Below are 46589 nucleotides of genomic sequence, written 5' to 3' on the forward strand. Positions count from 1 at the left end.
CAGGGCAGCAATCGTCCCTTGGGTAAAAGTCAGGTTGGGGTGTTGATATTTACCTTGGGCTTGGCGCACGGCCTCGGGATCAATTTCAAGACCGTAGACCTGCTTGGCTTTACGGGCCAGGAGTTCCGAGCCGTAGCCTTCCCCTGATGCGGCATCAAGCACCACCTTGTTAGTGATCAAGTCGCGAACAGCCTGATATCGTTGGTAGTGCTCGATTTCGAGTTCGCCGTCGAGACCTGCGCCAGGGATGAATCGTTCGCCGGTAAAATCCATTTTTTCTTCCTTTGTCAGCTGCTTTTAGGCGATTGACCCTGATGTGCAAATCTGCTACCTTGGATCGACCGTTTTACATACCAACCACCGAGGTTACACGATGGGTTTGAAATCGATTGTGAATAGTATTTTTCGTACCGGACCGCTTTGGTCTATCCGTAGAAAATTAAATATTAAGGTAGATAATAAATTAAATGAATTCATCCAACCAGTAAATTCCGCCGTTTGCGAAACCAAAGAGCTTCAGCATAATGCGATAAGGCTGATTCATGACTCATGGAATCTGGCCGTGGTCAATCATAATCAAGTCATTGCCAATCAGGATAACGCTTTTTATCATAGTTGGTTCTCCTTGGTGTATCCATCGTTTACGCAAACACTTGTTCGGATTGCCGGCGATGACTATCAGGACATCGTGCCATACTCCCACCTCCTGCTGATGGAGATTGCCAGAAGTTATCTCCGTCAGGGAGGGCTGTGGCAGCTTGATTATGAAATCGCCAGGTTCAAAAGTACTGCAAATCCTCAATCGGCTCAAAACCACCCATTAGGTAGTGAAAATCGGAATCGGATGAAGATTTTGGTGGTGTCCGGGATGTTTCCCAGCATTGACCACGGAGGTGGACTGCGTCTTTTTGACATTATCTCCGAGTTAGGCGGGAATCACGATATCGATTTATTTTCAATTTATACACCCAAGATTGATGAGTATTCACGGACCCTTCTTGCAGGTCTTCTTGGTAAAATCAAATTGGTGGAAGAGCAGGCCTTTTCCTCAGAAGCGCTCATCCCCTGGCTTGCCGAAATTGGCAGGACTCCGGGGTACTATGATGTTATCCAATGCGAATATCCGTTGAGCGTCAAGTTGGTTGATGTTGTACGACCTTTTGGCCGGAAGGTTGGGTTTACCTTCATGGAGTGTATCACCAAGAGCTATCTGATTAAATTGCGTAATGCCATCTCTGACAAGGAGTTCAGTAATATGGGGCGATTGGTTCAATCGTTTTGGGAGTTTGCTGTCGAGGAGTTTAATGGCGCCCGCGATACTGATTTTCAGATCGCCGTGACTCCGGAGGACGCCGACTTTATCGAGGCGGTAAGCGGTATCAGGCCAGAGCTTGTCCCGACCTGTCTGTCGCCTTCTCAGGTGCTTAGCCGAATTGAGGCGTGTCAGGATGTTGTGCCTGATGCCGACACGGTTGTGTTCTTGGGATATTTTAATCATTTTCCTAATATTGATGGGATGAAGTGGTATTTGCGCTATGTACATCCCGAGGTCAAAAAGAGGGTTCCCTCATGTCGCTTTTTGGTGGTTGGCGCGGGTGATATCAGTGTCTTGCAGGAGTTAACCTGTGGCGATGCGTCGGTTGTCTATACCGGTCGGGTAGATGATATTACCCCATACATTATGAAGGGCAAGGTTTGCGTACTGCCTTTAATTTCTGGGGCCGGGATCCGCGGTAAGCTCAATCAGTATTCTATCGCTGGACGTCCTTCGGTGAGTACCACTATCGGCAATCTCGGATTGAACTACCAAGATGGCGAGGCTGTAATAGTTGCCGATACCCCGGAGGCATTTGCGGATGCAGTTGTCCGTTTGTTGACTGATGATGCTGCAAATCGTTCCATTGCAGTTAAGGCACAAGCCTATGCCCAGGCGAATTTTACCTGGGAGAGTCATATTGCCCATCTGCTCGAAATTTATCGGGCGTGATTGATGTTCTATTGGTGTAGATGGGTTCGGCAAAGCATATTTCAATATCATGAGTTTTGGATGGATCGTCATGGATGAACAATCAATTTCTCCCGCCCTTAGCCTCTGGCGTTACTTTCGCAATAAGGGACGGAATGCTTGGTGGGTGCTGAAGACTAAGGGCTTTCGCGGGGTGTGGCGCAACGTGGCTAACGAACTTATGTGGCTGTCCGGTCGGTATACCATTCATCAGGCCAATGCCGAAGCGGCGCGTGGTGTCCAGGAGGGCAAGGTGCCGAAGGTTCCGGACTCTGCCTTTGTCAATAGACGTAAAGTGCTGCCGCCAAGCCCGAGGCCAACCCAATTACGAGTTGTTCCTGGCTTGGCTCCGGAAATGGATCGGACTGCCATCGGTCAGGCTATTTTCCGGATTAAAGAGGAACTCCGCAGTTCCAGTGCAATCAAAGGCAGACTGAGCCATGACGATCAATGATACCGTAACGGTCATCACCGTTACCTACAACAGCAAGCCTTTTCTTCGCGACTACTTTGATTCCATTCTTGCCGCAGACCGTAGCGGTCTTGAGCTTGAAATCATCGTTGTTGATAATGGCTCTTCTGATGATTCCCCGGCATGGATCAGGGCGCATTATCCTGCTATCCGGGTGTTAGGCAATGACAGCAATAATTACACCCGGGCGCTGAATCTAGCAATTCGTGAGGCATTGAGTGATTTTATCCTGATTTCCAATAACGATGCCCAGGTGAAGGCTGGTTGGATCAAAGGACTGGTGGATATCGCGAAAAGTGACGCCAGAATCGGAGCGGTGCAAAGTAAGATCCTCTTCAGCGATGGGCTGAAGATAAACAGTGTTGGCGTGGCCGAGATTGAGCAATTCTATTTCAAGGACATTGGCTTTGAGGAGGTCGACAACGGACAGTATGATCGCCCACGCCAAGTTGATTTTATCACCGGCGGTTCGATGCTCTTGAAGCGGGAGTGCCTAGATGATGTTGGTCTGTGGGATGAGGAGTTCATCATGTTTATGGAGGATGTGGACTACAGCCTCCGTTGCCGGGCCAAAGGCTGGCAGCTCTGGTGTGCGCCAACGAGTGTTATGCACCATCGGTATCACGGATCATCTTCTCAGGAGCTGTGCGAGTATCTCTGTACCAGAAATCGGTTTTTGTTTATTGCTAAACATTATCCTCAACGCTTAGCCGATAGTATTATCTCTTCGCATTTTTATAAAAAAGGGCATATGGATCTCCTCTATCGGAGCCTGCTTCATGCCATGCAGCGGTTATGTGTCTGTCAGCCGACGGCTGTGGTTCTTGCGGTGCTTGAGGCATTGAAAAAATCACTGGTTGAGGTTATGGGCGCAGTAAGCGCCCATAATTTTTTCTCTCACCTGGAATTGTTGCTGGGGTTGCGCAAGATCAGGGTTGGTATTTATGATCATGCCTGTCATTTCGCTGGTGGTGGTCAACGATATGTCGCTGAAATGGCCGCCATCATGCAGGATCGGTATGATGTGACTTATATCGCCAACAAGGATATGGATTTGGCGAGTTACATGGAATGGTTTGGCCTTGATCTCTCCCGATGTGCCTTAAAGGTCATCAAAATTCCGTTCTTCGAGAAGCGGGAGCGGTTTGTGCCGGACGAAGGCATGGTCCTGGGTGAGTCGTACAATGTGTTTGATCTTATTGCAGAGGACAGCCTGTCTTATGATATTTTCATCAATGCCAATATGCTGGGCAAGGTCAACCCTCTTTCCCTGACCTCACTCTTTGTCTGTCATTTCCCTGATCAGCCCAAAGCACCATTTTTTCAGGTGGATAAGTATGATCAGCTGATTACTAACGGCGATTACACTGGGTACTGGCTGGAAAAGAGGTGGGGGATGATAGCGACTCACAAGCTCTATCCCCCAGTGAACATGTATAACCCAGCCAGCTCCCCGGTGAAGAAAGAGAAAATTATTCTCTCAGTCTCGCGGTTTGAAGTGAGCGGCAGCAAGAAACAATACGAACTGGTCAAGGCCTATGCCGAGATGTATCGTAAAAACCTAGAGGCTATGGATGGCTGGAAATTTGTGTTGATCGGCGGCAGTTTTCCAGATAATCATTATCTCGAGTTGATACGTGATGCGGTGGATAAGGCTGAATGTCCGATTGAAGTCAGGCCTAACGCTACGGTTGAGGAGACCCGGGATGCTTACCGTCAGGCAGCTATTTTCTGGCACGCCTGCGGACTCGAGGAGTCTCGACCGGAAAAGGTAGAGCATTTTGGCATGACCACGGTGGAATCGATGCAGAATTATTGCGTACCCATCGTGATAGACGGGGGGGGGCAGCGTGAGATTGTTGAGCAGGGGGAATGTGGATTCCGCTTTTCTAACGTCGACGAACTACAGGAATTTACCCTACGTTGTGTTAATGATCCAGATTTACGACAACGGCTCGCTCAGCGGGCCTTTGAGCGAAGTCACCTTTTTGATTGTGATGTATTCAAGGATGGGGTTGAGATGATTCTTGGTGAGATGGTGGCCGTACTCTTAGGGCAAGATGTCCTATGATAGCGGATGGGGAAACGTAATAGAGAATAATGTCCTTGGAGACAAAACTATGCCCGGCATCAAAAATCAAACCCAATTTTGGCCATCCTATCTTATCCTTGAATTGACAACGCGGTGTAATTTGCGTTGCTTGATGTGTGCGATTAACCAAGACCCTCGCATCCAAAAGGGAGGAGAATGGTATGGTGATTTAAGTCTCGATGCCTTTGACAATCTATCGAAGGTCATGTCAAAGATTAAGCGGATTGACTTGAATGGGCATGGCGAGTCGTTGCTCAGCCCTCATTTTTTGCCAGTATTAGAAAAGGTCAAACAGCATGGGGCCTATGTCGGCATCACCACAAACGCCTTGTTGATGGGGAAGGAGATTGTAGAGTCCATTGTTCGGAATAAAATGGATGAAATTATTGTCTCGATCCATGCCGCTACAGCGGAAAGCTATGCCAGTATCTCGCGCGGTGGGAAATTAGATGAGCTGATCGCTAACCTCAAAGCCCTCAATGCTTTTAAAGAAAAATATAATACGATGCTTCCGGCAGTACGATTTAATTTTGTCGGGATGAAGGGCAATATCGGTGAACTTAAAGGCTTAATTCGTTTAGCCGTTGATCTAAAGGTTGAGACCATTACTGTTCTGCCACTGGCGGAGTATGATTCTGTCAGTGGCGAGGCCCTCCAGTCGAGCGATTTGGCTGCCTATATTCCCAATGCGCTTAAAACGGCAGATGAGTGTGGTGTGAAATTATATGTTCCCAAAATATATCTTGATCAAATAGGTCTGGTCCAACAGCATGAACCGGGAGGCGAGAAAAAGAGAAGTCCACTTAGGAATAAAATTAAATCGATATTCAAAGGACTGTTACCCAAACCAAAACCGCACGACGGCGATACCGAATTGATTAGAGATTGCACGGACCCATGGGACTTCTTTTTTGTCATGCAGAGCGGGAGGATAAGACCCTGTTGTGTCATCGAAGAGAACATGGGGAACCTGTCAAAACAACAGTTTGAAGAAATATGGTTCGGTGAAAAATATCATAAATTACGGAATGATATTCTTAATAATACCCCTCCTCCCCAATGCAAGACTTGTATCAACCGTCCTTTCACAACATTGGCGGAATTACGGGCCAAGGTGCAGGGAAAAGTTTCACCGGCTACCTGATGGGCTGTGCAAGGGGACAAAAGGGAAAAATTGTACTATATAATCTTCTCATTAGAAAGTAGATGAATCCCCCTGTTGATCGAAGGATGGTCTCAGTCGCTAAGGCCATAGGCATTTTGTTTGTGGTTGCCGGCCATATACCCGGCATCGGTTTCTTTCCGTTTCTTCCCTATACCTTTCACATTCCACTTTTTTATTTTCTCTCGGGATTAGTTTTTAATCCTAGTACTTATCTGGGGTACCCCATCATTTTTATTAGGTGCCGAATACGTTCTTTATTATTGCCTTATTTTGCTTATAACATCATCTTTGCGTCTATCACGGCAGGATGTAAAGTCTGGCCAGGGATATCATTTGAATCCCAACGATGGAATGTCGCTAGGATGCTATTCGTCGAGCCGTTTATCTCCGGGCACCAATACATGTTGTTTGCACCGGGGTGGTTCCTTTGCTCTCTTTTCTTGGTTGGTCTGGCCTATCTCTTTATAGCTCGGATGTTGGAGCGTTTCTTAGTAAGGGAACCGTTGCGATTTTTTTTCTTTTGCACCCTTGCTGTGGTTGGTATGGAGTACGGGAGACTTGCACCCGAGTCCAAGTTCTTCAATCATTACCTCAATATGGTGATAGCAAAAAATCTGATAGGGTTGTTCTTTTTCTATCTTGGAGGGCGATTCAGAGAGGTTGCCAATTTGGCATGTTTGCGCGACTCGAGGATCATGGTTCTTGCCATTGCTGTGCAGATATATTGCATTACCCATTATGCTGCCAATTTTTCAACGGCCATGAATAATTATCCATCAATTCCTTCGTCTCTACTTACCTCTCTGTGTGGGATTACGTTTGTCATTTTTGTTTCCACACGGCTGGCTCATAGCGACCAAGCGAGAGATGGATGGTTAATTTCTATCGGCGAACAGAGCCTACATGTACTTGCCTGCCATTTATTCGTGTTTCACCTTTTAAATATCATGTTCCTCGCCTGGCACGGCGAGTCTCTCCAGATTCTCTCCCGCGAGTTTTATTATGTATACGATCCCCAACGTTTTTGGCTGGTTTATCTCTGTGCTGGTATTGGGGTACCGACTGTGCTGGCAATCTGGGCCAATCGCTTGCGTGGAGTATTGGTTCCCCGGTAGTGACCGAGGCTTTTTCTTTTGATAATTTTTCTTCTTCTCAATAAGTTATTTAAGAAAACCATCCTATTGCCACGCTGTCGGCCTTATGACTCAAGTTGCATGAAAAACTTATTCCGCCTGTCTTCTGATGAATAACGAACGAAGGCAAATCAAGGTGTTGTATTGAAACTATGACCTTTGCCTCGCTTCCTTTTCTCTCTCTCTTTTTGCCGTTCAGCCTGGTGCTGGTTCTCATCCTCGGCAAACGACTTGCTAATCCTTCCTTGTTGCTGGCGAGCCTTCTTTTTTATGGCCTAAACGATATCCAGGGTCTTCCTGTGCTAATCGTTTCTATCCTCTGGAACTATGGAGTTGGTTTTGTCCTCAGCCAGGGAGGAACCCGGTGCCGGATATTTTCGTTATCCTTGGGGACAGGGGGGAATCTCCTGTTGCTTGGATTTTATAAGTATGCTGACTTTTTTTGGGAGTCACTTGGCCGATTTATGCCATTTGTTGCTCAGGAGTATACTCTCCCTGGGATTCATCAACCATTAGGTGTCTCTTTCTTTACCTTCCAGGCCATCTCTTATTTGATCGATCTTTATCGCAACACAATTAAATTTGATCGAAATCTCTTTCGCTTTGGCCTTTATTTAGCCATCTTCCCCCACCTCATTGCCGGACCAATTATCCGTTACGGCGAGATCGCCGGTCAATTGCTTAGTTGTCACATCACAGTTGAGCTCTTTGCCAGAGGGTTGCGTCGATTCATAAAGGGATTAGGTAAAAAAATGCTGCTTGCAAACTTGTTTGCTGGTGTTGTTGATCGGATTTTTTCCTTGCCAGTAGATCAGTTGGGTCTGTCAACTGCCTGGTTTGGAGCTTTCCTCTATAGCCTGCAGATTTATTATGATTTTTCCGGATACACCGATATGGCGATCGGTATTGGCATGCTGTTCGGGTTTCAGTTTCCGGAGAATTTTAACTACCCATACGCCGCCTCATCCATCCGAGATTTTTGGCGGCGTTGGCACATTACCCTCTCTTCCTGGTTCCGAGACTATCTTTATATCCCCTTGGGAGGAAGCCGTGGTAGCACGATACGCACCCACTTGAATCTGATCCTGGTTTTTGTTCTTTGTGGGCTCTGGCATGGGGCAAGTTGGAATTTTCTGATATGGGGTGGGCTGCATGGCATGTGTATGGTGGCGGAGCGTATAGGTCTTGAACAATTGCTGGCCCGCGGCTCTCGCCTTCTTCAACATAGTTATGTCCTGGCAGTCTTGATGGCTTCTTGGGTTTTGTTTCGAATGGAAAATATGTCAGAGGCCTTTCTCTATCTTCGCTGTATGTTCTGGCCGTCTGGGTCAACCATGCTATCAGCCTATCCTCCCGGGTTTTTTATGAACATTGAACTCGGAATGGCCATCGCAGTTGGTGTCATGTTTTCTTTCCCCTGGTGGCGTGCCATAACCCGAAAGGGTGGAATGGGGATGAGATGGATGAATGGTTGGGGCTTGGCACTGGGGGGTACTATGGCTGTCGACGGAGTGCTTATCCTTATTTTGGTTGCTGGTTTGATGGAGATTGCTGCCGGTGGCCATCATCCATTCATTTATTTTCAGTTCTGATGGACATGGGGCAAAAAAATAAAAATACCCTTTTTTGTATCTTCGTTATAGGTTTGCTGTTAGTCCCGGTGAGTGGGTTATTTTTTCAACAGGACAAGAAGATGGCTGAACAGGAGAGGCGTGTCCTCGCGGAGATGCCGGCACTGCCTAACTCATGGCAGGATGTGGCTAGGTTTTCTGCCGCCTTCTTGCGGTTCTTTAACGATAATTTCGCCTTTCGCCGACAGTTGATCGCTTGGCGCAGTGCGAGTAAGGTCTTGGCCCTTGGCGTAAGTTCTCATCCCGATGTCGTTCTCGGCAAAGAGGGATGGCTTTATTACGATGCGGAGCAGCAACTTGCCGATTATCGTGGACTCCATCCCTTGACTGATACGGATTTGCTGAAGACGGTGCGGGCTCTGGAAAATCGAGTTGAGCTTCTTGATCAGGTGAAAATTCCCTACCTCCTTGTCCTGGTTCCGAGTAAGCACACCATCTACCCGGAATATCTTCCTGACCGATTTGCCAGGGTCAAGGCGAAAACCAGACTTGACCAAATTGTTGAGGCACTGAAAGTCTCAGGTCGTGTTCCTTTTATTGATCTCCGAGACTCCCTGCAAGGGGCTAAGTCAACGGGTCTTCTGTATTTTAAAGCCGATACCCACTGGAACCAACGCGGTGCCTTTCAGGGGTACAGGGAGGTGATGAAGGCTGCCCGCCAGTGGTTGCCAACCGTCCCCATCCTCGATATTAATGCGGTCCGATACGACATTGGCCCATTAAGGGAATATGATTTAGCCAATTTTCTTGTACTGAACTGGTATTTTCGGGAAAAGATGCCGCTGGTGTCTGTTCTCTCCCATAAAGGGGCCAGAGATACGGAGTTTGATCCTCTGCTACAGGGAATGATTGACAACAGTCAACCTCCAGAGCGCCAACCTTTTGGTTATTCAAATCCAGAAGGAGAAGGGCGGGTCGTGGTTTTCAGGGACTCATTTGGTTCGGACATGGTACCCTATTTGGGGGAGAGTTTTAAAGAGAGCCTTTATATCTGGAATAAGATGAGCCCTAACCTCCTTCTTCCAATCCTACGCGGAGGTTTCTGGCCCGACTTGGTAATCGAAGAGGTTCTCGAACGGCTTGCCGATTTTGATTGATGGGACCGTCAAGGGTTTTCCGGGGGGAGATGTTGATAAGTCCGATTTCTTTAGATTGTGGCGAGATGTGTAAGGGGGCAGGGTCTTTGTCGGATGGTAGTGCTTTTCGTAGATTGATCAGGGGGTAAGGAGATCCTTGAGGTAATGACATTGACAACAATAGTCTGCCCTGCTAAATCATTGTTAATGAGGATAATATTATGGTTGCTGGGGGGCAGGTCCTGGATTCCTTAATTGCTCTTGGCACGGAAGGGGCGCGGGTTGGGTCTTTTAGTCGTTGTCAGTCACAGTTTTCATAGCCGTTGAGATAGAAGAGAGAAGAGATGGGTTTAGCACGCGAAGGCTTAGAGTTCATCGGTGAGGTCTACGAACGCCGCAAGCAAATTTACGACCTCACTCGTCGAGATTTTAAGGACCGCTATTCGGGATCTTTTCTCGGGATGATGTGGGCTTTCCTTGAGCCCTTGGCCATGATGAGTATCATGTGGGCGGTGTTCAGCCTGGGATTGAAAGTTCAACCCAGTGGCGACATTCCTTTTGTGGCCTACCTCTTCACCGGGCAGGTGGCGTATAATTTCTTCTCTGATGCTGTTGGTGCTTCTGCTGGGGTGATCAGGGCCTATTCATTTCTGGTTAAGAAGGTTAAATTCCGGATTGCTATCCTGCCCATTGTCAAGATTAACTCTGCTATCATCATCCATGGCATATTTCTTATGATTGTCATGGGGATCATTTGGGCAAGCGGTGTTAAGCCCAGTTGGTACTGGTTGCAGACTTTCTACTATATGTTTTCACTGCTTTTTTTACTTCTGGGACTCAGTTGGCTGTTTTCGGCGCTTGGGGTCTTTGTTAAGGATATCGCTAACGTCATTCAGATTTTCATTACCTTCGGCTTCTGGTTGACCCCGATATTCTGGGAGAAAACCATGGTGCCTCCAGAGTATCAGGTCTATCTCTGTCTCAACCCGATGTTTTATATTGTTCAAGGCTACCGGGACAGTTTTCTCTACCATGTGCCGTTTTGGGAGCATCCGGTTAACACTCTCTATTTCTGGGGGGTGGCGTGGCTTGCCCTTTTATCCGGTATCCTGGCCTTCAAAAAACTAAGACCTCATTTTGCCGATATCTTGTAATCGAGCAGTCCCTCCCAATATCCCTTCCAATAAGCTGATATCAGTTCCGGGCGGCGACGTAGCATCCCAAAGACAATCACTGCGCCCGGCAGTTTGATCAGGGTATTGAAGGCCATGAAGACAAGATATTGATACCACGTGGCCCAGCGGCGCATGAACCAGACTCGGTTTCTGGAGAAGTAATAGACATAGTTCCGGCTCTGAAATCCGACAGTTGACGAGACCTCATGGATCAGTCTGGCTGCCGGGACATAGGCCAGGGTAAAGCCCTTTTCGATGAAACGCTGGCAATAATCTGTATCCTCGTAATAGAGGAAGTATCGTTCATCCATCATGCCCACCTCACGGATTGCCTGTGCTTTGATTAGCATGGCGCAACCAGAAAGGCACGGCACTGCAAGCGCAGGCCCATCTCCATCGTGGCGGGAGTCCATTACCTGACTCGGTCCGCCCTTCCACCAGTTCATTCGCGCCCCTCCATACCATACTGCATCTCCTTGACCGTTATCGCGCAGGATCTTGGGTCCTACCATGCCTAAGAGTGGATCATTTTCCAGTTCCTTCAGCAGGATGTCGATGAAGTCATGTTCTGTCCAGGTGTCCGGGTTCAGGAGGAGGATATAGTCAAGCTCTTGCTCCATGGCCTGGGATATTCCTAGGTTGCATCCCCCGGCGAAGCCGGTGTTGGCGCGGGGAACTATGGCCGTGATCTCCGGGTGATCTTTGGTGATAAGGTCGGTTTCGGGAATAGGACTGTTGTCAACTACGATAAAATGAAGATCATTTTTGCAGTGCTGCTTGAGGCTTGTCAGGCAGCGATTAAGCATATCGTGCGCCATGAAGTTGACGCTGACGACTCCTATTGCGGCCATGAGGTATCACCCTTCAGGAGTTGTTGAAGGGTCGCGGAATTTTTTGCCATGCAGAAGAGGTCGGCATTTTCCTGGCGAGCCGTTAATAGTGCGTGCTTGGCGGGTTCCGGGCCATTCAAGTAGTTAATCCACTCATGGGCCTCAGCAAGAATTTTGATGGCAGGGTCATCGTGGAGTGAAATCCCGCGGACAGCCAGTGGCGTGGCAATAATCGGCATCCGATTATAAAGTGATTCCGCTACCTTGATGTTGATCCCGGCCCCACAGCTGATTGGTTGGATCATCAGGTCCACCTCTTGCCATACCTGGTCTAAGTCACGGACAAAGCCGTGTCCGATAATGCGTGAATCATCGTGCATCACAGCACTGCCCTGCCCGTAGAGGTGTAGTTCGATATTATTACCGATGTGTGGCCAGACTTCGTCAAGAAACCACTGCAGGCTGCGGCTATTGGGCCACCACTCGAGATTACCAAGAAAACCAAGGCGTAGCGGCCTGGTTTGACTCGGTCTCTGAGTGCTCATTTCTGAAGATTCTTCGTCGAGGGGAGTGATCAGCCTTGGGTGTGGTTTGTAATCGAAGGAGGGGAGGATGGTAGATATGCTGGCGCTGGGAGCGAATCGGCTCAGGATTTTTCGGTCATCATCAGCGATGGTGACGATCTTGTTCACCTGTCTGATGTGGTCGATCTCAAAATTTTTGAATTTTTCGGCGTCGGCCCGCAGCAGCCGCCCCAGCCAGAGAACGTTGTCGTAGCGTGCAACCTGCTGTTCGTAGAGGCGGTGTTCGATGTTGTGCGAGATGAAAAGAATTCTGGCCTTCGGCGGCAGAAGCTCAAGTGTCCACAGCATTTCAGCGCCGTTGATCACAAAGAGGGAATACGACTGTACCGACAAGGCGGCAAGTACCCTGAACCGGAAGCGCCGGGTCCGGAAATGGTTGACTTTGGCCGGGTACTTGGAAAACTGGGACGCCACAATGTCGAAAACCTGACGCCATTGCCGCCAGATCCGGCTGTGCTGGGGGTGGACAAAGATTTCGTCTACAATCAGTGACGGATCGTTGCGAGTGAGCATGTTCCTGATTGACTCCCGGTAGATAGCCCCGCCATGAATGTAGCGGGTATTTTTCATGTGGGCGAGGATCAGGGCGTGGGACATCGATTTTTTAAAACTTCGTCAAAAAGAGCGGAAAATGATGCGGCGGACGATTGGCGAGAGAAGTTATTTGCGGCAAGAGTTTTGCCTTTTGTTATTAGTTGTTGGGTAAGGTTTTTGTCGGTGTGGATTCTTTCCATTGCTGCTGCAATCTCTTCCGGTGCGTTTTCATTAACAAGAAGCCCTGTTTCTTCGTGGTGGATGGAGTCAATGATTCCTCCAGAACGAGTTGCAATTACAGGAATGCCAGCCATTAATGCTTCGATGAAGGTGAGACCTTGTGCTTCAATCCAGCCTTCAGGTGAGCGCTTGGATGGGCCTACGAAGATATCAGCGGCCTGGTACCAAGAGGGAAGTTCTTCTGCTGTGACCCAACCAGGAAATGAAACCTGATTGGCAATACCGAGTTTTTCTGCGAGACTGCTGAAGAGAAGTTTGTCTTGCCCTTCGCCGATAATAATAGCGGTGATGTCTGGGAGTTTTGGGATGAGCAAGCCAATTGCCTTGAGGAGATCATCAACTCCTTTTTCCATGACCAATCGTCCCACAAAAATGATTAGGGGGCCATTGCCACGCCGGTAGCGATTACGTAGTTTGGCAGATGTACTGCGAGGGACTGCCAGAGTTTGTGCAACTCCCATGGGGATCCGCCGAAGAATCCGGAGGGGTTTACTTAAAAGTTCTTGGGTAGCGTGTTCAGCAACGGAACTGTTAACTGTTGTGGCATCAACATGTTTGAGGGTGAAGCGCTTACATAAAAGAAAAAGCGGGTTGCGGAGTGCAAAAATATCACTACCGTGAATTGTCGTGATGTGGGGTATTTTACAAATGAGGTTGGCAATGACCCCCGTAAATCCTTGAGGAAGAAGGCAGTGGGTGTGGAGTAAACTATATTGTTGTGTCAGCAGTTCTCGAATGATGTTGAATGTCTCTAATAGTAGAAAAGGAAAGATCTTAATATAATCGAAAGGATTGTTTCGCAGATTGACAAGCATACCACCATGGTAACAAACAGTCTCGAGGCGTTCTGGCCAGAGGTACCGAAATCGTTTGATACGCACCCCATCCAAAGTTTCGTTGGATTGTGTTCCAGGAGCATGCGGAGCTAACACTGTAATTTCCCACCCTAATTTCTGTAGGTCTTGGGCAAGGTGCAAGACGAATGGAGTGGTACTGTCCCCTTTCCATCTGGGAAAGTTAGAGGCAACACATAGAATATGTCGGCGTTTAGTGGGGTCTTTCACTGTTTACCGGATTACGCTCTGGAAAAATGCAACTCCGTTAAGGACGGCTGCTTTAAGTCCTGCTCGACGCACATTGTACCAGATGATTTTTGGTCGGAGATAAAATTTTCGATAGGCCCATTTCTGTAGGGTTACGAGGTCATCTGCGGTGAGATCGTTCATTTCCATTACGGAGTTGCCATAGCGTCGATATTCTGCCCAATCTTCGGTGAGCAGTTTGATTCCGCCAAAGCCTTGACGCGCTAATTCCAGTAACTCGCTCCCAGGGTACGGCGTTGCGATATTAATATATGCTTGGTAACATTCGAGCTCGCATGCGAACTCAATTGTTTCTCGAACGGTTTTCTTGGTCTCGTAAGGGTGACCGATTATTATAGAGCAACGAGTCTCAATGTCATGCTTGCTGCAAAGTTTGTAAGCAGTATGGTAGGCTTCCTTTGGAATTCCTTTTTTTATTGCTTTTAGAATTTGTTCGTTTCCGGTCTCTACACCGAAGGAGAGGCGGTTTAGACCTATTTTTTTCATTTCAATGAGCAATTCTTCGTCCAGAGCGTTCGCTCGGGTATAGCCTTCCCAGGTAAATATGATGTTGTTTTTTTTGATGGCATTTACCATTTCCAGGATCTTTTCTCTGTTGATAGTTAGAGTGTCATCTTGGAAATGGAGATGTTTGATGCCAAGATTCTTTGTTATGTAGGTGAGTTCGTCGATGATTCGTGCAATGCTGTGGTAACGCATTCCTGGGAACATGGTTTGCGCTCCGCAGAAGATGCATTGGAATGGGCATCCTCTTTGTGTAGTGATAGCAGTGACTGGAACAAAGCCTTTTTGGGGAACGCTCCAAATATATTTTTCGTTGCGTAAGAGGTCGCGTGCGGGGAATGGGATACGGTCGAGATCTTTGATCAGTGCACGTTTGGGGTTAATGATGACTTCTCCCTGGTGTCGAAAGAGGAGACCGTTGATGACTTTCAGTTGCTCGAAGTCTGGATCGCTGATCGAGACTGCGAGAAGATTTGCGAGTTCCACGACTGTGGCTTCTGCTTCTCCGTAGAAACCATAATCAACCATGGATTGATGCATGGTTTGTACCGGGAGGGCAGTGATATGGTACCCACCTAACCATGTGATTATGTTAGTTTTTTGTTTTACTTGGTGGATAATTTCAAAAGCGGAAGAGATAATAGGTGTTGTGGCTGTTAATCCTACAATATCAGGTTTTCTGCTAATGATTTCATCAACGATCGAAAAGGCATCAAATCCATCAATGTCGCAGTCGATAACTTCAACGTAATGACCAGTGGCCCGGAGGACTCCCGCAATGTAAAGAATGCCCAAGGGCATTTGAGGAGATGCTGCGGCCTTGGCTGCGGCCTTGAAGCTACCGTAGGCAACGGTGGCAGGAGGATTGATAAGTAATATCTTCAGTGGCACCGTGGTTTTTTGTTCCCAAGGGTACATATCTTCTTGGGCTGTTTGCCGGCGTCTGTCCTGAATTGACTCGTGGTCTGATGGGAAAATCATTATAGGCCCCTAGCGGGTTTGATGGTTGGGATAATTTCAAAACCCCTTATAACTTGTGATGTCATGGGTTAAGGATTTAGTGGCTCTTGGTTTTGTGCGATTGGAAATGAGTTTTGAGCTGACTAACTTGGGTGCCTTTGCCCAGATGGTCAATTTCAATCCGTTTAATTCTGATCAAGGCCTCTTCTATCAGGCGGCGATTAAAAGAGATGACATCACCAATAAAACCCATAACTAGAACTTGAAAGCCAATCATAAGGAGAACACTCCCCAGGATCAAAGATTGGATGTGACCATCACCAAGTCCTTTAATGTAAAAGAAAAAGTATCTAACCATTGGCACTAATCCGCCCACCATAATGATCAGACTCATGATGAAAAAGTATCGCAGCGGCTGGTGCATGGCGTACATGCGGGTCATAGTGTTGAACTGGTTGATGACGAAGCTCGGAATGTTTTTAACCAATCTTGATTCGCGGGTTTTGGGGTTGGTGCCAATGCCTACGCTGGCTACCGCCAGATTGCGTTTACCGGCCTGGAGGATGGTCTCCACCGTGTAGGAGTAATGGGTCAGGATATTGAGCTGCATGGCGGCGTCGCGGGAGAAGGCCCGGAAGCCGCTGACAGCGTCCGGGATGTTGGCTCCGGAGAGGATGCGGACAATGGCGCTGCCGAATTTCTGTAACAGTTTCTTGTGGAGGTCAAAGTGGGGGATGGTGTCGGTCTGGCGGTCGCCGATGACAATGTCGGCTGTGCCATTGACAATTGGGGCGACCAGCTTGGCGATGTCTTTGCCCTGGTACTGGTTATCTCCATCAGTATTGACGATGATATCCGCCCCTAGGCGCAGGCAGGCATCAAGGCCGATGCGGAAGGAGGCGGCAAGCCCCTTATTGTTGAGGTTGCAGACGATATGATCCACGCCGATCTCTCGGGCTACCTCGACGGTGCGGTCGGTGCTGCCGTCATCGATAATCAGGATCTCGACCTGGTCGATGCCCTCGATCTGGCGAGGAATATCGGCCACAGTCTGAGGCAGGGTATGTTCTTCATTGAGGCAGGGGATCTGGACGATGAGTTTCATGATGGCGTGCCTGAGCGTTTGAAGTTGTTGTAGCCCTCTGTCCTGGCGGGTATCGATTGCCAAGGAAGGGAAATTGTAGCTAATAGTTGGCAGTCTCGTTGTCTGGTGCCTTGACAGCCATTGCAAGGAGATGCGACGCCACTGGGGAAGAAATTTTGGTTCGTCTTCATTCGGTTTACTCCCCGTTCACCAATCAAGAGGCGATTCATCTCCTGAAGCCCTCAAAACACCAGCGGATCGCTTCTTGGTCACTTTTACTTACCGCTGCTTGAGTCATCTCTGACTCCCAATCCTGGACGGTATTTTCGATCTGGTCGATAATCTCATGAGCCTGTTCCTGGCTCAAGCTGAACCGTTCACACTGGCTGAGGAGATTTTTTGCCGACGCCATCGAGCCCTGATCTCCGATGTTTAACGCCAGGTGGAAGGTATCCTGTGCTCTCCTGCGGGCAGGAATCGGTACGATATCGTACGCCGGAGAGAGCCGCCAGTCATTGTGATAGATGAATCCGTGATTGCGGAGATGGTCGTCCTCGTTTCTGACAAATATATTGAAGACCATCCTTCGAAAAAGTTGATGGTGATCTTCCTGGACGTGGCTGACAAATTTACGCATGTGGCTGGCGATCTCAGGATATGAGCCGCGTTCAAGTTCATCAAGATCGAGATTGCTCAGGGCAAAGGCGCTCATGAATGGTAGGCGTCGTCCACGCTCCCGGTCGAAACGCTTGATCAGGTAGATTGATCGTCCTGCTACTGACTCAAGGCGGATCTCCGGGACCTTGATCCCTGCTTTTTTGGCCAGGGTCATGGTGGCGTATTCAATGCCTGGATATTTTACCGCGGTCTTACTGCTCTCAAATTTGGCGATCCACTCTTCGTTATCAATGGTCACCGTGCATTTCGGTTGCGCGCCGCCAAGAGAAGTCCCCTGACGGAGCAGGTGCAGGATTTCCGGGGGCAGTTCCTGGTCGTCGAGGGCCTGGTCAATAATCGTGGCCACCTTGGCTAGATCGGATAAGGAAATGGCCTCTTCTTCCATGGTCGTGGCTTTTTCCGGGGTCGCACCAAAGGAGATCGCCCCTACTGCATTGGTGGAAATCAGATCGATAAACTCATAATCCTTCAAGGTCCCGAAGGGCAGGCCAAGGTGTTTAGCCATGATGTACTTGCCCCAGCTGTCTGGGAGGACATCACGAAGGATGCCAAAGATGCCGCCGTTTATCCGGGTAATGTACTTATTGCCGGTCAGGGGCAGATTGATCGGATCGATGGCAATGGCGTTCGGGCGTTGGACGTAGCGTCGTCCGTATTGGAAAGAGCCCACACCAAGCTCGATATCCAAGGTAAACAGTCCGGCAGGAACCGATTCTTTTTCTTCCGGAAGATCGATAAAAACGATCCTCTCGAAGACATTAGAAGTCAAGACGCTTTTCCTTTTTTTCACGGACCCGATGCGGGAGCCGCTGCTTTTCCAGGGCTTGGCCGATGTGGTCGTCTTCTGGATCAGCAAAGCGTAAGGTGTAGTTAAGTTGGTAAACTTCAAGCGCGGCAAGATAGGTCTCGAATCTGACTGACGGGTCTCCTGCCTCAATTCGGCGCACTGAGGATACCGATGTGCCCATCATCTCCGCAGCTTGTTTGACACTCTTTTTCCGTCGTTTTCGAGCAATTTGCAGATTATTGCCGATTTGGTGAAGTCTGGACTGCATCTCATGAGAAAGGACCACAGGAAAAACTCCTCATATTTGAACAGTAAAATACCTTTAAGCGCTCATATGTGATTATTATGGCCCAGGGTTTGAAAAATGTAAAGGGTGATGTGACGGTTTTGAATAATCGTTATGTTATTAATGACAATCTCGCAAAAAGTCCGGGGATGGCTAAGCAAAAGGGCCGATATACAGGTAAGCGATCGAAGAGAGACTCCGAGGCGCGGGGTGTGTTTTGTGAGTGAGGCCATACAGATGGTATGCCGAACGAGCAAAACCGCCACGCAATTCAGTTCAATCCCCGCTGGTGTTGGACGGGGACGCAGTAGATCGGACTTTTTGCGACGCCATCATTAATCAGTCGCCATACTGTCGATCCAGCCACTCCCGGTAGGAGCCGTCCATCACGGCCCGCCACCATGACTCATGGTCGAACATCCAGGCGATGGTCTTGCGGATGCCGGTCTCAAAGGATTCCCGGGGTTCGTAACCTAATTCGGCGCGGCATTTGGCGGCATCGATGGCGTAGCGGCGGTCGTGGCCTAAGCGATCTTTGACAAAAGTAATCAATGATTCTGCTGAGTTTCCCTGACTGGCCGGGGCTGAGGGAAATCTGCCGGGGAGATCCTGATTTGTGGCAAAGGCCTCATCTACCAAGCGACAGATCAGGCGGACGATGTCGATGTTGGTCCATTCGTTATTGCCGCCGATATTGTAGACCTCACCGATCCTGCCCTTGTTCAGCACCAGGTCGATTCCCCGGCAATGGTCATCCACATAGAGCCAGTCTCGGATATTCAAGCCGTCGCCGTAGATCGGCAGGGGTTTACCGTGGAGGATGTTGACGGTCACCAGCGGAATCAGTTTTTCGGGGAATTGATAGGGGCCATAATTGTTTGAGCAGTTACTGGTGGAGATATTTAGGCCATAGGTGTGATGGTAGGCGCGGACCAAGTGGTCGGAGCTCGCCTTGCTGGCCGAGTAGGGTGAGTTAGGGGCATAGGCTGTTGTTTCGGTAAAGGCCGGATCGTAAGATCCGAGGGAGCCGTAAACCTCGTCGGTAGAGACGTGGTGAAATCGGTGGTCACAGCCGGAGCCGTTGTCAAGCCATACCGACTTTGCTGCCTTGAGTAGAGTGTGGGTGCCGATGACGTTGGTCTCGATAAAGGCATCGGGCCCGTGGATGGAGCGGTCGACATGGGATTCGGCGGCAAAATGGACGATGGTGTTGATTTCCTCTTCTTTGAGCAGGCGCGTTGCCAGCTCAAGATCAAGGATATTGCCGTGGACAAAACGATAGTTAGGGTTTTCCTCGGCAGGGGTAAGATTTGCGAGGTTCCCGGCATAGGTCAGTGCATCCAGCACCATCACCCGGTCGGTTGGGTGGGTTGCCAGCCAGTAGTGAACAAAGTTTGCGCCAATAAAACCGGCTCCACCGGTAACAAGGATATGGGATGAGGGCATGAGCGTACCTTATTGGGGGGTAAATATAACGTATTGTAATATGGTAGGTCGGGTTAGCGTAGCGTAACCCGACAAAGGTCTTACAATTCCTTAAGCATCTTTCTCAGCGCCACCCGCCAGTGGCTTGGCTGCCAACCCAAGGCTGTCCACAGACTGGTCTTATCGAGCACCGAGTAGGGAGGGCGTTGGGCCGGAAGGGGGTAGTCGCTGGTGTTGATGGCCCGAACTGTTGGCTGGGTGGTGATGAGATGTAAGGCCAAGGCCTCTTCCATGATTGCCACACTGAAATCATACCAGGAGGCTACCCCGGCATGGGTCCAGTGATGGACGCCGTTGATCCCCTCAATCGCTACAGACCATATTGCCAGAGCCAAGTCGTGAGCCCAGGTGGGGGTGCCGATTTGATCGGCAATGATCGAGACCGAATCTCGTTCCTGCAAGAGACGGAGCATGGTCTTGACAAAGTTGTGTCCGTGGCTGGAATAGACCCAGGCCGTGCGGATGATCGTCGTGTTCTCCCCCCCTGTAATTGCCATGATCTTCGATTCGCCGAGGCGCTTGCTTTGGCCATAGACACCGATGGGATTGGGCGGGTCATTGGGCAGATAGGGTGATGATTTTTGGCCGTCGAAGATGAAGTCAGTGGAGATATGGATAAGGTGAATTCCTCTCTCGTGGGCTACTTGGGCCAGAAACTCCGGCCCCTCACTGTTGACCTGGAAGGCCCGCGCCGAATCTTCTTCTGCCTTGTCGACCGCGGTATAAGCGGCAGCGTTGATGATTACGTCCGGGGCAAGGGTTGCGATTGCAGCAGCTACTTTACGTGAGTCGGTGATGTCAAGGTCTGCCGAAGATAGAGGGGTGAGGAGCACCCCAGGCGGCATCGTGCGTTGCAGTTCCCAGCCCAACTGGCCGCCGGCGCCGGTAAGCATGATTTTTTTTGGGAGAGCTTCTCCGCTGATTTTAGTCATAAATTTCGGCCTCGGTGAACAAGACCCCCTCTGCATCTTTGGTGGAGAGCACTGGGGCCGCGCCATTCACCAGGGGCCAGTTGATCCCAAGCGCCGGGTCGTTCCAAAGGATGGTACGTTCGTGGGGCGGAGTGTAGAAGTCGGTGCATTTGTAGAGGAACTCGGCGGATTCGCTCATTACGTAAAATCCGTGCGCGAATCCGGGGGGCACCCAGAGCATTTTGCGGTTGTCGGCGGATAATGTTTCCCCCACCCATTGGCCAAAGGTCGGGGAGTTTTTTCGGATGTCCACGGCCACGTCAAATACTTCGCCGCTGATTACTCGGACCAACTTGCCTTGGGGGTGTTTGATTTGATAGTGCAGGCCGCGGAGGATTCCTTGGCTTGAGCGGCTGTGGTTGTCCTGGACAAATGGGTGCGAGATGCCTGCCTCGGTAAAGACTTGCTGCTGCCAGGTCTCCATGAAAAAACCGCGGTGGTCGCCGAAGACCTTGGGCTCAATTACGATTACGTCTGGGATCCGGGTCGGCAAAAACTTCATTGGCGTGTCTCCCCGTCCGAAGGCAGCGGGGATTGAACAGAGTCTTCATCAATAATTCTGAGCAGGTATTGGCCGTAGCCGTTTTTTTTCAGTGGTTCGGCTAAGCTGGCCAACTGTTTTCGGTCGATGTAGCCCATGCGATAGGCGATCTCTTCGAGGCAGGCGAGCTTAAGCCCTTGGCGGTCTTCCACAACCTTGATGAAGTTGGCGGCGTCGAGCAGTGAAGCATGAGTGCCGGTGTCCAGCCAGGCGGAACCGCGCCCCAGTCGGACTACAGTCAAGTCGCCACGCTTGAGATAGGCATTGTTGATGTCGGTGATCTCCAGTTCGCCGCGGGGTGATGGCTTGATCTGTTTGGCAATGGAGACGACATCGTTGTCGTAAAAGTAGAGACCGGTAACCGCGTAGTTGGATCTGGGGTGTTCCGGTTTCTCCTCAATGGAGGTTACCCGTCCCTGCTCATCAAAGCTGACCACGCCGTATCGTTCAGGATCTTTGACATAATAGCCGTAGACCGTTGCTCCACGGGTCAGTTTGGCGTTTTCTTGCAGGATCTCGGAAAAGCCGTGGCCATAGAAGATATTATCGCCCAGGATCAGGCAGACAGTGCTCGTGCCGATAAATTCCTCACCGATCAGAAAGGCCTGGGCCAGGCCGCCCGGTTCAGGCTGGATGGCGTACTGGATATCGATTCCCCACTGGCTGCCGTCGCCAAGGAGTTTCTTGAACTGGGCGTTGTCTTCCGGGGTGGTGATGATCAGGACTTCACGGATACCAGCCAGCATCAGGATAGCGAGCGGATAGTAGATCATCGGTTTGTCGTAGATCGGCATCAACTGCTTGCTGACCGATTTGGTCAGAGGGTAGAGCCGGGTGCCTGAGCCACCGGCGAGGATGATTCCTTTCATGGGTGATACCTGTTTTTTAGTGAGTTACAGTAGGCCCAGCACGTTTTTTATCAAGAATAGCATCACTAAGCTGGTTATTGAAGTAATAACGAGTTCCTATGAATGGATAAATCATAGCAAATCAAATGGCTCATGGCATTAAGAATATGACAAAGAAACAAGGGTGGTACTTTGTGACTCAGGGGGGCTGGTAGGGAAATTTATGCTTACCCTGAGAGTGGACAGTAACTCTCCGCCACGGCTTTACTCCTTCAGCTTTTCACACTTCAGGGTAGCAAGGATGGCCAGCCCGTCCGGGGTGAATTTGCCGCCTGTCTCTGCCATGATGGCCTTCGTGGTCATGAACTTACCGCTTTCCACCTCCGTTTCTTGCAGGATGAACGGTCCTTCGTGGCGGCAGCGGAAGACTCGGCCCCATACCTTGTTTCCTTCGTCAGCGAAGTAGGTATCGATAAGGTGTTCCATATCTCCGTTGATCCCTAGCTCCTCGGCCAGCTCACGCTGCGCCGATTCCTCGTAGGTTTCTCCGGCAAGGACTACTCCGCCGGCAGCGATATCGAAATATCCGGGATAGATATCCTTAGTGGGAGTACGTTTCTGGACGAAGATCTCCCCGTAGTGATTAGTGACCAGAATATAACACGCTCGATGAATGAGTCGGTGGCGGCGCATCTCAGAGCGGGGGGCTTGGCCGGTGACCTGGTTCTCTTCGTCGACAATGGCCACAATTTCGTCTCTGGAGGCGGTGCTTGGCTTTGGTTGTGGGATGTTGAGGCAGGACAGCAGTGTGTGCCAAAGCAGGGTGGCGATCTCATGTTGTTCCGACACAGAAGAGAGAAGCTTCTGGTTGATCTCCACTTCAATCCCTAGATAATTGTTTTGGGTGTGATGTTTTCGCAGCGTGGTGGCCAGGCCGTCGCTTGCTCCGCGGTAGGGGGCGTTACGGTGGATACATAGATCAGGGCGGCGTGCGGTTAAGGCATGTTGCCAACGGTGACACACTTCCTGTTCTTTAGGTCGTCGGCTGTCGTAAAGCAGGCCGAGATCGGTTTTTCTTATCGTGTTGCCAAGTACCGGGGTGAAGCTGTGGATGGCCAGATGGATAACCTGCTCTCTTTGCTCTAGAGCAGTACCGATTACGGTATTGACCAGTTCGCGGTGGGGGAGATAGTGCTTTTGAATGACTCTCTCCCGTTCCATAGGGTGCAGGGTGCGGCTGAAGTTGGAAAAAAGGTCTTTGTGGCTCGGAGATCTGTTGGTGTCAATCAACAGCCTGCTGGTGGTGGTGAAAAAGAGTGGGGCGCGCAGTGCTGATGCTAGTATTTCAGCTACTTGCAGGGCGCCAAGGTCAGAGCCGCGATGGCTATCAAGTACCTCTTCCTGCCCGATAAAAAGCGAGGTGTATGGCGCAGGTACTATGTTGCCGCCATGTTCGCAGCTGATGACAATAAACGGTCGGATCATGCGAACATTTCGCCCTTGGCCAGGCAGTTGCGGAGCTGCTCGTAGAGAGTGGAGAGGCTCGCGCGGTCAGGGTTTTCGCCTGCCGCTTTCAGTATGCGGCGGGCCAGTGGTCCGTGTGTCAGAAGGTGGTCGAGCGCGACCCTGGTGTCGATTTCGGCAGGCACGGTTTCTTCGGCCAGATGCTGCCATAGTTCGCCTGCGGTTATTGTAGGGGCATTGATGCCGAAGAGACGGAGGTAGTCAGCGTTCTTGATCCGAGCCTGATCGGCATCACGGATGGTGGTGAGCAGGATATCTGAAAGGGGCGTAACCGGCACTGCTTTTTGTGTTTCAAAGGAGTTCCAGCGTTCAGCTGCCAGGGCGCGTAGCACAAAGACGATGGCAGTGATGATCGCCAGATCTGCGGCCGGGCACTCCTGGATGTCGAGGGTTCGGATTTCGATGGCTGAGCGCTCAAAGCGAGCGATGGCCCCTCGGGAGTTCAGCCACTCGTTCTGGAGGATGCCATCAGGGTCGTGGGGTGCAATATCTCGGTAATTTCGTTGAAGAATGGTCTCCTCGTATTGATGGCGCGTGTACACCGTCTCCGGGATTATCGCCCCGGTGAGCGAGGGGATGCGTTGCTGGTTGTGACGGTAAAACTCAAGTCGGTTGTCTAGCAGGCCGGTGGCCCGACCTTCAACAAAGGGAGAACTGGCGGCCAAGGCGGGCAGGATAGGCAAGAGGAGGCGGATGGCGGCGTGCAGCCTGCCAAATTCATCATCACCGTTAAAGGCCAGGTTGAGGTGGACGGATTGGAGGTTCGACCAGCCATGTCCCTGGCAGTTGAAGATGCGGTTGTAAGCCTTGTACACTGCCCGGTAGCCATGGGGCCAGAGCTTGGTCTCTCGGTAGGGGTCCATCCACGGGTGCATGGCGGATGGCAGGAGTGTGGCATTCATCGGCGCCAGCAGGCGGTTCATGGCTGTCACTTCTCCTTGGAGCCCGAGGGCAAGGCCTGCAAGATTTACTGCCGGGCCTGCGGTCTTCATCTCGATCACGTGCAGGGCCAGTTCGTTTGACCACTCGAAGGCGCCCCGTTCCACGTCGTTGGTCAACTCACCTGCCGCAGCAGTTAGCAGTTGATCGGCGATGGGTAGGACATCGAGCGTGTCCTGATGCACAATCATATATTCGAGTTCGATGCCGAAACCTGCAAAAATGTGGGGAGTTTCAGGAGTTACCATGTCCCTCCCCGATCATTGCGGTGTTCGATGCGCCGCAGAAAGACCCGCATGATCCTGAGGTAGAGTTCCTCTTTAAGGATAGCGTCTTCGACTCCGGCGTCAATGTTGGGGTTGTCATTGATCTCGATGACATAGAATTTTTTTCCCACCTCTTTGATGTCAACACCGTACAAGCCGTCACCAATGAGATTAGCGGCTTTGAGCGCGGTGCGGATCAGTTGGTCCGGGGCGTGTTCCACCGGCATGGTGGCGTAGGTGCCGTCAGCAGTTTTGGTTCCGCTATCGTCCCGTTTGATGATCTGCCAGTGTTTCTTGGCCATGAAATACTTGCAGACGAACAGCGGCTGGCGGTCGAAGATGCCGACCCGCCAGTCAAAGGAGGTGGGTAGGAACTCCTGGGCAATGATGAGGTCCGATTTGGTCAGCAGTTTAGCCACTTGGGATCTGAGTTCTTCAGGGGTCTCCACCTTGACCACGCCTTGCGAGAATGACGAGTCCGGCTGTTTCAGGATACAGGGCAAGCCTAAGCGCTCAACCACTTCGGTGGTATCCTTATGAACGATTACCGTTTTGGGGATCAGGATCTTGTTGCGTTCCAGGACTTCGGCCTGGAAGACCTTGTTGGTGCATTTGAGGATCGATTCAGGGTCATCGACCACCACCATCTTCTTGGCTAAAGCACGGCGAGCGAAGCGGTAGGTATGATGATTGACGCTGGTGGTCTCTCTGATGAAGAGGGCATCAAATTCAGCCAGGCGACCGTAATCGTTCTTGTCAATGAACTCGGCATCCATGCCTAACGATGATGCCGCTTGGGCAAAGTGATGCAGAGCCCGTTCTCCTGATGGTGGTTCCGGGTCCTTGGGATCTTGGAGGATGGCAAGGTCGTAGCGGTTCTGGGCCCGGCGCTTGACGATCCGGCGGCGGCCCATGAAGTATTCGCGGGCGACAGTCACCACGAAATCATGGTGTTCAGGCGGGATCTCGCTGGTGGGGATGGGGGTGATGTGCTGCAGATACCACTTGGCGTTCTTGTCGTTGTGGACAAAAAAGGCACGAAAGAAAGGCGCTTGGAATTGGCGGAACAGGTGCTGGCTTAAGCGGTCGTGCTGCTTGGCTACGTTATGGCCGAAGTAAACGCTTAACGTGAAGTCCTTGGAACGAATATGGGACAGGCTCTTCTGGATGAGTTGGTCCGCCTCATCGGAGACGATGCGAATAATGGTCTGGCTCTTAAAGTCCTGAATGGTGGTGATGTCGGGCAGGGGCTTGTGGCCACGGGCGGCGGCCAGGAGCGAGACGTAATAGCCGGTGGTTTGGTAGCGGTAGTACCGGCAGAGGTTGAAGACCTTGGCGCTTTTCAGCTTGGCAAAGGAGGGGTCGGTCAGATAGGAGCGGGCCGCGACCAGTTCGATCCCTTCAATTTCCAGGGGCCAGTCGCTGGGGTCATTGACAACGATGAGAGTTAGCACGATGGGCCTTCTTAAGGTGTTTTGGCGGTTGAAGGATGAGGAAATTAGCGTCATGGGTCAGGACGCCAAGGAGAATGGCGCTGATGACCCGGTCGATGTGGATACTGTAATGATGGTCGGATGAGACCGGATTTTTGTGGTACGGATCGGCGACATCGATGGTCCGCTCATCGGTGTCGTAGCCGGAGAGGACCACAAAATGCCCGGTCGGTTCTCCTCGCAGGTCGTCGTCCTGGCCGTGAGGCCCATACTCCCGCATGGCACGGTAGAGGTAGGTCGAGCTTAAGCCGGTGATGATTGGCAGGGATTTCCGCAATGGGGTGCGGATCAGGCTACGGCTCAAATCCTCAAAGTGAAGCATGCCGCCGAGGGCGAGGAAGTCGATATAGCCGCGAGCCACGGCAAGAAGACGGTCGTCGTCCTTTTTTAAGGTGGCTTGAGCCAGGAGTTTGGCCCGCAGATCGTGGAGTGGCAGAGTGAACCATGTCGGATCAAAAAAATGGAGATTATAGGTAAAGAGGCTGGCGCTATATCCTCGTCGCAAGGCATGACAGGCCAGGTAAACGGCGAGTGTGCCTCCGGTGCCAAGGGTGGTGACCTCATTGATGACTTCGTCAAGATCCACGATGTCTCCAAAATAGTGATACACGGCATGCAGGCAGGTCGGGCCGCAGGTGGTGTCATTCGGTTGGGGCAGGATGGAAAGCTTGAGGTCTGATTTCATCGTTTCGTAGGGTTAGCCGTTATATCTTAGGTGGTCGAGGGTATTGTCGGCTCAGTCGCGATGTTTTTTTTCTCCTGCGGTGGCAGAGTCGTGATCAGGGAGACTACGATTGCTGCCAAGTAGGGAAGTGATTGAATGAAGAGTACAGTCGCCCAGAGTGTTAAGCTCTGCCTGTCCTCACCCTGACGGAATAAGATGCCCAAAACTCCGATCCAGAGGGCGACGGCGATCACGATCTCTTCGGTGACCGCAGCCAAGGCCCGAACCACAGCCGGGCTGTCTTCACATTTCGGAGTCCGAAAGAAGGGCAGGTTCTTGGTAACAAAACCGGTGAGCACGGCCTTGGCAATGGTGTGAGAAAGGGCGAGACCGGTTAGGGCTGCGGCCATGGTTAATTTTATCGAGGTCCGCATGTGGAAGCGGTAGAGATAGGCCAGCTTAACCAGTTTAAAGACAAAGAGCAGGATCGGCGGCAGCATGAAGAAGGCAAGCGGAGGATCAACATGGAGGGGGTCGATGATCATCGCGCCTGACCAGATGATGGCGGCAAAGGTGTAGAAGAGGTTGATGCCGTCGGCTATCCACGGCAGCCAGCCAGCCAGAAAATGATAGCGTTGACCTCGGTCGAGTTTGGTCTCCACGCTGCCGAACAGTTCCCGATAATGGCGTTTTATGATTTGAATCGCGCCATAGGCCCAACGGGCGCGCTGTTTCTTGTAGTCGAGGAAGGTGTCGGGCATCAGGCCTTTACCGTAGCTCTCTTCGACATAGGCGCCCTCATACCCATGTTCGAAGATCTTCAGGCCGAGTTCCGCATCTTCAGTAATGCACCACTCTGCCCAAGCGTCCACCGCCAAGAGCACGGATTTTCTGACCATGGTCATGGTTCCATGCTCGATGATGGCGTTACGATCATTACGGGTGACCATGCCGATATGGAAAAATCCTTCGTACTCGGCTTTGCACATGGTCTTGAAGACGCTTTCGTCACCATCGCGATAGTCCTGGGGCGCTTGGACAAAGCCGATGTTCGGGTTGGCGAAGTGGGGGATCAGGTCCTTGAGCCAGTTTGGGCTGACCTGGTAATCACTGTCAATGACGGCGATGATCTCGGCGTCAGGGGCGGTATTGGCGAGGGCAAAATTCAAGGCCCCAGCCTTGTATCCGGCTAAGGGATCGACATGGAAGAAGCGGAAGCGTGGCCCCAACTTAGCGCAATGGGCCTCTACCGGTTGCCAGACTGCCGGATCCTTGGTGTTATTGTCCATGACCACGACTTCAAAATTGGTGTATTCAAGTCGTGACAGGGCATCTAGTGTCTCATTCAGCATCTCCGGGGGTTCATTATAGGCGGGAACGTGTACGGAGACCTTGGGGAGGAAGGCTTTTCCGTCCGGCCCTGGCACATGGGTGGCAAGAGAAAAGGGGCGTCTTCGTTTGGTGGACCACGAGGCCTCGGCCATCTCATGGGCTTCGGCCAGGAGGACCAGGGTGATGCCGAGATAGCCAAAGGCCAGAATGATGCCGACGATAACAGCCATTGGGGTAAGGTACTGGTTGGCGTAATCGTAGCCGGCCCATACCAGCCCGACTCCGATGCCGTTGGCGATGGCGGCCAGGAAGCTGCGGCCTCGACTGCGTAGGGTGGAGCTGTCGATTAAAAGCATCCACAGGGTGGCAATGGCCACCGCGATGGAGATGGCAGCGAGTATCCGCCACTGAGGGATTTTGACGACCGCTTGGGTGAAGTTGAATTTGGGGGTGCGGAAGATGTTGTACACTCCCCAATAAGCGCCGACAGAGCCTTCGTTGTCAGCTTTCCAGGTCTGGTCGAAGGCCTCCATGATGAAGTAGTCGTAATTCTCTTTTTCGGCCAGAGCCAGGAAACGGCGTAAAAATGAAGCTTCGTTGGCCTCGCTGGCAATGGCCTGGTTTCTGGGGCGCCCGTTGCTGGGCCAGCCAACCTCGGCAATTAAAATCGGACTATTGGGAAAGGTATCTTTGACAATCTGATAGCAGTTTTTTATGTAACCGATTGCGTTGTCGAGGCCGATTCCCTCCCAATAAGGCAGGAGGTGGATGGAGATGAAGTCGGCATGATCGCCGAGTTCGGGATTGGCAATCCAGACATGCCACGGTTCGCCGGTGCTGACCGGCACCGAAACCTGGGATTTGACTCGGTCGATGTAGTTGCCAACCTCTTCCGCATTAAGTTCGCCGGTGAGGATAGTCTCATTGCCGACCATTACCCGGGTGACCTTGTCGGGATAGGCGTTGGCAATATCAATCATTTTCTTGATCCGTTCCTCATTTTTGGCCAAGTCATGGGTGATCCAGACTCCTAAGGTGATCTTGACATCGTGCTTGCTGGCCAGTTCCGGGATGTCAGCTAAGGTGCCGATGATGTCGTAAGTGCGGAGATTCTTCACCTTGCCGTCCAATAGGGCGATATCCTGTTCAATCTCTTCCCGGGTGGGGAATAGTCCTTTGTTTGGATTGTTCCCTGGGCGAATGGGTGAGAAGGACATTCCGACCACCGATGTTGGCCATGGTGGCTCCTGCAGAGGCCGATTGGTGAGGCCCCACACCGAAAAGGTGACCACGGCAAAGGCTGCTGCCACCAGGAGGTTAGTCAGGTTGAGCTGTATTTTCATAGGGTTACGCATGTGTGTTTGATGTGGTTGTATGGCTTCCCCAAGGCGGGTACGCCGTAGAGTGTGGTTGATTTAAGAAAAACACGTCTTCTTTGGAGTGACATGGCAAGGGATTCAATAATAGCATTGCCGGAGATGGGGGGAGACACGCGTCGGCAAGGTTCGTCGTTGGAATCGAGGGGTGAGATGGAAAGTAGATAAATGTTGCGGTTTCGGGTTGGGTGAGTAACGCATCTGTCGTGAAGGAGCCCTCCACTATCTGACCCAAATGGTCTGTCGGTTAAGCTGCCATGAAACATAATAGCTCAACCGAAACTTCATAGTCAGAAAAAATATTATATATCGTTATCAGGGGGTGTTGTCAAGTAAAGCAGGAACTCTGAAACGAACTTGTATTACGCCGCTTCTTCCTGTTCTCCCTTGCCAGCGAGATGGGAACGCTTGGAACGTAGTCGTCGAGGCACTTTACTAATCGAACTAATGCTGAAAAAAATAAATCTGTGCTCATTTATTTTGAATGTTTATACTGTGGTTTGATCTGGACATATCCAGATCAAACCACAGTATGTCGGAAAGCCATTGACATCTCAGAGGTGGTCGGCTAATGATTTGCTTCTCCCTATCTCTACCTTAGCCCAATGTCAGGTTGTAGATTTCCTTAGAAATTTCCTCAATAATACCCCTATGATTACCAGATTATCAGTATTACTCCTTTCCTGGGCGATGTGCTTGTTTGCCAGCTATGCACAGGCCTCCGGCAAAACGGCCCTAATTCACCTCAATACCCCCCAGCCGCGCCGTTTCGTTGTTCAGGGGAGTCAGATTGTCGATCAGGTGAGCGATAAGCCGGTCTTTTTCCGTGGCATGGGGTACTCGCCTTATCTGAAGGGTGAAACCCCGCAACAAGGCGCAGGGCCGGGCAACGATGGGCGTTATCCGGGGCACCTCTCCCTGCTCAAGGAGATGGGGGTGAATTACCTCCATGTTTTTCCCTTGCGGATGCCGGCCAATTTCTTTGCCGCTCTCGACGCAACCGATTTGGTGTATGGTCAGGACATTTGGATCGACCCTTTCGCTCCTGATATCCTGGATGAGAAATATTTGGCCACCACCCTCACCAACATCAAGCAGGTCATTGATCATACTTACGCAGTCGGTCGGCCGGAGCGTTTGGTGCTGTTCTCCATTGGCGATGAGTTGCAGGCCGCCACGGTGGAACGCACCAATATGCTCCATCCCCAGGTGCGTGATTATAAGGGCAAGCATCTGACCGTCACGGGACGCAGTCCCAGTGAGGTCGCTTTGGCACGCCTCATCGACGAAGCCATGGACTATGAGTTGACGCGTTACGGCCAGCGCCATCTCTATACTCACACCAGTTGGACCCATATCGGTCCTATTGCCAACCGTCCCGACTTGGATATCGCGCGCGAGCATGTGCTGGTGCCGGATATGGGTGATATCATCTGCATGAATGTGTACACCTATGCCCATGGAGTGATGAGTTCACCGCCCGGTTCGGTTACGGGGACCAGCTTTCAGGGCTATCTGGAGGAGCTGGCGGCAACGACCACCTTGCCGATATTGGTGACCCAGGTGGGGCTGTCGACTTCCCCCATCATGCCTAGGCCAGAGGTGATTGATTATGGGGGCCACAAGCCGGATAGGGTCGCCAAGGTGTTCCGCTCGGTCTGGAAGGATATCCGTACCGCGCGCCTTCGTGAACATTTCAGCGGGCTGGTCTTTTTTGAATTTCAGGACGAGTGGTGGAAGATTGGCTGGGCTCCTGATGACGAGAATCAGCATGAGCCGGGCGATCCCGAAGAGTGGTTCGGCATTTATGAGGTGGGCGAGGAAAACCGGCTGATTCCGAAAGGGGATCTCCCAGGGGTGGTGCGGAAGCTTTTTACCGAACCCTGATCTTTCTAGAAAGCCTTACTCTTTTCAGTCGGCTGGAGTCCGCTCCCATGCAATTGATACTTGCCCTCATCTCCCTCGGTGTTCTGACCATGACTCCGCTCATTTGGCGCTTCGCGCACAAGGGTGGCGGAGAATTCATCGGGCTCTTGTCAGATGGCGGAGTGGGCATCCTGCTCTTTGTTCTGCTTCTCTGGATCCCCCGTTGGCTGCGGGTGGTTCTGGCATTGATCTGGACTGGCTTTGTGATCGGCGCGGGGGAGTTGGTGACGGCAATGAGTCGTCTGCCTTCTTGGCAAGACCTGCACTACCTGGCCAATGCCGATTTTGTCAAGAATACCACGGCCAATTTTAACCTCTCGTCACCCGCCCTGGTCTGGGCGATGTCTCTTTCCGCCCTGCTGGTCTTTTTCCTGCCCTTGGCCAGACCAAAATGGCGATATGCCTTCCCTCTTCTTGTTTCAGGCATTGCCGTCCTGCTGTTCCATAATCACTTGAGCCTCCAGAACGATGATCAGAGCGTGGTCGCTCGCCACAATGCCGTGCACTGGTTTATTATCGATGCCTTTATTACGCCGTCGCCATTTACCGCCGAGGATCTGGCTGACTACCATCTTCCCCAAGGACTGAATCAGTTCGATCTCGATGGCGCTCCCTTGCTGGTCAAGGGAACGGCCAAGAATGTCCTGATCATTACCCTTGAGGGGATCCCGGGCCTCTATTATCCTGAAATCAGCAAGGCCATGGGGGTTGATTCCTACAAGGTCTCCATGGACCGGCTGGCTGAGAGCACTCAAGGGGCTATGCTGATCCCCGACTTCACCGCCCATAGCCATCAGACCATCCGTGGCCTCTACGCCTTGCTGTGCGGCGACTTCAGCAAACAATCCTGGGATACGCCCAAGGCGGTGGAGTTGACCGGCAACCTGGATCGGGCCAAGGAGTGTCTGCCCGCTCAAATGGCCGAGCATGGTTGGGATACCCACTATCTGCAAGGGGCCGGGCTCTCCTTTATGGGCAAGGACCGCTTCATGCCCTTGGTTGGATTCCAAGAGGTCCATGGCAATGAGTGGTTTCAGGAGGCCAACCCTTATCCCTTTGAATGGGGGGTGATCGACTCGGTTTTCTTTCGTGGCGCACGGGACTATATCGCCGGCCTTCAGAAGAAGGATCGGCCCTGGATGTTGACTCTGCTGACGGTCGGTACCCACCAACCGTACGCCGTGCCTGACGATATCGTTGCCAACTATCCTGACCGTCGGGCTGCCACCGTGGACCTGCTGGATCAGGCAGTAGCCGAATTTATCGAAGGTCTGCGCCAGGATGGGGTACTCAAGGACACAGTGGTCATCATCACCTCCGACGAGTCTCATGGCTCGGAACTGGCCGATTGGGTCAGCAGTTGGGTGGTAGGGATCGTCCTTGCCCCGGAGGCAAGAGCGCTCCCGCGCCTTAAACAGGGGGGGTATGGTTTGGTGGACACCGAAGTCTCCATCCTTGATTACCTGGGGCTGCCAATCCCACGGGGAGTGGTCGGCCGAAGTCTTTTTCGTGACTACGCCACGCCGAGGGAGATGGTCTCCTACACCGCCTCCAAGCGTCGCTGGCACACGGTTGACAACTTTCGTTATGAGTGTTCTGACGATGGCCGTTGCCGGGTGGGTAAGGCAGACAGTCTGTTGGGGCCGCCACCGGCTGAGTTTCTGCGGGATAAGGAGGGGAGGAGGAATCCGATCTTTCTCATCGCCGCAACTCTGGACCACAAGCTTATTCCCCAACAGGGGGTACGGGTGCTGAAGTTCGCCAGTGGAGAGATTCGTCACCTGCCTGAGAAGATCAAGAATGAGTGGTCCGACAATCTGGTGGGTGCGCAATATCTCGATTTTCCGGCCGATTCCACGGTGCGTGTTTCAATTAGAGTGAAGGTGATTCAGGCGCCTGCGGAGGGGGTGCAGCTTAGGCTAGGATTTAAACAGTGGGAGGGGACCATCAAAAGCATTCAGCATCCCGGTTTTCCTCTCCTCCACGCCCAGGAGGAAGGAAAGCTTGATTTCTCCTTTGACAACCAGGAGGCCCGTCAGTCTTTTTCCTTTCATCTCCTGGGGGAGGGCAAGGGCGCGAGCATTCAGATGGAGAGGTTTGACGTTACCATTGAAAACTGAAGTGGCGTGGCGTTACTCGGAGGCATGGGCCATTAGCCGCAGATAATCGTCATGTCGAGCCATCCGGTCGTCGAGGAGCTTGTTTTCCACAAAGCCGCAGGTGTGTTCCTGGCAGTATGCCCCATTGGTGACATAGTTCATCACCATGGCTGGTACATCGTAATGATGGATGGTGGCATGTTTTTTTGCTTTGCCGTCTTCGATGATCAGGATGCGGTTCATCTGGAGGCTCTCGTCCGTATTGTCGAGATAGTGCAGTTTCTTATAACTCTTGCGGCCAAACTGTCCAGGAGGGATATGGTCGCTGATCAGAATGATTAAGCTCTGTTCATCAAGTTCAATCAGTTGGCTGACGTAATCGGCAACCGCTTTGGAGCGGTAAAAGATCTGGTTGGCTGCTCGTTCCAACTGCGGGTCTTTGAAAGGGGAGAGCATTTTTAACACCGGAGGCCGTTTCTGTTCGTTCAATAGATGTGGGAAATGGCCGTAGACGGTCAAGACATAGTTAAACAGCGGCGGTCTGTCCTTATCCAGGAGCAATGGGGTAATAAATTCCAGGTTCTGAGAGAATAACTCACTGTCAAACATATATTCCATCTCGTCTTTGGTGTCGCCGCGCGACAGATACGTGTCACTGCCGTTGACATATTCGCGGGGGAAATATATTTCGTCAAAACCAATGCCCTGATAGGCATTGGGCGTGTTGAAGAAACTTGGATTATAGGCGTTTGAGGCTATCGTTTGATAGCCGGCAAGCCGCAACTGTCCTGGCAGACAATAGGCCTGTGCCCCGGTGAACCCATTGAATTCCACCCCGGTCAATTCTTCAAAGGCGGGGACACCGCACAGCACTTCGAATTCCGCCTGGGATGTTTTGCCGCCGACAACCGGAGAAATGGAAAATCCCATTTTGTTGCCTGCTAGTTTCTTGAAACTCGGGTGGAAGGGGTCCTTGGTATACTTGGCGTTTTTAAACAGGGTTGGGTCGATAAAACCTTCCAGAACCACTAGATGCACATTGCGATTGTTGCTGTTGGTGTGTATCCAGGTGGCTAGTTGCTGGGCCTGCCGGTCGTACTGGGGACGATCCCGGAAGGCTTTGGTTTTGGCCTGGGCAATCTTGCGTTCCGCCTCCCTGTACAGCAGCATCATAAAGCGGCCGTTGTTTTCCGCGCTGACCGCATCCGACCAGAAAACGATTTCCCGTCCGATCTTTCGATACGTAGTTGTGTAGTGTTCCGGATAGAATTCGGCCACACCGATCAGTAAGGTAATGGGCAAAGCTCCTACCATAATAGGCCAAAACCTCCGGTAATTAATAAACCAGAGAAAGAAACTTAAGGGGGCAGCTACGGTAGTGATCAGCAGCGCGATATGCTTAAGTGTCAGCACCTTGAGCAGTTCCGGGAGTTCGGCCTGCTCGGAAAGGCGAAGGACATTACTGTACATCAGGTAATAGAGATCCTGTCCTACATAAGCGAGCAGGATCGGGATGGCCGCCAGCAACGGTTGCCAGCGGGATGGCCGTAAAATCATATTGCAGTAGCAGTAGAGGTAGACTAGACAGGCCAATTCAAGATACTGCTTGCTCAGGGCGAGGTCTCCTTCCCTGTTAATAAACACCAGGCCACGCAGACTTCCCAAGGACTTGGCCAGTAGAGAGTAGATGAACACGCCCAGGAGAAAGGCGGTATAGCGGTTGATAAACAGGTACGCGGCTTTGCCTTGAATGAGGCGTGCATTGAGCGCAATTGTTGTGGAAAAATCATTCATCGTTGCTGGTGTGCTAATGTTTGGTGAAGTGAGTTAGAAGTACGGGAGAATAATCCCGGAAGAGGGCGATGATGATAGGTAATCGCATTTCAGGGGGAAAGATTCGGATTGGCGGTTAGTGAAGGAGATGGCGTCTGCAAAGAATCGACATCGAGACTGCTAGAGCCGGCATTTAGAGTGACTCGTTATTTCGCTCCCTCTCTTTTTATGTGTGACCAGTGATGATCTTAAAGGAAAGCGTAAAAAGGTTAGCCGAATCCATCATGGAAATCAATCTCTTTCTGGTGTGTCGGTTTGGATGTGTATAGTTTCAGAGGAAACGGTCGTACGGCAATCTTTGGCAGCATATATTACCCTATAGTTGAGTGGATCAAGACCATATGATAGACCATGATTCGTCACGACGGATTAAGCTGCTTCGTTTTCCCCCGATAATCGGGATTCTCTATATCCATGCCTATAACACGACCATTGCATTCGCCGGTGTGACTCTCGGTAGATCCGACACCAATGCTGTGACTAACTTTATTAGGGTCTTGATCTCACAGTGTCTCGCGCGGATAGCGGTGCCCATCTTTTTTTTACTGGCAGGTTATCTCTTTTTCACCTATTTCAAGTGGTCGCGACAGGTATACCTACACAAGCTCAGAACCAGATTTCGGAGCTTGTTCATCCCTTTTTTTCTTTGGAATTTAGTCGTGCTGACCATTGTTGTGCTGAGCCAGACCCTCCCGGCGGTCCAGCCCTATTTCCCTGAGGGAGCCCCTTTGGCAGCGACCCATAATGCCTTTTCGTATCTTGATGCCATGCTGGGCCTCACCAGATACCCCATCGCTTATCATATGTGGTTCATCCGCGATCTTATATTTTTGGCTCTGCTGGCGCCTGTCATCGTCGTTGTGTTACGATTTGCCGCCCTGCCGTTTTTTGGGGTGATGTATCTTTGTTGGGTTACTGAAAGCTGGCCAGTTATTGCTCCGGGTGCGGTGGGAGTGTTGTTTTTTTCCGGTGGGGCGTTTTTGGGCATCAAGGGGAAAAGCCTGTTCGCCCTTGATCGGTTTGGGCCTCTAGCTCTGTTTGCCTCTCTACCGATCATGGTGGCCGATACCATCTGGAACTCGGCCTGGTTCAATATTTACCTTCATCGTACCGGGCTGATTATCGAGGTTGTTGCGACTCTCTATGCCACCAAGTTGGTAGCTCGTCATGAAGGTTTGAGTAATTTTATAATCACGCTCGGTGGTACCAGTTTTTTCGTGTATGCAGCCCATGAACCGCTGCTGGGGATTGTACGGACGCTGGCCTATCAATATGTGCCGTTGACCGGTCCCTACACTATGCTGTTGCTCTACCTGGTAATTCCGTTGATGGTAGTGGTGGCGCTTGTTTTGTTACACCGGGGACTGGCCACTATCTGTCCACAGGCTCTCAATCTTATCACTGGAGGGAGATAGTTGGCGTAGTCCGGGGCGGGGCAACCTTATTTGCTCGCAGGATGTTTTCGATCATAATCTCTCGGCCTGTGACAGGCCACCACACAAGTGCCACCAGTGGCGGTTTTGGTATATTTGATCTTGATCATCATCGCGCCTTTGCCAAAAGCAACGGATTGTTTGATGAGTTTTTTCTGGCGCGCGCCATGCGGTTCATGACAGACTTTGCAGCTTCTGCCATTGGTTGGTTTGACAACATGCGAGTAGTGGAGATTGGTATCGCCATCTCTGAATTGGGTCTCTTCCTTAGTGGCACGTTGGTTGGCCATCATCGTTTTGTTGTGGCAGCCGAAACAGAGTTGATAAAGATCTTCTTGGTATCGACTGGAGAATTTGTCCGAGAATTTTTGGGTTAGCAGTTTTGGTCTTGTTGAACCATGGACTTCATGGCAGACAGTGCAGCCTTGAGTTTTCACCGGGTCATGTATTGAAACAGTGTTGGTAAGTTCTTTTTTTATCTCTTCATGACAGTCTAAACAGATGGTCTGGGGTTTGTCCGAAAGTAGTTTGGCCGATTCGCTGGCATGGGGATCATGGCAGGCCGTACAGGGCTCGTCGGAGACCGGTGTATGTGGATACTTTGCACTTTTGGCCATCTTGACCAATTCAGGATTGATCTCTTGATGACACTCGAAACAGAGTTCGGCTTGCGAGTCGTTTTTTAACAGGGATTTTGCTGTTGAGCTGTGAGGGGCATGACAGGCCAGGCAGCCTTCATCCTGAAGCGGTGGGTGTACGACCGGTTTGCTCAGAAGTTCCTTCTTGTCATCATGGCAGTCAAAACAGAGAGTGTTAGCCGGGGTCTTCAGTAAGGATTTATTGTTTGACGAGTGAGGATTGTGACAGGCCGTGCATTCACCATCGGCCACTGGACTGTGTTGGAAGGTCTTGGTCATCTCAGCGGTTTCGTGACACTCAAAGCAGAGTTCGGACACCTGTTTACTTTTGAGGAAGACTTTATTGGCGCCGCCGTGAGGTGAATGGCAGGCCAAGCACTCTCCTTCCTGGACCGGGGGGTGAATCGCGCTGCCATTATTTACTTTGTCATGACACTCATAGCAGAAGGGTCCCTTTGATTCAGGGAGGTGGAAGGCCTTGAAGCTGGCCGGTTTAGCTTGGTGTCGGGCGACATCCTCCTCCTTGGCCAGATGACACGCCTCACACTCTCCGGATTCTACCGGGTTGTGCAGTTTGGCAAACCCGATGATGTTGGCATGACAGCTGCCATTGGCGCAGCCGCCGGCCTGAGCCTCAATGCCACCCCTCCCCAGTAAGATCAGTAAGCAGCAAATCAAGGAGACAAAAACTGGACGAGGAGAGAAAAGTGATTGCATAAGAGGGTCTCTGGGAAATTTAATGATTTAAGCTATTGTTAGTTCACCGCGCATTGAGTTGCGCGCTAGGTGAGTTTAGGGGCTGTCACGATATGGCGTGTGCAATGCTGATCGCTCCTTTCCGGCTCTTACTGTGAAGTATGACATTGGGTAAATGATATATAGAATTATTGTTGAAGTCAAATTTTTCCCCGTGAGTTCTGTCAAAGATAACGTTATGATTTTTTTCTCGGTTGTGCTCGGGCAGTGGCTTTTGCCTCCCATGGGTCATCTGGCCAGACGTGTTTGGGGTAGCGGCCTTTCAGTTCTTTCTTGACCTCGGGGTAGGTGGTGTTCCAGAAGCCACTCAGGTCTTGAGTGATCTGGATCGGTCGCTGGGCAGGAGAGAGCAAGTGGAGAGTTACCGCAATCTGTCCCCTGGCTACTTTCGGTGTTTCAGAGAGTCCGAACATCTCCTGGAGGCGGACGGCCAAGATCGGCGCTTCGCCGGGGATGTATCGCAAGGGCAGACGAGAGCCGCTGGGGGCTTCGATATGGGTGGGGGCCTCGGCGTTTAGTCGCTGGAGTTGATTCCAGTCGAGTAATCCTTGGAATATCGTCAAAAGATTCAGTCGGGCCAGATGTTGCTTGCGGCTCATGTGGTCAAGGTAGGGGCTGAGCCAGTAGAGGTCAGCGATCAGGGTGTCGTCAGACAGGTTAGGCCATCCTTGGTCTGGCTGCCAGTAGCGCAGAGATTCGACTCTGGCCCGGAAGGTAATCGCCTCTTTGGTCCAGGGCAGGACTGAGAGCCCCAGTTTTCTGATCCCTTCGCTCAGGGCCGAACGGGTAGCCTCACGGGGAGAAGATGATAAGGGGCGCTCGTCGAGTACCAGAGACAGTAGGCGTTCTTGATGGCAGCTTACCACGGCCTCTTGCGCGACATCCCAGTAGACCGCATCGTCAGTGGTGATGTGATCGTTCAAGCGCTGCCTGATAGCATCAATGCTTACTTGTGCCGCTAGATAGACCCGTCCCTCGGTTTGACCGGCATCCAGGGTTGCGGCGACCAGATACGGGCTACCGCAGAGGGAGTCGTCTTCCGGTAAACGCACCCCGCGGCCAGTTGCTAGCCGGTAGTGAGTATGACCGCCGGGTCGAAGTTGAGCAATTCGGTCGGGATAGGCTAAGGTGAGAAGTTCCCCGGCAGTGGTGTGATCATTAGGTTGACGGTTTGGTCGTTGAGGATCGGGAAGCAGACGATGCAGTTGTTTTGCCGCCGCATCGACCCTGGCGCAGGCCCCGAGGTCTGCACCAAGCGCTAGTGCGGTCGTTTTGTCTCGTAGCCTGAAGGTGGCCAAGGCCTGTATTCTGGTGTCGATGTCAATTGACCGAGGCGTCATTGTTGATATTGAGCGGTTTCTTGGGAGAATGTCCCGTTCGGTGAGCAGGGCGGCGATATCACAGGCCATAGACACCGAGTTGCCGGCGGCAAGGATCATTCGGGCCAAACGCGGGTGGACCGGCAGTCGAGACATTCGGTGTCCTAAAGGAGTGATTCGTCTTTGGTTGTCTAGACCGTCCAAAAGGATCAGCAGGTCTGCTGCCGCAGCATAATGGCCAGAAGGTGGCGGGTCAAGCCAGCGTAGGGATGTCGGCGAGGCGACTCCCCAGGCTGCGAGGTCAAGGGTCAGGGGGGCGAGGTCGGCATCAAGGATCTCCGGGCGGCCATGGGTGGGCAGAGTGCTATTTTCACTCTCATTCCACAGTCGGTAGCAGATCCCTTCACATACACGTCCGGCCCGGCCCCGCCGCTGTTCCGCTGCTGCTTGTGAGACGCGGACAGTGACGAGTTTGGACAAGCCGCTGTTGGGATCAAAGCGAGAGATTCGGCTCCATCCGGAATCGATCACCACCCGCACGCCTTCGATGGTCAGACTGGTCTCGGCGATGGCGGTCGAGAGGATTAATCGACGCTCACCGCCAGGGAGATAGCGAACGGTTTGGTCTTGCACGGTTTTGGGCAGGTCGCCGGAGAGAGGGAGGATATTGATGGCGTTGTGTTTCAACTCTTCCTTGATGTGGGCGGTGCAACGGCGGATCTCTTCTGTGCCGGGGAGGAAGGCCAGGATATCGCCATGTTCGTTTTCGATGGCGTGATAGATGGCTGCGGTTACGGCATCAAGCAGGCGATGGATGCTGTATTCGTTCCCAGGCCCGGATGTCTGGCCGCGGCGGAGTGGACCATGAGTGGGCCGGTAGTGGACTGTGACCGGGTAGGACTGGCCTGCTCCTGTAACTATTGCCGGATTATGTAAAAAGGTGGTTAGCCCTTCGATGTCCAGGGTAGCAGACATGATCAGAACTTTCAGGTCGTTGCGCAGGCTGTCGATGACGTCGAGGCACAGGGACAAGGCCAGGTCTGCGTGGATGCTTCGTTCGTGAAATTCATCGAAGACAACAAGTTTGACCCCGGTAAGTTCCGGGTCACTCTGTAGGCGGCGGGTAAGGATTCCCTCGGTGACCACCTCGATACGGGTCGCAGCCGAGACTTGGCTGTCGAAACGGACCCGGTAGCCTATGGTTTGTCCGACCGCTTCATTCAGCATTTCAGCCATGCGGGATGCTGCCATGCGGGCGGCAAGACGGCGGGGTTCGAGGATCAGGATGGATTCGTCGCCGAGCCACTTTGCTCCTAGTAGGGCCAGGGGGACGCCAGTGGTCTTGCCGGAACCGGGTGGGGCGGCGAGGATTACTGTCTGATTGTGCTCAAGCGCCGCAAACAATTGTGGCAGGCAGGAGAGGATGGGGAGTTTTTGGGGCATGGTTGGGCCGGGTGGAGGAGTTGATTCGTCCTCGGGGTTTAGAGGGTGACGATATAGCCTTTACTGCCCTCTGGCGCTTTTTCGACGGGATAGATGCTCAAGTCACGTTGAGCTGGACCTGCCAGGCGTTTACCCTCGGTGTCGAAGCGGCTGTGATGACAGGGGCAGACTAACTGGTGGGCGGTTTCATCGTACGAGAGGGTGCAGCCCAGATGGGTGCAGCGGCGGGAGACGGCCCACGCCGTATCCTCGCCACGAAAGAGAATGAAGTCACGCTCTATGGCAAATCCCCGTAGACTTAAGTCTTTGTCGATCTTGATCTGAATGGGTTTTTTGGGCAGACGAAAATTCAGGAAGCGGAACAGGGGATAGGTCATGGCGGTGAGGATCAGCCAACCGAGTCCTTGGCGCAGAAAACGCCGACGTGAAGTTGCAAAGATCTTTGACCCGGAGGTGACTGGGGGGGGCTGGGGCATGGATTTTGGCGCTATTTCATAAATTTTTCGCGCAGTTGTTCACAGACGTGGTCTGGGACCAGGCCGCTGACATCACCGCCATGCCGGGCGACGTCCTTGATAATGCTTGAGCTGATGTAGATCCAGCGAAAGGCGGTCATCAAGAAGACCGTCTCCACTTCCCGTTCAAGGCGGCGGTTCATTAGTGCTAATTGGAACTCGAACTCGAAATCGGAGACCGCGCGCATCCCACGGACGAGGGCTTTGGCCCCTCGCCGGTAGGCATAATCAACCAACAGGCCTTCAACTGAAGCAACTTCGATTCGCGGGTCGTCGTCGGGAAAACAGTTGCGGATCATCTGCAATCGTTCGTCAATAGTGAAGGTTGGAGTCTTGGTGGGGTTTTTTGCCACCGCCACGATCACCCGGTCAAAGAGGTGCAGAGCCCGCTGAATGATGTCGAGGTGTCCCATGGTGATCGGGTCGAAGGTGCCAGGATACACAGCTACCCGGTCAGCCGTTTTTTCGGCCAGAAATGGCTCATAGGCTGTCATTGGTTAGTCCTTCTTGGGGGTGTGTTTTGAGGAGGTGTCAAGGAAGTTCGTTGGTGTATTGGTTTTCATAGAGCCAGAAACCGGTGTCTCCATAGGTCCGATGATCATACAGCCTCAGTTTGCCAAAGGCCTCCGGCAGTGTTTCAGAGCTATCGTCTTCGACAATGACTACCCCTGCTTCACTGACCAGCCCGTGTTCAAGGAGTAAGGGCAGGAGGTGGCTACCTGTGCCTTGTTTGTAAGGTGGATCGATAAAGATAATATCGAATGGTTGAGGCTGTAGGCGGTTCTTCGTCCAAAAGGCAAGGCCCTTCATCAGGTTATGATGGGCAACATGGGATCGGTCAGCAAAACCACAAATTGTAATATTTTGCAGAATCAGATCAATGGCTAATGGGTTGTTGTCGACAAAGACCGCCTTGTTTGCCCCGCGACTTAATGCCTCAAGGCCCAGAGCCCCAGTCCCGGCAAAAAGGTCAAGGACTGCTGCCTCACGCATCAAATCCCAGCCCAGGATACTGAATAGAGCCTCTCGTGCCCGGTCGGCGGTGGGGCGGATGGTCTTGCCGCTCCGTTCACCTGGAGCTGCTAGCCGACGCCCCTTGGCTTGTCCGGCGATGATTCGCAAATTATAGGTAGTCCTTGATCAGGACTTCGGCAATCTGGACAGCGTTTAAGGCGGCGCCTTTTAAGATATTGTCCGCTACTACCCACATGTTGATGCCATTGTCGATGGTCTCATCTTCGCGGATGCGACCGACCAGGGTTTCGAATTTGCCTGCGCAATCAATAGCCAGCGGATAGACCGAGTTTGCCGGATCATCAACCAGTTTTACTCCTGGAGCCTTGGCGAGCAGGGCCTTGACTTCAGCTGCGGTAATTTTTCTTCTGGTCTCAATATTGACAGACTCCGAGTGGCCATAGAATACCGGCACTCGAACCGTGGTTGCTGTAACCTTAACTTCAGGGTCTTCAAAGATCTTGACGGTTTCGTTGACCATCTTCATCTCTTCCTTGGTGTAGCCATTGTCAATGAAGCTGTCAATCTGGGGCAGGCAGTTGAAGGCGATCTGGTGAGGATAGACATTATTGGTGATGGCGTTACCTGCCACCCAGTCTTTAACCTGTTGCTCTAGCTCCTCGATGGCTTTGGCTCCGGTCCCTGAGACCGCCTGGTAGGTTGAAACCACGATGCGTTTGATGCCGACGGCATCGTAAATGGGTTTCAAGGCCACCAGCATTTGGATGGTTGAGCAGTTCGGATTGGCAATGATACCGCGTTTGGTATATTGAGCAATGGCGTGAGGGTTGACCTCAGGAACAACCAGAGGAATTTCTTGGTCCATGCGGAAGGCGCTGGAGTTGTCAACCACTACTGCGCCTGCGGCTGCTGCTGCGGGTGTAAATTCAAGAGAGCGTGAGCCCCCGGCGGAAAAAAGAGCGATGTCAATTCCGGCGAAGGAATCCTTTGTCATCTCCTGGACCTCGATCTCTTTGCCCTGAAAGGTAAATTTTTTACCGACCGACCGTGCCGAAGCCAGCAGTCTCAATTCGTTAATAGGGAACTGACGTCGAGCCAGGGTTTCCAGCATTGCCCCGCCAACAGCGCCGGTGGCGCCGGCCACCGCAATATTAAATGTTGTCTTCTTTGCTGCCATTGTCCTTTACTCCAAAAAAATAGATATTATGTCGATGAGTAGACTCTCGTCCGATGGTGTTTGAATGTGAGTTGTGACACCTTCATTTAAAAAGACTACAGATTAATTGTCATCCTTTGAGCTTTAGATATTCAAGGCGATTGAGTCCGTTGAGGTAGGCTTTGGCCGCGGCGGTGACGATATCAGGATCAGCGCCCTGGCCCAACACTACCTTGCCGTTATCGCCCTCGATTCGAACCATGACCTCCCCTTGGGCATCGGTGCCGCCGGTGATGGAACTCACGGCGAAATAGAGTAATTTACTCTGGGTGCCGGTAAGGTTGGCGATGGCTCGGAAGGTGGCGTCAATAGGGCCAACCCCGAGGGCCGCACCTTTGACCTCTTCTCCGTTGACCCTCATCAGCACCGCCGAGGTCGGCAGGGTCTTACTGCCGCTCATCGCGCCAAGTGATAGAAGCTCATACGACTCTGGGACTCGGAAGATCTCATCCATCATGATTGCCTCCAGGTCTTCGTCAAACATATCTTTTTTGAGGTCGGCGACGGCTTTGAAGCGGGTGAAGACTCGGTCCAGCTCGTCGTCCTTAAGGGTGTATCCCATTGAGGTGATGCGGTCTTTTAATGCGTGACGACCGGAGTGTTTTCCCAGGACCAGGGTGCCTTTGGAGAGACCGATGTCACAGGGGTTCATGATCTCGTAGGTGCTGCGTTCCTTGAGCATCCCGTCCTGATGGATTCCGGACTCATGGGCAAAGGCGTTGGCCCCGACGATGGCTTTGTTTGGTTGGACCATAATTCCGGTGATGGTGCTGGCCATGCGACTTGTGGGGTGGATATGCTCGGTGACGATATCGGTTCGGACGTTCATCTGGTCGGCTCGGGTACGGATGGCCATAACCACCTCTTCGAGAGCGGTGTTGCCTGCTCGTTCACCAAGTCCGTTGATGGTGCATTCAATCTGACGGGCGCCTGCTTTTACAGCGGCTAGTGAGTTGGCGACTGCAAGGCCGAGGTCATTATGACAGTGCACGCTGATGATCGCTTTGTGGATGCTGGGGATATTATTCATCAGGTACGCGATCTTGGCGCCGAATTCATCGGGCACGGCGTAACCGGTGGTGTCGGGAAAGTTCAGGACTCGGGCTCCAGCCTGGATGACAGCCTCAAAGACAGAGCAGACAAAGTCAAGATCGCTGCGCGAGGCATCTTCGGCGGAGAACTCGACATTTGAGGTGTACTTGGCGGCGTGCTTAACCGAGGCCACAGCCAGTTCCATCACTTGATCCCGGCTCATTTTGAGTTTGTAGCGCAGGTGAATGTCAGAGGTGGCCAGAAAGGTATGAATTCTTGGGTTTTCTCCGTTCTTCAGCGATTCCCATGCTGTGTCGATATCGCGTTGATTGCAACGGGCGAGCGCTGCGACCTGGATGCCACGAATATTATCGGCGATGTTTTTAACGCAACTAAAATCTCCTTTAGACGCAATCGGAAATCCGGCTTCAATGATATCGATGTTGAGTTTGACAAATTGCTGGGCCAGGCGAAATTTTTCCTGCATGTTCATGCTGGCGCCTGGTGATTGTTCTCCATCGCGGAGGGTCGTGTCAAAAATGAAGATCTTGTCATGACCCAGGGGCTGGTCAAAAGCGCTCATGGTTGTTCCTCCCCCAGCTAGTGACTGGGATGTATTAATGCCCCGCTAAGGGGTGAGTTTGATAACTGTGTCTGTTTGGCCGTTGACTTGCAAAACGGACCGTATGGTTACTGGAAAAAAAGGAATCAGCAGGGCGCTCTGTTCCTATAGGGGGAATCGTCCGAGAATTGTTTCTCCAGCTTTTACCCTCTGGCCATTTTTTACTTCAATGCGGAGTTCTGCGGGAAGGTAAAGATCTACCCTGGAGCCAAAGCGGATCATGCCAAAACGTGACCCTTTGGTTAAAGTATCTCCTTTTTCAGCCCAGCAAACGATTCGTCGGGCAATCAGGCCGGCCATCTGGACACAGGCTAGTCGACGATTACCAATGGTGCTAAGGATTAATGCGCAGGTTTCGTTCTCCAGGCCGGCCCGCATCGAGTCGGCGGAGTAAAATTTTCCGGAAGAGTATATGATCTGCTCAACAGTTCCCGTGATTGGTGTCCGGTTGACGTGGACATCAAAAACGTTCATAAAAATGCTGATTTTCTGGACATCTGCCATCAGGAAACGATCATCGTGAACTTTGGGGTCAATCACGATGATTCGCCCGTCTGCCGGGGATATCAGCGCCAAGTCGTCATTGGGAACAATTCGAGAGGGGTCACGGAAAAAATAGAGGACAAAGGCGGTGACTGCCAGGCCGGTCAAAGTCGCAACTTGCTGATTGAGCAGGGCCATGATTACTGTGGCAAAGGCGGCAAACAGGATGAATGGAACGCCCTCATTCGCAACTGGAATGCGTATTGATTTCATAAGGTTACTTGATAGACTCGCAACAAGGTGTGATGGTTAAGCAACAGTGCTTTGCAACCCAGGAGATCGAACTTTTCGAAGTCTGCGCTCATCTGCGATGCAGCAGTTACTTTGTTGACAGAAAAAACAAAGCACTACCTGGAGAAGTAGTGCTTTGGGGGGTATGTTGAAAATTTGGCAGGATTAATGTGCTTATTTGGCTGCCCTGGTCATTGCAACCGCCCCTGTTCTGACAATCTCCTGAATGC

Annotated in this window: 37 protein-coding genes; 11 read left to right on the forward strand and 26 right to left on the reverse strand. The window is 51.7% G+C overall.

Going from position 1 to position 46589, the window contains the following annotated elements; genetic code table 11:
* Positions 1-273: class I SAM-dependent methyltransferase (locus FP815_04430; GenBank protein ID MBA3014184.1), on the reverse strand; the 273-nt coding region annotated here is incomplete at its 3' end.
* 100 nt (positions 274-373) lie between these two features.
* Here FP815_04430 and FP815_04435 point away from each other — a divergent pair.
* The 8 genes from FP815_04435 to FP815_04470 all read left to right on the forward strand — a co-directional run bounded on the left by FP815_04435 (position 374) and on the right by FP815_04470 (position 10728).
* Positions 374-1987, forward strand: coding sequence for a glycosyltransferase (locus FP815_04435; protein ID MBA3014185.1), 1614 nt, complete (start codon positions 374-376; stop codon positions 1985-1987).
* A 70-nt stretch (positions 1988-2057) separates the two neighbouring features.
* A complete protein-coding gene (locus FP815_04440) occupies positions 2058-2459 on the forward strand; it encodes a hypothetical protein (GenBank protein ID MBA3014186.1) in 402 nt (133 codons plus the stop codon).
* Positions 2446-4548 carry a glycosyltransferase gene (locus FP815_04445; GenBank protein MBA3014187.1) on the forward strand — a complete coding sequence of 701 codons (2103 nt, stop codon included), beginning with the start codon at positions 2446-2448 and terminating at the stop codon, positions 4546-4548. Before FP815_04440 ends, FP815_04445 begins: the two co-directional genes overlap by 14 nt.
* Positions 4538-5713, forward strand: coding sequence for a radical SAM protein (locus FP815_04450; GenBank protein ID MBA3014188.1), 1176 nt, complete (start codon positions 4538-4540; stop codon positions 5711-5713). Before FP815_04445 ends, FP815_04450 begins: the two co-directional genes overlap by 11 nt.
* A 62-nt stretch (positions 5714-5775) precedes the next feature.
* On the forward strand, positions 5776-6849 hold the full coding sequence (locus tag FP815_04455; GenBank protein MBA3014189.1) for an acyltransferase: 1074 nt from the start codon (positions 5776-5778) through the stop codon (positions 6847-6849).
* Between the two features lie 170 nt (positions 6850-7019).
* Positions 7020-8459 carry an MBOAT family protein gene (locus tag FP815_04460; protein MBA3014190.1) on the forward strand — a complete coding sequence of 480 codons (1440 nt, stop codon included), beginning with the start codon at positions 7020-7022 and terminating at the stop codon, positions 8457-8459.
* Complete coding sequence (locus FP815_04465; protein ID MBA3014191.1) at positions 8459-9595, forward strand: hypothetical protein; 1137 nt, start codon at positions 8459-8461, stop codon at positions 9593-9595. Before FP815_04460 ends, FP815_04465 begins: the two co-directional genes overlap by 1 nt.
* Before the next feature lie 323 nt (positions 9596-9918).
* A complete protein-coding gene (locus tag FP815_04470; GenBank protein MBA3014192.1) occupies positions 9919-10728 on the forward strand; it encodes an ABC transporter permease in 810 nt (269 codons plus the stop codon).
* On the opposite strand, the gene FP815_04475 is transcribed toward FP815_04470, so the two are convergent.
* The 16 genes from FP815_04475 to FP815_04550 all read right to left on the reverse strand — a co-directional run bounded on the left by FP815_04475 (position 10707) and on the right by FP815_04550 (position 29745).
* On the reverse strand, positions 10707-11600 hold the full coding sequence (locus FP815_04475; protein ID MBA3014193.1) for a glycosyltransferase family 2 protein: 894 nt from the start codon (positions 11598-11600) through the stop codon (positions 10707-10709). The genes FP815_04470 and FP815_04475 overlap by 22 nt on opposite strands.
* Positions 11588-12760, reverse strand: a complete 1173-nt coding sequence (locus tag FP815_04480) for a glycosyltransferase family 4 protein (GenBank protein MBA3014194.1) — start codon at positions 12758-12760, stop codon at positions 11588-11590. The genes FP815_04475 and FP815_04480 overlap by 13 nt, the downstream gene beginning before the upstream one ends.
* Positions 12745-14001, reverse strand: coding sequence for a glycosyltransferase family 4 protein (locus FP815_04485; GenBank protein ID MBA3014195.1), 1257 nt, complete (start codon positions 13999-14001; stop codon positions 12745-12747). The genes FP815_04480 and FP815_04485 overlap by 16 nt, the downstream gene beginning before the upstream one ends.
* A gap of 3 nt (positions 14002-14004) precedes the next feature.
* Entirely contained in the window at positions 14005-15525 is a 1521-nt protein-coding gene (locus FP815_04490) for a radical SAM protein (GenBank protein MBA3014196.1), read from the reverse strand.
* Positions 15526-15601: 76 nt separating this feature from the next.
* On the reverse strand, positions 15602-16609 hold the full coding sequence (locus tag FP815_04495) for a glycosyltransferase family 2 protein (protein ID MBA3014197.1): 1008 nt from the start codon (positions 16607-16609) through the stop codon (positions 15602-15604).
* A 205-nt stretch (positions 16610-16814) separates the two neighbouring features.
* The gene (locus tag FP815_04500) at positions 16815-18203 is read right to left on the reverse strand and encodes a type II toxin-antitoxin system HipA family toxin (protein ID MBA3014198.1); all 1389 of its coding nucleotides are present in this window, start codon (positions 18201-18203) and stop codon (positions 16815-16817) included.
* A complete protein-coding gene (locus tag FP815_04505) occupies positions 18025-18339 on the reverse strand; it encodes a helix-turn-helix domain-containing protein (GenBank protein MBA3014199.1) in 315 nt (104 codons plus the stop codon). Before FP815_04505 ends, FP815_04500 begins: the two co-directional genes overlap by 179 nt.
* Before the next feature lie 339 nt (positions 18340-18678).
* Positions 18679-19785 carry a dTDP-glucose 4,6-dehydratase gene (rfbB, locus tag FP815_04510; protein ID MBA3014200.1) on the reverse strand — a complete coding sequence of 369 codons (1107 nt, stop codon included), beginning with the start codon at positions 19783-19785 and terminating at the stop codon, positions 18679-18681.
* An 80-nt stretch (positions 19786-19865) separates the two neighbouring features.
* On the reverse strand, positions 19866-20756 hold the full coding sequence (gene rfbD / locus FP815_04515) for a dTDP-4-dehydrorhamnose reductase (GenBank protein MBA3014201.1): 891 nt from the start codon (positions 20754-20756) through the stop codon (positions 19866-19868).
* The gene (gene rfbC, locus FP815_04520) at positions 20749-21297 is read right to left on the reverse strand and encodes a dTDP-4-dehydrorhamnose 3,5-epimerase (protein ID MBA3014202.1); all 549 of its coding nucleotides are present in this window, start codon (positions 21295-21297) and stop codon (positions 20749-20751) included. Before rfbC ends, rfbD begins: the two co-directional genes overlap by 8 nt.
* Positions 21294-22205, reverse strand: a complete 912-nt coding sequence (gene rfbA, locus FP815_04525) for a glucose-1-phosphate thymidylyltransferase RfbA (protein ID MBA3014203.1) — start codon at positions 22203-22205, stop codon at positions 21294-21296. The genes rfbC and rfbA overlap by 4 nt, the downstream gene beginning before the upstream one ends.
* Before the next feature lie 243 nt (positions 22206-22448).
* On the reverse strand, positions 22449-23669 hold the full coding sequence (gene yfcD, locus FP815_04530) for an NUDIX hydrolase YfcD (protein ID MBA3014204.1): 1221 nt from the start codon (positions 23667-23669) through the stop codon (positions 22449-22451).
* The gene (locus tag FP815_04535) at positions 23666-24895 is read right to left on the reverse strand and encodes a glutamate--cysteine ligase (protein ID MBA3014205.1); all 1230 of its coding nucleotides are present in this window, start codon (positions 24893-24895) and stop codon (positions 23666-23668) included. The genes yfcD and FP815_04535 overlap by 4 nt, the downstream gene beginning before the upstream one ends.
* The gene (locus FP815_04540; protein ID MBA3014206.1) at positions 24889-26367 is read right to left on the reverse strand and encodes a RimK family protein; all 1479 of its coding nucleotides are present in this window, start codon (positions 26365-26367) and stop codon (positions 24889-24891) included. The genes FP815_04535 and FP815_04540 overlap by 7 nt, the downstream gene beginning before the upstream one ends.
* The gene (locus FP815_04545) at positions 26342-27091 is read right to left on the reverse strand and encodes a hypothetical protein (GenBank protein MBA3014207.1); all 750 of its coding nucleotides are present in this window, start codon (positions 27089-27091) and stop codon (positions 26342-26344) included. Before FP815_04545 ends, FP815_04540 begins: the two co-directional genes overlap by 26 nt.
* Before the next feature lie 26 nt (positions 27092-27117).
* On the reverse strand, positions 27118-29745 hold the full coding sequence (locus FP815_04550; GenBank protein MBA3014208.1) for a glycosyltransferase: 2628 nt from the start codon (positions 29743-29745) through the stop codon (positions 27118-27120).
* A 723-nt stretch (positions 29746-30468) separates the two neighbouring features.
* Here FP815_04550 and FP815_04555 point away from each other — a divergent pair.
* Together FP815_04555 and FP815_04560 are read left to right on the forward strand one after the other, a co-directional pair.
* Positions 30469-31665, forward strand: a complete 1197-nt coding sequence (locus tag FP815_04555; protein ID MBA3014209.1) for a hypothetical protein — start codon at positions 30469-30471, stop codon at positions 31663-31665.
* 47 nt (positions 31666-31712) lie between these two features.
* Positions 31713-33824 carry a sulfatase-like hydrolase/transferase gene (locus tag FP815_04560; GenBank protein ID MBA3014210.1) on the forward strand — a complete coding sequence of 704 codons (2112 nt, stop codon included), beginning with the start codon at positions 31713-31715 and terminating at the stop codon, positions 33822-33824.
* 12 nt (positions 33825-33836) lie between these two features.
* Here FP815_04560 and FP815_04565 read toward each other — a convergent pair whose 3' ends face one another.
* Complete coding sequence (locus tag FP815_04565) at positions 33837-35597, reverse strand: LTA synthase family protein (GenBank protein MBA3014211.1); 1761 nt, start codon at positions 35595-35597, stop codon at positions 33837-33839.
* Between the two features lie 380 nt (positions 35598-35977).
* On the opposite strand from FP815_04565, the gene FP815_04570 reads away from it, so the two are divergent.
* Positions 35978-37051 (forward strand): acyltransferase, encoded by a 1074-nt coding sequence (locus FP815_04570; GenBank protein MBA3014212.1) that lies wholly within the window; start codon positions 35978-35980, stop codon positions 37049-37051.
* Positions 37052-37077: 26 nt separating this feature from the next.
* Here FP815_04570 and FP815_04575 read toward each other — a convergent pair whose 3' ends face one another.
* From FP815_04575 to FP815_04610, 8 genes are all read right to left on the reverse strand, one after another.
* Positions 37078-38424, reverse strand: a complete 1347-nt coding sequence (locus tag FP815_04575; GenBank protein ID MBA3014213.1) for a cytochrome C — start codon at positions 38422-38424, stop codon at positions 37078-37080.
* Between the two features lie 215 nt (positions 38425-38639).
* Complete coding sequence (gene hrpB, locus FP815_04580) at positions 38640-41225, reverse strand: ATP-dependent helicase HrpB (GenBank protein ID MBA3014214.1); 2586 nt, start codon at positions 41223-41225, stop codon at positions 38640-38642.
* Positions 41226-41263: 38 nt separating this feature from the next.
* Complete coding sequence (locus FP815_04585) at positions 41264-41701, reverse strand: Rieske (2Fe-2S) protein (protein MBA3014215.1); 438 nt, start codon at positions 41699-41701, stop codon at positions 41264-41266.
* Positions 41702-41712: 11 nt separating this feature from the next.
* A complete protein-coding gene (gene coaD, locus FP815_04590; protein ID MBA3014216.1) occupies positions 41713-42234 on the reverse strand; it encodes a pantetheine-phosphate adenylyltransferase in 522 nt (173 codons plus the stop codon).
* 37 nt (positions 42235-42271) lie between these two features.
* Positions 42272-42862, reverse strand: a complete 591-nt coding sequence (gene rsmD / locus FP815_04595) for a 16S rRNA (guanine(966)-N(2))-methyltransferase RsmD (GenBank protein MBA3014217.1) — start codon at positions 42860-42862, stop codon at positions 42272-42274.
* A gap of 1 nt (position 42863) precedes the next feature.
* On the reverse strand, positions 42864-43892 hold the full coding sequence (locus tag FP815_04600; GenBank protein MBA3014218.1) for an aspartate-semialdehyde dehydrogenase: 1029 nt from the start codon (positions 43890-43892) through the stop codon (positions 42864-42866).
* A 109-nt stretch (positions 43893-44001) separates the two neighbouring features.
* The gene (locus tag FP815_04605) at positions 44002-45546 is read right to left on the reverse strand and encodes a 2-isopropylmalate synthase (protein MBA3014219.1); all 1545 of its coding nucleotides are present in this window, start codon (positions 45544-45546) and stop codon (positions 44002-44004) included.
* A 144-nt stretch (positions 45547-45690) separates the two neighbouring features.
* The gene (locus FP815_04610; protein MBA3014220.1) at positions 45691-46341 is read right to left on the reverse strand and encodes a phosphatidylserine decarboxylase family protein; all 651 of its coding nucleotides are present in this window, start codon (positions 46339-46341) and stop codon (positions 45691-45693) included.
* Between the last annotated feature and the right edge of the window lie 248 nt (positions 46342-46589).

It is taken from the genome of Desulfobulbaceae bacterium, assembly GCA_013792005.1.
In the GTDB taxonomy this organism is placed as follows: domain Bacteria; phylum Desulfobacterota; class Desulfobulbia; order Desulfobulbales; family VMSU01; genus VMSU01.

What these genes read in the sequence shown, in the direction of transcription:
- FP815_04460 (MBA3014190.1), top strand. Translation starts at nt 7,020, where the DNA reads ATGACCTTTGCCTCGCTTCCTTTTCTCTCTCTCTTTTTGCCGTTCAGC.
- FP815_04435 (MBA3014185.1), top strand. Translation starts at nt 374, where the DNA reads ATGGGTTTGAAATCGATTGTGAATAGTATTTTTCGTACCGGACCGCTT.
- FP815_04440 (MBA3014186.1), top strand. Translation starts at nt 2,058, where the DNA reads ATGGATGAACAATCAATTTCTCCCGCCCTTAGCCTCTGGCGTTACTTT.
- FP815_04585 (MBA3014215.1), bottom strand. Translation starts at nt 41,701, where the DNA reads ATGCCCCAGCCCCCCCCAGTCACCTCCGGGTCAAAGATCTTTGCAACT.
- FP815_04555 (MBA3014209.1), top strand. Translation starts at nt 30,469, where the DNA reads ATGTGCTTGTTTGCCAGCTATGCACAGGCCTCCGGCAAAACGGCCCTA.
- FP815_04545 (MBA3014207.1), bottom strand. Translation starts at nt 27,091, where the DNA reads ATGAAATCAGACCTCAAGCTTTCCATCCTGCCCCAACCGAATGACACC.
- coaD (MBA3014216.1), bottom strand. Translation starts at nt 42,234, where the DNA reads ATGACAGCCTATGAGCCATTTCTGGCCGAAAAAACGGCTGACCGGGTA.
- rfbA (MBA3014203.1), bottom strand. Translation starts at nt 22,205, where the DNA reads ATGAAAGGAATCATCCTCGCCGGTGGCTCAGGCACCCGGCTCTACCCT.
- FP815_04600 (MBA3014218.1), bottom strand. Translation starts at nt 43,892, where the DNA reads ATGGCAGCAAAGAAGACAACATTTAATATTGCGGTGGCCGGCGCCACC.
- FP815_04475 (MBA3014193.1), bottom strand. Translation starts at nt 11,600, where the DNA reads ATGGCCGCAATAGGAGTCGTCAGCGTCAACTTCATGGCGCACGATATG.
- FP815_04465 (MBA3014191.1), top strand. Translation starts at nt 8,459, where the DNA reads ATGGACATGGGGCAAAAAAATAAAAATACCCTTTTTTGTATCTTCGTT.
- rfbC (MBA3014202.1), bottom strand. Translation starts at nt 21,297, where the DNA reads ATGAAGTTTTTGCCGACCCGGATCCCAGACGTAATCGTAATTGAGCCC.
- FP815_04560 (MBA3014210.1), top strand. Translation starts at nt 31,713, where the DNA reads ATGCAATTGATACTTGCCCTCATCTCCCTCGGTGTTCTGACCATGACT.
- FP815_04455 (MBA3014189.1), top strand. Translation starts at nt 5,776, where the DNA reads ATGAATCCCCCTGTTGATCGAAGGATGGTCTCAGTCGCTAAGGCCATA.
- FP815_04535 (MBA3014205.1), bottom strand. Translation starts at nt 24,895, where the DNA reads ATGGTAACTCCTGAAACTCCCCACATTTTTGCAGGTTTCGGCATCGAA.
- FP815_04490 (MBA3014196.1), bottom strand. Translation starts at nt 15,525, where the DNA reads ATGATTTTCCCATCAGACCACGAGTCAATTCAGGACAGACGCCGGCAA.
- FP815_04550 (MBA3014208.1), bottom strand. Translation starts at nt 29,745, where the DNA reads ATGAAAATACAGCTCAACCTGACTAACCTCCTGGTGGCAGCAGCCTTT.
- rfbB (MBA3014200.1), bottom strand. Translation starts at nt 19,785, where the DNA reads ATGCCCTCATCCCATATCCTTGTTACCGGTGGAGCCGGTTTTATTGGC.
- yfcD (MBA3014204.1), bottom strand. Translation starts at nt 23,669, where the DNA reads ATGATCCGACCGTTTATTGTCATCAGCTGCGAACATGGCGGCAACATA.
- FP815_04575 (MBA3014213.1), bottom strand. Translation starts at nt 38,424, where the DNA reads ATGCAATCACTTTTCTCTCCTCGTCCAGTTTTTGTCTCCTTGATTTGC.
- FP815_04495 (MBA3014197.1), bottom strand. Translation starts at nt 16,609, where the DNA reads ATGAAACTCATCGTCCAGATCCCCTGCCTCAATGAAGAACATACCCTG.
- FP815_04450 (MBA3014188.1), top strand. Translation starts at nt 4,538, where the DNA reads ATGTCCTATGATAGCGGATGGGGAAACGTAATAGAGAATAATGTCCTT.
- rfbD (MBA3014201.1), bottom strand. Translation starts at nt 20,756, where the DNA reads ATGACTAAAATCAGCGGAGAAGCTCTCCCAAAAAAAATCATGCTTACC.
- FP815_04605 (MBA3014219.1), bottom strand. Translation starts at nt 45,546, where the DNA reads ATGAGCGCTTTTGACCAGCCCCTGGGTCATGACAAGATCTTCATTTTT.
- hrpB (MBA3014214.1), bottom strand. Translation starts at nt 41,225, where the DNA reads ATGCCCCAAAAACTCCCCATCCTCTCCTGCCTGCCACAATTGTTTGCG.
- FP815_04610 (MBA3014220.1), bottom strand. Translation starts at nt 46,341, where the DNA reads ATGAAATCAATACGCATTCCAGTTGCGAATGAGGGCGTTCCATTCATC.
- FP815_04480 (MBA3014194.1), bottom strand. Translation starts at nt 12,760, where the DNA reads ATGTCCCACGCCCTGATCCTCGCCCACATGAAAAATACCCGCTACATT.
- FP815_04570 (MBA3014212.1), top strand. Translation starts at nt 35,978, where the DNA reads ATGATAGACCATGATTCGTCACGACGGATTAAGCTGCTTCGTTTTCCC.
- FP815_04565 (MBA3014211.1), bottom strand. Translation starts at nt 35,597, where the DNA reads ATGAATGATTTTTCCACAACAATTGCGCTCAATGCACGCCTCATTCAA.
- FP815_04470 (MBA3014192.1), top strand. Translation starts at nt 9,919, where the DNA reads ATGGGTTTAGCACGCGAAGGCTTAGAGTTCATCGGTGAGGTCTACGAA.
- FP815_04445 (MBA3014187.1), top strand. Translation starts at nt 2,446, where the DNA reads ATGACGATCAATGATACCGTAACGGTCATCACCGTTACCTACAACAGC.